Source organism: bacterium (assembly GCA_035559435.1).
In the GTDB taxonomy this organism is placed as follows: domain Bacteria; phylum Zixibacteria; class MSB-5A5; order WJJR01; family WJJR01; genus JACQFV01.
On record DATMBC010000014.1, the window covers coordinates 1 to 40,838 of the forward strand.

Sequence of the window (40,838 nt, forward strand, 5' to 3'; positions counted from 1 at the left end):
TTCGTAAACTGAGGCGACGGTGTGGGAGAGTTCAAACTCGAGTATTTGTGGGCATGCCTCGCCGGCACCTCGCGATCCAGAGAGAGCACTCTCAACTTCCCCTCTCACAGAGTCCTGGGCGAGCCGGACCCACCCCGGCACGACGGGGTCAATTCTCTCTGTGGCAAGAACGGGACCGAAACCTCCCCCGAGAGTTAGCACAAGCGCAAGCAACGCGCCGATGCTCGCGATGCAGATGGCTCTACCAAGGCAGTTCATGGGATGCCCTGAAGGGGCTGCATTTCAATGAGAGCCCAGACAACTCACGGGAAGATGGCACACCTGGGCGCTGCAAGCCGTACCATCAGTTAATTTAACCGAGTCGGTTGAGATGTCAATCGACATTGCCTGTCGCTCTGACGCGCTCCCTGCGTCAGGGTTCACTCCGTCTCGACGGATTTCGCGATCCTGCGCATACGCAGCGCGGACTCCTGGCGGTCATCCCCGCGCTGATCGCTGCGGGCTTGGGCAAGCCCTGATGCAGAAAGCGCATCAGGGCCACCCCTTGGCGTCTGTCGCGCAGAATCAGCGACCAGACGCAGGGCCACCTTGCCACAGACTACCATGTCGCTGGCTGGATCCCCGGTTGCGGAGGGTTAATTTCCACTGGCGCCACCGCCGCCTGAACATTATCCCATCCGGGGCCACCAGTGGCGCTGATCTGCACAATCCAACCCGTTTCGCGGGTCCGGGGTGTACATCCCGGAGCACCAATCCCAGCCATTGGTGGCCGGCGACCGGTCGCCGGGAAAGAAGCATATGCCAGCCGGTCCAAACATGAGAGGGATATATGCGAACCGCCCATGTGATGTTTCCGGCGATCGTCCTGCTTGCGGGCCTGATTGTCCCCACGTCAGTGCAGGCGGCAGTAATCTCGGGACGGATCACCGACGCCTCAAACGGCAACCCGGTGGTCTTTGCAGCCATCAAGATCGTCGAACTCGACAGGCAGTCGCATACCGACGCCGATGGTCGGTATGTCTTTAACGATCTGCCCGCCGGTCGTTACACCGTCGCCGTCTCGTTCGCCGGATACAGCGATTACGCCATCGGCGTGCTCGACCTCACGCAGGATGCGATCAAGACGCTCGACGCCGCCCTGCAACCCGACATGGCGCCGCTGTACGGCGGAAACCCAGCGGTTGCACCGTCGCTTTCACCTCGTGAAATGGACTCGCAATTCAGATTCTCGCTGCGTGAATTCCCGGTGCGTTTGAGCGATTTGCCGTTGCGGGGCTATGAGGACTTCGTGGCGATCCTGCCCGGAACAGTGCGTCGGCACTATTCCGCGCCCCTGCACGTCCGCGGCGGGCGCATCGAGGAGTTCGATTACAGGGTGGACGGTTTCCCGCAACAAGACCCGCTGACCGGCGAATCCTTCACCGCGATCAACGCCAATGCGATCGATGGGATCCGATTCCGCCCGGGATACCGTGATCCGTCGAACGGCTGGGCCATCTCGGGGCAGGCCGATGTCGCCAGCCGCGAGAGCTGGTCAACCGGCGGGGCCATCGAAGTCAGCACCGACAACTTCCACGGCGAGAAATCGGACTACGCCCTCTACGCCCTCGATCTCACCGGGCCGCTTGTTGCGTCCAGGCCCGAACGTCTGATATACACCGTCGCCGGCGAATACCGCACACGCGGCAATCGCGCCCCCGGCGAACCGGGGGATTGGAACTATCTGGGCGCCTGGCACACCAACCTGCGCTGGCGCCCGAACGGGCAGACAAGCGCCTTCCTCGGAACTGGTGGCTCCTACCGCGACTGGAAGTACACCCCGGGCGCCTGGACCTTCAATGCCGCGCATGCCCCGCGCGGAGTCGACGAGCACTACGCGGTCATGGGACGAGTCGAACATGCCTTCACATTTCGCACCCGTCTCTCGGCACAGGCCCAGTGGTTTTCCGCGCGCCACCGTCAGGGCGATGGTGTCTACTTCGACGATCTCTGGGCCTACGGACGGCCCGGACTGGGACCTTACTCCGACGCCACCAATCTTTACTACGCTTGGGACGACATGCTCCTTGATCCCGACAGTCTGGAAGCTGGCCGCCAGGTTCCCTGGCGCACGCCGGCCGTGGAGTCGACCATCACCGTGCCGCTCCCGAACGGTGGGTCACGGCAGCAGTCATTTGTCGTGCGCGGCGACGAGAGTTACCTCTGGGATGACTATCTGGAGCAGAAGGATTCCTACGTCGGCGGACGTATCGCGCTGGTGCACTCCCATGGACGCGATGCGCGCACGCAAGCCGGGTTGGAATTCCAGCGGCACACCGTGCGCTCCTACCAGAACATCTTCCCCAGCCGCATCTACCTGGGCGACGAGGGCGGGTTGGACGATATCAGCCGCTACGGGTTCGATGTCCTCGGCGAAGAGGACGGCAACGGTGCTCTCCATGTTGCGCCCCAGCCGCTGTTTCTGGCGGGCTTTGCTTCGCAGCACTGGGAATTCGGCGATCTGACCGTCGACGGCGGGTTGCGCTGGGATCATTTCGACTATGACACCCAAACGCTGCTTGATCCACACAGTCCGCTCGACCCCCACGATCTGCGAACTTATGCCGACACCGCCACCGGACTCAGCAACGAAGAACGCAATCGACTGCTCCAGGCATCCCAGGAACTGAACCCCGACGATCTTGCCGAAGCCGAGACGATCGGCCGCCTCTCGCCGCGTCTGTCGGCCAGTCTGCGCATCACCGACGAGGCCGCGCTGCACTTTCACGGCGGACGTTATATCCAAAGGCCGCCGCTGGAAGACATCTACCCCGACTATGGTTTCCTCGAGTACAAAGTGCGCACCGGCGGCTACGCGTTTGTCTTCCCGAATCCCTCGCTATCGCCGACCGAAGTGGTCACTGTCGATGCCGGCTGGCAACAGCGGCTGCATGATCGCATCGATTTCGGACTGACACTCTTCCACAAGGACTACGATCACATCGCCGGCGCGGAGACTATTGCCGCCACCCCCAACGGCTTTAGCATGATGCAGGATCAGGGCAGCGCGACCGCGCGCGGGATCGAGGCGGAAATCGGCGTCCGAAGCCAACGCGGCATGACGGCGCAACTCCACTACACCTACACCGACATCAGCGACGACGAATCCTACGCCAACACCCAATCGAACATTGCCTGGACGAGCGCGCCGGTCCGTCTGGCCGGGCCGTTCACCTTCGAACAGGAACACCGGCTGGTCGGCATCCTCGATCTGCGCACCGGACCCAATGCCGGGCCGCGGCTCGGCGATTGGCATCTCTTCGAGAACGCCGGCGTCACGTTTCTCGGCGACTTCGGTTCCGGATTCCCGTATTCGCCGACGCGGGTCCACTCGGAACTGTTTCTGGGCTTCCCTTCCATGTCGGTTCCCACCGGTCCGATTGGCTCGGAACGGACCCCATCGACCGCCCGTGTCGATCTGCGCGCCAACAAGACCTTCGCGCTGCGCGGCGCCGCGGTCGAGATCTACCTGTGGGTCATCAACCTCTTCGATCGCGAGAATGCCGTCGATGTGTACTCCGGCACCGGCGAGCCTGATAACACCGGCTGGCTGGGAACACCCGATGGCCGGCAATTCGCCGACAACTTCGCCGAGATTCACGATGCCTCATTTTTGAGCGGCGAGCAGAAGTACCGCCTGCGCCAGAACGACCCGGCAAATCTCGACATCCCGCGGCAGATCCGCGTCGGCATGCGCCTGGGGTTTTGAACGCCACATCGCACAGATCGGTCGTTCGCCGGGGGCCGCCCTCGCGATTCCGGATGTAATGCGCCGTCTTTGTGCTTGCTGAATTCGGGGAAGGTCGTTACTTCCGGGCAATTGCACACATCCGGAGGTCCCATGGCCGAACATGATGACCGTTTGCGACGGATCGAAGAGCGCTTAAGCGCGATCGAGGCGCGTCTGGGTATTTCCCCCTCCGCACCACCAACGGCCCCGCCGACACCCACCCCCCTGCCGGTCGCGCCACGGCCGCAGCCATCTTCTCTCCCCCGGCCCGCCCCCTCCGGAGTCGGCATCTCGGCCACCACGGTGCTGGGTTGGGGCGGGGTGGCAGCTCTGGTGCTGGCCGCCGCCTATTTGATTCGGCTGGCCATCGATTCCGGCTGGCTCACACCGGAACGCCAAGTCGGGATGGCCGGAGTCTTCGGGATGGCGCTGATCGTCGCAGGGTTGTTGATGCGGGAAGGATATCGCCGCTACGGCAGTCTCTTGCCCGCTGGCGGAATTGCGGTGCTCTTTCTCACTGTCTATGGCGCCCATCTCTACCACAAACTGATCGGGCCGATGCCGGCCGCGGTCGGAGTGGTGGTCATCTGCCTCGGAGCGCTGGCGCTGCGCGAGCATTACAAGAACGAACTCTACACCTTCTTCGCGGTCGTTGGCTCCTACACCGGGCCGTACTTCCTCCATGCGCTGGCGGCGCGTCCCCTGGACCTGGTGATCTATTTCGCCGCGTGGGATCTGCTCTTTTGCGGCTATGCGCTGCGCGCCGGATGGCGCTCGGTCTACCTGCTTTCCGCCTACCTCGCCTTTGTCGTCTTCGACGCATCGTGGCGCATGGCCGAGCATGCCGATTGGGTCTGGGCCGCCGGTTTTCAGGCGGCGCAGTTCGTCATCTTCCTGGCCGCGACCATCCTCTATTCGGTGCGGCATCGCGCGCCGCTCAAAGAGCACGAAGCGACCCTGCATTTGCCGCCGCTGCTGTTCTTCTATGCGATGGAATACGCCATCCTCGGGCGCTACATCCCTGATGCCGCTCCCTGGCTGGCGCTGGCCAGCGTGGCCGCCCTCTGGATCGGTTACCTGATTGCGCGGCAGCGCCTGGACGATGACGCCAAAGCCGGCGAGCAGGTGGTGGCGACCTATGCCGCCATCGCGCTCTTCCACGCCGGGTATATCGAATTGGTCCCCGATGGCTGGGGCGCGTTCACCGGCCTGATCGCGGCGGCGGTCTTTGCTGTGGTGGCGTCGCGCGCATCCAATTGGATCCGTCGCCTCTGGCCGCTGGCCGTCGCTTTCGCAATCGTCGCCTTCCTCGGCTATGCCCGTCTGGCCATCGGCGGACAACTGCATGAAGTGGTCGCCTGGCGCGTGCTGATCCCGCTATATGCCGCCGTGCTCTATGCCGCGTACTGGATCCTGCGCGGACGCGACACACAGCGCCTGCCCGCGCTCGCCAGTCTCTATTTCGCCCACCTGATCGTCATGGCCGGCGCGGTGCACTTCACCGACAGCCGCTTTGTCGTGTCGATTGTCTGGGGACTGCTCGCGGTCGCGGCGCTGGTGATCTCGATGACCACCGGCGACCGACGCCTGGGGCGGTCATCGCTTCTGGTCTTCGCCGCCTTTGCCGCCAAGGTCCTGCTCTTCGATTTGTCGGGAACGGCGCCGTTGGTGCGGATCGGATGCCTGGTGGTGTTGGGGGTGACACTATATGTCGGCGGCCTGCTATATCAACGGATCGATACAAAACCCAGTTGATATGGTCAGGGAAGGCAGACAACAATGGCCACGGCGCCGCTCATGGTCCAAAGAATCGCGCGCGGCCAGTTGCCGCGCACCAGTGGCGCGGTCGATCCCGGATTCCATCCCTGACTGAATCGGCGGTGCGCGGCACTCGAACGAAACCGGGGGTCATCCGCATGAACACCGGTGGCAACGCGCCCGCCAGAGTGAGAGCTCCGGGCCGAAGCGCGACCGTCGGGCCCCTGCCATCATCGCAAAGACTCCGACGGACATCACCAGGGACCCGATGCGTCGCGCCAGACGCCGGCGCAGGGCCCTGCCCTGACGGTCGGCCGCATGCGACTACAGAGGATAGTGGACCACCTGGATGACCCGGATGAGCCCGACCATGAACCAAGTTGCCGCCGGATGCGCCATGGACGGCGTTTTCGTCATCGTCCCAGTTGGTGGCGCAACGACTCTTCGAGGTCGGTGTGGCGGAAGTGGTAGGAGCTGGCCTGCAGTTTTTCCGGCCGGACACGCGCCGAGTACAACAGCAGTTCATCGGCCATCTCGCCCAGCGCCAGACGCGCCACCGGCGCCGGCAACGGGAAGACCGCCGGACGCGACAACACGCGGGCCAATGTCCGCGTGAACTCGCGGTTGGTCACCGGATTCGGCGACACCACATTGACCGGGCCGCCCAAACTCTGGTTCAGCAGCGCATGGCGGATGGCGCCGATCACATCATCGATGTCGACCCAGCACCAGTACTGCCGTCCCGATCCGATCACCCCACCCAGGCCGAGCTTGAACGGCAGGAGCATCCGCTGCAACGCGCCGCCGCGCGGCGTCAGGATGATGCCGAAGCGGAGGTTGACCACCCGGATCCCCTTCGCCGCCGCGGGGGCGGTCGCCGCTTCCCACTCACGGACCACATCGGCAAGGAACCCTTTACCGGGGGCGGACGATTCGGTCAACCACTCTTCGCCGCGGTCGCCATAGAACCCAACCGCCGAGGCCACCGCCAACGTGGGCGGCGGATTCGGCATCTTGGCCAATTGCTCGCAGAGCGCATGGGTCGGCCCCACGCGGCTGTCGCGGATCAACCGCTTGCGTGCGGCCGTCCAACGCCCCGCGCCAATGTTCTCCCCCGCGAGGTGAACGATCGCGTCCGCGCCGGCCAGCGCCGATTCGTCGATCGCGCCGGTCTGCGGATCCCACGTGGGCCCTCTGACATCCCGGCCCGCGCGTCGCAACCCCACAACTCCGTGCCCGTCAGCCGTCAAGGTGGGCGACAGAATCGACCCAATCATCCCGGAGGCCCCGGTCAACAGCACTTTCATCGCTCCAACCCCTTTCTGCCGCCGGTATACGGCCAGACTATCGCCGGTGATTCGGTGCCGATGACGAAAGAGTCGCTTAATTGCCGGCGCGCCGTTCGTCAGACAAAAAAGTCCCCAAGCGTTCCCAACGGAAGAACATATTCGATCCAATCCTCCCGCATTGGACCATCCCTGCCCGGCGCCGGCTCGCAATGCCGCCCGGACGGCCGGCATGGAAACAGCCCGTGCCGCACGATATCGACAACTGCCGCCCGGTTCGATGTCGCTGTGCCGCAACAACCAGCGCGACCGCAGCAGATCGCGCCGGGTTGCGCATGGAGCACTTCAATAACTAACGGTAACCGAAGACCTCGGCCCAGATGATCAGCATGATCAGACTCAATCCCAGCGACAGGGCGATCCAGCCGAACACCTTCATCCCCTTGACCACCACCGGCGGCAGGGGCTCGGCCAGATGCTTTTTCAACTGGCGGGTGCGCACCAGTTCGGCGAACTCGCGCGGACGGTCCATGCGGAATTCCTGGATCGAAACCCGTCCGGTGAAGATCACCGTGTCCATCGGGAACTTGTCGGGACGGAAGTGCGTGTTGAAGAAGTGCACGGTGAAGATAAAGCCCACCGCCAGCAGCGCCTCGTCCGAGTGGATGATGGTCGCCACGTTGATGAACCACCCTGGCAAGAAGCGGGTGAAGAACTCGGGGAACCAGAGCATGAGGCCGGTGGAACCGATCACCACCACGCCCCAGAAGACCGCGAAGTAATCGAACTTTTCCCAATAGGTCCAACGGCCATACTGCGGACGCGGCCCGCGTCCGATGAACCATTTCAGCGTCGCCTTCAAATCGACCCAGTCGTTCTTGTTCGGCAGCATGGAATCCTTGTCAAGCAAGAATGCCTTCCAGGACTTGCGACTCTCCTTGCGACGTTGCCAGAGATCGTGCAAATGCATGCCAAAGTAGCTGAACGTGATCACGGCGCAGACGCGGTGGATAAACGACGCCGACTCAAATCCCCCCAGCACGCTGGAGAGAAACCGCGCCCATCCGAGGTACGAGAACTTCAGCGTCATGCCCGTCAGCGCCAGACCGAGGAAGCTGATCACGACCAGGATGTGCAACTGCCGCTGGCGGCGGGTGAAGCGCTTGAACTCGAGACGGTACGGTTTGGCCTGGTGTTTCTTGTGCTGCTTCATCGCCTGGAACGAGCGCGGCAGCCACATCAGAGTGTGGGTCCCCGCCAGGGTCAGAGTGCCGATCAGCAGCGAACTCATAAACCAGAAGGTGTAATACAGGATCGGGTACTTGTCCTTGTCGTGGTGGGTCGCGTGGGTCAGGTACCCGGCGAAGCGGCGGTTCGATCCGGGGTGGCACTGGGCGCAGGTCCGCACAATGTTGGCCCGCGACAGATGCGATTTCGGGTCGCTGGGCGGAAGAATGTCATGTGAGCCGTGGCAGTCGTAGCACTTGGCCGCCACCGTCGATCCCAGCTTCGACACCTTGCCATGCATCGTCTCGAAGTAGCTCTCGGTGACATCCTTGTGGCACTCGCCGCACTGATCGGTGATGGCCAGCTTGAATCCTTCTTCGCCGGTCCGTGTGATCGTGTGCGAGGAGTGGCAATCGATGCAGGAGGGGAGCTTCTTGTCGCTCTCGGAGACGGTGGCCGAATGGATGCTGCGCGCGAACTTCTCGAAGATGCCGTTGTGGCAGCGCGCGCAGGTCTTCGGGACATTTTCGTGATTGACGCTGGACTGCGGATCGTCCCGGGGCAGGACATGGTGCGCCGTGTGGCAATCGGTGCACATCGCGGTGACCACCAACCCGCTCTGCAAAAGCCCCTTGCCGTGAATGCTCTCGGTATAGTGTTCGATGATGTCGTGCTGGGTGCCGGTGTAGCGGACCGCCGCCTTTTGCCCTTCGCGATGGCAGTCGGCGCAAAGCGCCGGCACGTTGATCGGGAAGGTTCTTGACTTCGGGTCGCGCCGATCGCGCACGCCGTGCGTGCCGTGGCAATCGGTGCAGGTGGGCGCGTTGGGGTCGCCCCGGTCAATCAACTGGCCATGGGTGCTGGTGGCATAGATCGAGTCCACCTGCGCATGACAGATCCCGCAATCGACCCGCGCCGCGACCGTGGCGCACGGCCGCTCGGTTGCCGAGCGCGTCGCCCCGGTGTGGCACTGCGCGCAGGCCACCTTCGAGCGATGGTGAATCGACGCGCTGAATTCGGTGGAGTCGACAAACAGCGACACCGTGTCGCCATCCCGCTGCATCACCAGTTCCGGGCGTCGATGGCAGGACATGCACTCGGCGTCGGAAATGCTCTCCTCATAGACCAGCCGCCGCGTCCGGTGCGGCTCGTGGCAATCGATGCAGACCGGGATCTTGTGCGGTTCCTTCTCCCACAATTCCCCGCGGATGACCTTGGCATGCACATCCTCGATGCGACCATGGCACTTCTGGCAGGTGCCTGGGATCTTGCTGGCGTGGATGCTGGAAGCCGGATCGGTGTGCGGGAGCACATTGTGCGCCGTGTGACAGTCGGTGCACACCGCCGAGACCGTCAACCCCTTCTGGTAGAGCCCTTCGCCGTGCACGCCGAACGAGTAGTGGGTCTGGATTGAATCCAGCGGGATGTCGTAGGTCTGGCTGACCGGGGTGCCTTCCTTATGGCACCGTCCGCACATAAAGGGTATCTGGAATTTGGTGACACGCGAGTTCGGCTGGGTGTGCGCCACGATGTCATGGGAGCCGTGGCAATCCCAGCAACGCGGCGCCAGCGGCGCACCCGAGGCCGCCAAACGGCCGTGTATGCTCCTGCCATAAACCGCGGCGACATCCTCATGGCAGAGCCCGCAATCGACCGGCGCCAGCTTGGGCTTGTGCGGGAATTCGGCACCGGACAGATCGGCATGGCAATCCACGCATTCCAGCGCCCCATGCACCGATGCCTCAAAACTCGCCAGGATGACGGTGACCCGACGGCCCGTCCGCTCAGAGACCAGCGTCGGGTCCTCATGGCACATCATACAGTCGTCGGTCGTCTGTGCCGACAGCCGCGCCGGCGCCGCCAACAGCAGCGCCAGAATCAACTGCGCGATGGTCGGCCAACGGCGCACTATCTGGCCTCGCTGTCCCGGGCGGCCGGCAGATCGCTCGACAAGTGTTGGTGCTCGTCGCCGGATGCCTTGGGCAGCGACGGGTCCCGCGGATGCTCATGCCGGTAAACATCCTCCGGCATCTTGCCGGTGTACCACGCCGGGTTCATCGGGTACACCGCCGGATTGAACACCGTGGAGTACATGTGCCAGATCAGAATGGCCAGCGTGGCCAGCCATGCCTCGTAATAGTGAATGACCAGCATGACATCGAGGAAGCCCTTCGGGAAGAGATTCACAGCGATCGACTCCTCCCACATGAAGAATCCCGTGATCGCCATGATGATCGTGCCCCAGACCAGCGCCCAATACTCGACCTTCTCGACGTAGCTGAAGCGTCCAAATTGCGGGCGCTGTGCGCTACGGCCGAGGTTGTAGGCCAGCATCTGCTTGAATTCGGTGAAGTCGGACTTGCGCGGCATGATGTCAACGAGGAAGGCCCGCCCGCGGCGACCGAGCAGATAACCCACATGCCACAACGCGGTCAGGATGAACAGAACCGCCGCCACGCGGTGGATCGTGCCTCGCAGCGGAAATCCGCCTTCGCGGCCAAACAGCAATTGCGCCCACCAGGATTCGGAAAATCGCAACGCGAATCCGGTGATGACCAGCACGATGAAGGTGATCATCAGAAAGGTGTGCTGCCAGACTTCGTTGTAGTTCATCCGCACAATCTGCTTTTTCAGGTTGACCAGGTGAATCTGCTTGCGCAGATCGATCAGCCAATGCAGCGCCATGCCGCCGATCACCACGGCGATGATGACGATGTAGATGTTCTTGATGAGGCCGGCCAGCGGAGTGCTGCTCACCCCCGGCGCGCCGTGAATCGGCACCGCGGCGGCCGCCGCCGAGATCCCCGGATGGCAGAGCCCGCACGTCTTCTGCAGGTTGCTGGGATGGATCGAGGAGGTCGTGTCACTCGATGGCAGGATGCGATGGCCGCCGTGACACGAGGCGCAGTTGGCCACCGTGACGTCGCCCGTCTTGCTCTTGAGACCATGGTAACTATCGACAAACGATTTCAACCGTCCGGTCGGGACACCATACTTCTCGTTCAGTCGCGCCGACTCATGGCAAGGCGAACAAGTGGCCTCGGCCACGCGGTTGGGACTGACCGGCGAACGCGGGTCGCGCAGCGGCAGAATGCCATGCTCACCGTGGCAATCGGTGCAGACCGGCGAATCGGTCTCGCCCCGCAGTGTCAGTTCGCCGTGAATCCCTTCCCAGTAATCCTGCTCGACGTTGCGGTGACACTTGCCGCAGGTCTTGGGAATATTGAAGTGATTGATGGACGATTCGACGTTGCCGGGCGGCAGGATGCGGTGGGCGGTGCCGCCGGTGGAGTGGCAGTCGTTGCAGGTCGCCGCCAGGTGCACTCCCGCGGTCGAAGCGCGACCATGAACGCTGCTTTTGAACAGCTCCACCGGCCGTTCCAGCGGGATGGCATGCTTCTTGACCAGATCGAGATTTTCATGGCAGCGGCCGCAGGTCTTCGGAAGGTTGATTGGATTGACGTGCGAGTTTCGATCCGAGGATGCGAGGATGTCGTGGGTGCCGTGGCAGTCGACGCAGGCCGGGATGTCCTCGCCCACGCCGACCTTCAGCCGGCCATGCCACTGGTAGATCGATGCCTCTTCCTCGTGGCAGGAGCCGCAGTGAACGGTGGCCAACGACTCAGCGTGCGGGAACTCGGCAACCCCGGCCAAATCGGCGTGGCAGTTGACGCATTCCAGGCCCGCGTGCGCCGAGGCGCCCAGATGGGCGTCGGTCACCACCATCGAGTCGGCGCGCGCCCCGTAGTCCTCAAACAGATCGCGCGTGCCATGGCACTCGCGGCACGCGGCGTCGTCCGCCCGCGACGGCACAAAACTCAACAGGATCAGAACGGCGCTCAACCAGAGAATGCGGAGCGCCCGCGCGCTTGTGTCTGTGCGTTTCATGGCATCGGACATGGCTTGCCTCGTCTGCGGAACGCGTTGGGGTTCCACTCACAAATCGTACGCGGCCGTGTCCGGATTGTCAACGTTCGGACACGACTCTCTGACAGCCCGACTGTGAAGCGGACTGTATTTTGTCAGGAATGAGATGTCAAAACCCTAGCGACGCGGTAGGGTTTCAATCGTCGGCGTCGGGTTTTCCTCTTCCATGGCCAGGAGTTCGTGGCAGGTTCCGCAATCCTGCGAGATGGTGGCGCCGTCTTTCGACGTGTGCGCCTCATCATGGCAGCGGAAGCAGCCGTTGGCCTGGGTGTGGCCGATCTGGGTGCGGTAGGTGCCCCAGGTGATGTTCATGCTTGGGAAGATGTTGCGCAGATAGATATCGGCAAGCGTGGCGGCGGCGCGTTCGATGTCGGCGGAGCGTCCCGCTGCCACATCGGGGCAGTTTTGTGTGTAGAAATCCTTCAGCCCCGCCTTGATGCGCGTTTCCGCCTCGTCGCGAGACGGATACGGCTCGGTGAGCAGACGCACGCTCTCGCGTTTGACATACGGAAGATCGGCGGCGATCTCGCCGGAGGACATCGACTGGTCGACCGCCACCTCCGGCACTTCGAAGACGTGCGACGGCCGGTTGTGGCAATCCATGCAGTCCATGGTCCGCCGCGGCATGGCGCGCAGTTCTTCGAGAGAGTACGGACTGTCGTCGGCGACATACTCGACTTCGCTGCTGTCGGAGCGCACCAACCGCACATAGGGGATCGTGTCGCGCTGATGGTCGATGGCCACATACTCCACCCGGTGCGAGAAACTGGTGTGCCAGTGGATGCCTTCGGCCGCGCCCCCCGGCAAACCGCCGCCCGTTTTCATGAGGAGGACATTCTTCAACGGCGTATTCGACTCGTCGGGCGAATAGTGGGTGTTGACCAGCAGTTTGGAGCCATGGAACTTCTCCGGCCAGTGGCAATGCTCGCAGGTCTCGCGCGCCGGACGCAGGTTCTCCACCGGCGTCGGAATTGGGCGGTCGTAGGTCTTCAGCATCACCGCGAACACCTGACGTGTGCCCGACAACTTGGAGCGGACAAACCAGTCGGCGCCCTCGCCGATATGGCAATCAACGCACCGCACCCGCGCATGCGGCGAACGGCGATAGGAGGTCAATTCCGGCATCATCACCGAATGGCAGACTTCGCCGCAGAAGGTGGTGGTGTCCATAAACATCAGACTCTCGTAGGCCGCCGCCGCCATAAACGAGAGCACCAGCGCCGCGGTCATACTCAACATCAGGATCCGCCGGCGCGTCGAGGCCTTGTCGAGATCGATCTCGACTTTGATCAACCCGGCCGCGGTCCCGCGCGCCGCCGCGCGCTTGCGCTCCCAGGCCTTGCCGACCGGTATCAGGATGATGCCGAAGGTGGCGACCATCGGCAGAATCAGGAAGGCCACCACGCCGATGTACGGATTGAACTCGAAGCCGATCCAGTCGGCCACCAGTACGAAGGCCACCAGGACGAGGCAGACCGCAAAGATCACAAGCCCCGCGAAACTGATAAAGTTGCTGGTCAACGAACTGAGCTTCATTCCCCTACTCCCCGTTTCCATCGCCCTGTGGTCCGGCCCGCGTCGCAGACCCATGCCCAAACGTAGCGGCCCGGACGCGCCCAGTCAATGCGCGCCGGTGGATTGCTGACAAATGTTGAGGGGATTTGACGCGGCCCGTTGACCCACACAGAGATTAATCGCCTCTACTTGAGGAGCGACATCTTCCCGGCTGTGGTGTTTTCGCCAGCCTGGATCCTGTACAAGTAGGTTCCGCTCGGGACTGGATGCCCTGAGTCGTCTCGACCCTCCCACACTATCTCATGCATGCCAGATTCCTGCAGACCCTCGCGAAGCACACTTACCCGCTGTCCGAGAACATTATAGACCTCTATCGTGACTAACATACTGTGGTACAGGCGGTATGCGATCGTGGTGCTCGCGTTGAAAGGATTTGGATAGTTTCCGAGTAGCTGGCACCCCGTCTCGGCGGGAGGACTTGCAAGAACCGGCTCATAGCGGCCCTCCGCCTTTACTATGAGGCTTCGCCTGGATGACGGAGTGATGACTTCGGGCAGTTTAAAGGAAAACGTCGCAACATCTCCGTTTCGAAGCAGAGTCACCCCCTGGCCAAGTGATTGGTCGGTCATCCCTGAGCTGACCTGCCCGCGAGTAATTCGGACCGATGTCGGTTCCAGCCTGTCTATCGTAGGTTGGATTGGCAATATTGCATACAAGGGGAGATAGTCCACTTCGTACGCCCCGACCCACGCCACACGTACACGTGTAAGCCCTTCCGCGCCTACCGGCTGATCCAGCACGAAATACTGCACACTTGCATTCACTCTGGAAGGAGGCAATGGCAACTGAGTCCATGATCCCTCCGATGTCAACTGCTCCACGCGCAACTCTGCGGATGGACTCAGTGGCGATCCTGGCTTCGTGACCGGGCATCCCCCTTTCTGGGCTGATTGGGCAGCAATGACCCCTCCAAGTGCACGAAAACACAGTACAAGCGAACCCGAGGAGTGTGCTTGGAAATAACGGCCGTCCTCTGCTATCACATCAGGCAGTCGATCTGCGCCAGTTTCATCGACCGCCGATGTGGGCGACAAAGCTCCCGCTGCGCAGATCACGATCTTCCCCGTCGCATCGGATGCCAGCTTTGTCTGAGCTGGGTGCTCGACGGCCAACAATTCAATTGAGTTCAGATACGTAACTTCATCCTCAAGCTCGCGAAGCTGGAGAACCAGTTCTCGTTGGGTGACAGGGACCGGAGTCGCGATTTGGTAGTGATCGGTTACAGTTGCCTGGTAGCCAAACAACTCGCAGCCTGTAAGCAACGGATTCTCCTGAATGTAATCCCCTCCGACTTCTACGAACAGCACCGGGCACGACGGGTTTCCTCCGCCACTGGTGAACTTCTGGAAGGAACGCGCCTCCGACCACCGACTCCAAATGCCTAACTCTGGGTCACCGACAGCATTGAACTTCTGCCGCGCACGCCAGTACCACACGCCATCCGCCAGGCCCGGTGACACATTCCAGTGGGACGATTCCAAGTCCGTGGACGTCATGGTCGGGAGCGAGAACGCCACGTCATCGTCAACCTGCACGCCGTAGGTGAAGTACTGCTGTGGGCTACTAGTCTCGCCGTCAGTCCAATCCAGCAGAGGGGTCGCCGAACTTGTTCTGCTGCCATCTGGTGGGGTGAGCAGAATCGGAGCAGGCCCGCAGCCCACCCCCTTCGCCCCCTTCCCGACGCATGGTGATTCCCACGACAGCGAGTAATCGCTGCCCTCGAAGTCGCAATAGATAGGATCCAGTGCGGTGAGAGTTCCTCCCGGAACTTGTTGCACGACGCCTGCCGGGTTGAAATCTCCAAGTGCATTCTGCCAGAAATTGCAGTCAACGGCACCCCAAGTCGGGTAGCCAGTCTTACACATTGCATATGTTAGATTGTTCGTGAGAATCTCATTCTCAACGGTAATCCACGCGCCGGGCTCGGAATAGTCTTCCTCGCTCCCCATTACGCAGGGGAATCGCGCTGTCGTAGAGCAGTCATTCATCACATAAGTGTTGTTGTGCACATGCGTCGTCCCGCTGGTTTGAATTAGCCAGACAGCGCCGCCGGAATTACTCGAAGAGTTCCCTACAAACGTGTTGAATGCCAATTCTACCTCTATAGTCGAGGTTTCGAGGCCATTGACAACGCAGACAGCTCCACCCTTCCCATAGCAATAGTTGTTGAGGAAAAGATTGCCCCTCACTTCCCCTCCCGATTGCAGGAAGAGAATGGCGCCGCCCCACAAACTGCCGCTGCACTCCTGGAAGCGGCTGTCGTATATCTTGGGGTATGAAAGCTCGCCCGTCACATGAATCGGAGCGCAATCAATGAAGTAACAGCTGTCAACCAAGGGTGAGGAATTCTTGATTCTCATTCCCCCGCTGCCTTGAACGGTAAAGCCCCGGATAACGGAGCCGTCGGGTTCGTGGTTTTCAAGAACGAACGCAGTCTCGTTCGAGACCGTAATAATAGTTGAAGAAGCACCGGCTGACGACATCACAACCAGCCGTTTGCCTCCAAAGTCGATGTTGTTGCCCGTGGTCACTGAATAAGCGCCGGGCGCGACCAGCACTGTATCGCAGACCTTGGCTGCGTCTACCGCCTCTTGAATCGATGCGTAGTCCTGAGGTACGAGAATCGTGCGTGATCCTGTAAGACCGCACGCGTATCTGTGTTGCAAAACGTACCACATCTTTGCGATCTGCATTGGAGAGAACTCATCCATGCACGTCCAGACGGAGTACGACATGATGTTTCGGACAGGAGGCGCATATGGTGTTGGGCCGCATGCCGCCGGAGCCGCGTCCGAGCCGTCATACTCACAATTGGGTGGCTGAGAGACTTTACCTAGCAGCATTGGGTCCGCAGGCGTGTCGCAGAGGAAATCGCCTGCGGTCGCGCAATTGCTCCCATCCGGGCACTCTTTGACACCTCCGCAAAGCGTGTTGCAAGGGCCATGCGTATGAGAGAGCCCAAAGAAATGCCCCATCTCATGCGCAAAAACACTAGGATACCTCGGTGACGCTGCGAGTCTGCTCTCATGAAAAATGTACTCGCGGTACGGATACGCGTCACCCTCTCTGAGCGTTGGCGTCCACAAGACGTTGATTACATCCTGCACAATTGTGCCTGCCGCTCGGTCATAGATAAGTGCAGGGTCGTCGCTATGGTAAGCAAGGTCGTCATCAATGTAATTGACATCGCCATACTGATAAAACTGGAAACCAACTTGTACGAAGGCAGTATTCAGGTAATTCAATGCGACCGACAAATCTACTTCTTCCAGCCCCCCGGACCCGTCCGAGCGCCGAATCACATGGAATGTGACAGGCAGAGTGACCGCACCTGCGGTTTGTGGCGCCCAAGGGTAGTCCCATCCCTTCGCGACGCGCTCTTGTTCAAACTCTATGTCCGATTGCGGCGTTATAGCCCCGCACTGGAACTCCTGCGCGCCAGCGGATTGGCCGCTGCCGAGCATGAGACAGATCGTGATGGCACTCAGCATGAATAAACGCCGCATAACAGCCTCCACTTTTGGATTCTCCTGACATCACACGAAGGCCCTTTGATCGGACAATACCGCGTTACTGACAACGCTGAACTCGCTATTCCCCTGCGCCTCACATCACTCCGTGCCACAATCACGAATGATTGCGATTCCATTGACCTGTTCCTCACTTCGACCGCAACCAACAAGTGCTCGCGGGCAAGCAAAGCGTTCGTCAGCCGCCGTCGTATCCACGTAAGCCATCATGCGGGTGTCCCTCCACACAGCTAGCGGCGACTTGGCTATCTGCTCGTAGCATGAACTGCAAGTGTGGAATCCTTTTGTGCTGCGTGGCACACCCGCGCCCCAATGTCCGACGCGAGCGCTCAGTGTCTGTACTGGTGACAGAATCAAGTCTTATAGCGAGGATGTCAAGCGCTTTTTGCAACCACTCAATCCGGGATACATGCGAATTGCAAAACGGGCTGTCCGCGAGGACAGCCCGTCCGAACCAGTGCGTCCAGTTCAATTCGTTGCTAAGTCAATGAGACATTACCCAAGCTTTCGTCGCTGCCAGCACGGATTCAGCATACTTCTTGTTATGAACTCCCCTGCTCTTATCGTGCCGAAGCAAGAGGTAGTTCAAGACCGCACCCCTTGGCTCGCCGGGCGGTGGCGCCCCCGCTCCGCGCGAGGCATACTCCCTATCCGCTGAAAGCCACCCTCGATCCGCCAGCAAGTCACCCAACTCGCTCAACTCCTGTTCAAACGAGTCTTGATATTCTCTCGTTAGTCGCGTCGCAGTCGTGTCGCTGGCCCATCCATGACATGAGCAGCCCTTGGAGTTTATGATCACCTTGCCACCTGATTCATAGTTGATTGCGAAGCTATGTCCGCCGGCGATCACGTTATCGGGTAGTTCTGCCATGTGGCATTCGACGCACCCGTCGGCAATCGCGCGGTGGGCCGCATCGGCCTCGTAGATGATGTCCGGGAACTCATACGCACCCTGGCCGGACAGTACGTTGGCTTGTGGAGCGTAATGAGGGCCCCAGCGGGTGACAGTAATTGGATTTGGCGAGTCTACCGACGGGTCGGTTGGGCGCGCCTGATGGCAAACGGCGCATGTATTGCTCAAGCCTCGGTCATACTTACCGCCATAATTCAAGTCAATGGCAGCCGTAACGCGCAGGCTGAAGTCCGCGTAAGTGTGCGGGGCATGGCAGGCGAAGCAACTGATGTGCGATGATTCCTCCAGCGGCAGCTCCTCGCCGGTGGCGACATAGTGCTGGAACCCCTCGGTGGTGTGGCATTTCGAGCACGAGGGGCTGGCGTCGGTGCCGCGGCGGACATAAGTGTCGCTCATGTTATGCCCGGAGATCGCGTACTGATCCTGGATCGGCCGCAGGTAGTTGGCCATGGTGAAATCGTCGGTGTGACAGTCCATGCAGAGCGCCGTTCCGGGCGGCCCCGCCGGTCCCTCGTCTCCTTCGCAACTGGCCAGGCCCAGAAGCAGGCCGCATATCGCCAGTGGCGCCAGGGCTTTCAACCAGTTCCTCATGCTGTGCTCCTTTCCCCCGTTAACTGACAACTCACTTCGTGATCGCCATCATCAACAAACAACTCGTTGGTCAATCCGCGTCCCGCCCGTGGCACTTGCCGCAGAATCCCACACCCGGTGTCCGGCTGCCGTTCTCATGGCAGACAAAGCAGACGGCGTCGCGGTCATCGTGCCAGGATCCCTTGACATCCTGCAGGAATCCATCGGGATGCGGCGACACGATCGTGCGGTGGCACTGCAGGCACGACGGGTCGGCGCCGCTGGGCTCATGGCATCCGGCGCACACCTCGATGTCGCGCCGGGCAAAGTCGGCGTGGGTGTAGAACTTGAAGTCGGCCAGATCGTGCCAGACCGGACGATGACGGCTTGCATCGTTCTCCGGGTTGTGGCAGGCATTGCAGAACGACTCGGTTTCATGGCAGACGGCGCAATCCATCGTCTTGGCGCGCACATCGCTGCCGTGCGTCCAGCGGTAGTTGAGCGTGTGGGCGCGCTGCAAAAGCAGGATGTCGTTGCCTTCATGCGCCGGCGCCAGCGGCCCGAGGCGGTCAACCGGCGCGCCCTCCTTGTTGCGCACCGCCAGCCCGAGCGCCGCTCCCTCATGGCATTCGGAGCAGTAGCTCTCGCGGTGGCAGCTCTCGCAGGAACGGGCGTCGCCACGCGCCGCGATGGAGTGATCGAGCGTCCAATCGGCCACGTGGTCCTTCGGACGCAGCAACTGCACCTGCGAATGGCAGACGCCGCAATCGTCCTTCATCTCGCGCTCGTTGTGGCAATCGGTGCAGAGTTCCATCGGCGGCAGGGCCTCGGAGGGGGCCTTGGTGGCCGTCTCGACACCGGCATGGCAGGTGGCGCATTCCAACCCCTGCGCCATGTGCCTGGCATGGTCGAAAGTCAGTTCGCGCGGCGCGGTCGGCCACGGCGAGGAACCATCGGCCGGCACCGTCCAGTTGACCTCCGATGGCTCATGACAACCGTAGCAGTCCTCGACCTTCGGCAACAGCATGGTGACCGCCGTGGTGGCCGAGCCGGCCTCCTTGTGGCAATCCAGGCAGGCCGCTCCGACCTCCTCGATGTGCTTTTTATGATCGAAGGGGATGGTCGGCGTCTTGGAGCCGGTCGCAAGCGACGCGAAGATCATGCCTCCCGCCGCCATCACCATCATCGCTGTGAGTATCTGCCGTTTCATCGTCGCCCACCCTTCCGTGACGGGTCCGCCCGCAACCGCCGGCTCAACTTTGGCCGCCGAGACGGTTGAAGAACCACCAGGAGAATCGCGCGATCAGACGAAAATCCGATTCGTCCCCGGCAAACGTGGACATCGTCTTGATGTCCTGCGTAAGAAACTGCGCCTCCACGTCGAGGGTCGATTGCGGCATCCACTGCCAGCGCACCCCGCCCCAGATCGACGCTTCGATGTTCGCTTCGTCCTGTTCCTCGATCAGCTCATAGGAGGAGTAGTGCGATCCGCCGCGGACCGTCCAGCGGTCATTGAGCGGATACATGGCGTCGCCGGAAATTCCGATGGTCGATCCGGCGGCCCCGCCTTTGCCATGCAGCATCAGCGCGAAGTACCGGTGCGAGACACCCAGATCGAGGCGTTGCGAGTTATCCTCACCCAGTTCGACCAGCGCGCCGCCCACGGTCACCGTCCAGTCCCGATGGACGCGATAGAGAATGCGCAGACGCCCCTCGGTGAAGTCCGATTCGCCGAAGACCCAGAAGATCGAGTTGTAGGCGATGCTCGGACGGCGGAAGCGGAACTGTCCCTGCAGACTGACCTGCCGGGAAGCATCCCAACGCGCCGACAGATGCGCGCGCTGCAGACGCATGCGCGGCTCGTCGTAGATCAGATTGACGTAGAGCGAACCGAAGCGCGGGATCGAGCGGCGCCAGTCCAGCCCGAACTCGCGCGCCGCCAGATTGTCAACTTCGGTATCGCCGTAGTGCCGGATGCGGCGAATTTCATGGAAACTGAGGAACATCGTGCCGAGCGTCTGGCAACGCCGTCCCAGACGCGCCCCGACCGCGTGGCCCTCATCGAAATCGGCCGGCTTGAACCGCCCGTCCTCGGGCGCCAGCGAACCGACATAGCCGCCGACCTCCCAGCCCTTCCACACCCGGGCATCCGCCGAGGCGCCGTCGATGGCCAGCGACCGGGCGGGCCAGCTGATCCGGTGACGCCCCAGCGTGGCGTCGGCGGCCCCGGCGATCTTCCGCCAACGGGCGTACAGATCATAGACGCGGTAGTCGTCGACGTTGTCGCCCTGTCCGCGCGAATCGAAGCGCCCGCGCATGGTCGTTGCGATCTCGAGGTCCTGCTGCGCAATTCGTCCCAAACGCAGTCCGAGCGTGCCGCTGTTCTGCCAATGGCGCGTGTCGCTGGAATCCAGCTCACTGCGCTCCCAGAGATAACTGGACACACCAACCCGTCCGGAGAGAACGGCGGCTTCGGATAAACCGACGAAACCCAGAAATAGAACGAGGGCAACGGCGCAGAGCATGCGGTTCATCGGATTCCCCCTCGATTGAGTGACCCTGCCATCCACCGTCTTTTATCGGCGGCCCAAATCGGTCCGAGAACCAAGACCGGGCCAACAGTACACTTGTTGACAGAATCCGGCAACGATGAAAGCCGGCTTTTGTCAGACTGGCGCCGCGAATTGTGACAATCCGGCTTGAAGTTGTTCGGTTTGGACGGCGGCCGGATGCATGCGCAAGTGGCGCGCCGGCGTGGAAATGTATGACCGGCGCGGTCGTATTGCCATGCTGAATCGACAACACCCCGCCGCCCGGGGAGGCGCCGGCCCTTAGCAATTGCCGTTCAACAGTATCGCGGCGGTGCCGATACTACAAGAAGTGAGTTACCGCGCGGCGTCGCGCGACGAAACGGGGCAAACATGGGGCTGCAGGACACCGGACACATCGCCCTCCAGTCGGTCGATATCTTCGAAGGACTGCCGGACAACATGCTCGGCGCGATCCGTGGTTTCATGGACCGTCGCGATTGCCCGGCGGGAACGGTGCTGTTCTCCGAGGGCGAGCGCGCCGATGCGATCTACTTCGTGCGCAAAGGCACGGTGCAGATTCTTAAAACCAGCGGCGGCAAGTCGGAGGTACTGGCCACACGCGGACGCGGCGAAGTTATCGGCGAGATGGCCCTGTTCGACTCCACCCCGCGCTTTGCCACCGCCATCTGCGAAACGGATTGCCAGGTGTTTGTGCTCTCCCGCGCCCGATTCTTCGAGTTGTTGCCGCAGCACCCCAGCATCGCCGAACGCATCATGCGCATCATGAGCCAGCGCGTTCGCGAGGCCGACGTGCGGCGGCTGGAAACCCTGGAAGCCAAGACACGGGAGTTGGAGAACGCCCGCCTGCGCCTGGAAGCGTCGCTGCGCTACCGGGAGCGGGTGCTGGCCTGCGCGCCTTACCCGATCATCGTGACCGATCCGCAGAACCGGATCCAACTGGCCAATCATGCGGCCCAGCGCCTGTTCGGGCACCCAAGCCAGCGATCGTTCTGGGAGTGGCTGCAGCCGGCCGATCCCGGCGTGGTCGCCGAGGCGCGTGCGCGGCTGGAGGCCGGCGCGACGTGGAAATCGGAGCTCGAGCTGGAAGGCGTCGACGGCGATCAGATATTCTGCGTGGTGACGGCGGTGCCGATCGCCGACACGGGCGACGGACGCCCGGCGCGACTGTGGATTCTCGAGGATCAGACCGAGATGCGCGCGCTGCAATCGCGCGCTCTGGACCGCGAACGCCTCGCGCTCAAAGGCGAGATGGCCGGCGAAATTGCCCATGAGTTGAACAACTACCTGGCAGTCCTAATGGGCAATGTCGAGCTCCTGCCGATGTTTTTGGGCGGCGCGGTGCCGCCGCCGGCCGAACGCGCGCTCGCCAGCATCCAGCAGGCGCTTGCGCAGGTCGCGCTGTTCACCGACAATCTCCTGCGCTCGCGCCATCCGGCCGGCCAGAAGACCGAGATCCAACTCAATGAGTTCCTCGAAAATCAGATCGCCTTCCTCCGCCCGCAGAAACGGATGAAGAAGGCGGTCATTCAGACGCAGTGGGCCGAGGGCATCCCGCCGCTGGAGTGCGATGCGTCGGGGCTGCAACAGGTCTTCTACAACCTGATGCTTAACGCGGCCGATGCGCTGGCCGAGGGCGATCACAATCATCACACCATTTTTGTGTCGACCCACTACGACGCCGAGCGCGAATGCGCGATGCTGGTGGTGGAGGACGACGGCCCGGGGATTCCGCGAGACGTTCTGCCGCGCATGTTCAAGGAGCGCGTCTCCTCCAAGCCGACCGGCCACGGATTCGGTCTCCTGACAATCGCACGTATTATTCAGGAACACGGAGGCACGATCACCCCCGGCACCCGCGCCGGCGGCGGGGCCCGCTTTGTCATCACCTTGCCGCTCGGCCGGGGCGTTGAACCCTTGAGGTGACCGCATGGACCTGCTGTGGTACCTCCTCCTGGCGCACCTGACCGGCGATTTTGCCCTGCAGTCCGACCGGATGGCGGCGGACAAGGCGCAATCACCGCGCGTACTGTCTGCCCACGTCATCGTGTACGTGACCTGTGTGGCACTGGCGATCTGGCAGTACACTCTCTGGACCGGCGCGCTGCGCGCCTCGGTGACCACCGTCGCCGCGGGACTCTCCGTCATCTTCACGCTCCATTGGATACAGGACTACATCAAGGGCCGTCGGTTTCCCGAAAGTAAGCAGGCCTTTTACGCCGATCAGGTGCTCCATCTCCTCCAACTGTACGCCCTGAGGATCATCCTCGCATGAGCCCCACGCCGCCCACTCCGGGCGTGGCGGCGCTGGTCGCCCGGCGATTGTGGGACTGGGACAATGCCGCCGATGTGCGCGGCGTACGCGGCGCCGTTCTGTTTGTCGACATTGCCGGCTTCACCCGTCTGACGGAGTCGGCGCAAGCCCGCGCCGGCACCCGCGGTATCGAAGAACTGACGATACGACTCAACGCGCTTTTCAGCGACCTCGTCGATGCCGCGCACCAGACAGGCGGCGACATCCTCAAGTTTGGCGGCGATGCCCTGCTGGCGGCCTTCGACGACACCCCATCGGCGCCGGACGGACTGGCGCGGGCGTTGCGGAGCGCTCACGCCATGCGGCTTCTCGCCATCCGGCATCGCCGTCACTTGCGCACACTGAAACTGCGCCTGGGACTGGCCCATGGACCGTGGCGCGAAGGCGTGGCCGGCGGCGCCGACGGCCGACGCGAGCATTTCGTCTGGGGTAAGACCGTCACCCGCGCGATGGCGGCCGCCGATGCCAGCGCCGGACAGATCTGCTATTGGGGCAGAGCTCGTGATCTGGAAGGCATCGATCGCGCGGCGGCCCGGCGCATCGGGCCGTCACTCTTCGAGCTCCGCCAGCGTGGCAACGCGGCCATGGATGCACCGCCCCCGCCGCCGCGCCCGCCCCGCGATCCAACCAACTTGCTGCGCTTCGTGGGAGAGCCACTGCACACGCTCGAAACGCTGGCCGAATTCGATCCCACACGCAGCACCGAGCACCGCCGCGTCGTATCCCTGTTCGTCTATTGGCAAAGCCCGGCGTTGCGCGCCGATCCGGCGACGTCCGCACGCCAACTGGAATTCATTCTGTCCTGCGCGCAGGAAACGGTCGTCGCCCATGACGGACTGTGGGCGCGCAGCGATCCTGCCGGCCCCCGGCAGAAGCTGCTGTTCCTCTTCGGCGCAACCGTCAGCCGCGCGGACGACATCGACCGGGCCCTGCATTGCGCCGCCGCGCTACACGCGCGCGTGCGCGAAGCCCGGCCCACCTGGCCGGGTCTGCGCGTGGGCATCGGGATTGCCGCCGGCACCGCGTTGACGGGCTTCGTGGGAAACACTTCCCGTCGTGAATTCACTGCGCTGGGCGAGCGGGTCAATTTGGCCGCCCGCCTGGCGGCCCGCGCCGCATCCGGGACAACGCTCGTCGACGCAATGGTCCGCGACGGCGCCTCCGCGTATTGGTTCCGCCACTCCGGGATTGTCCGTCTCAAGAACGTTCGCCGCCCGACACCGGTTTTCGTTCCCGTCCCTCCGGGGACTGTCCGCAGCGCGTCGGACACCGACAACATCGTGGAGCATCCCGAGGCGATGCGGCGGCTGGTGGACGCATGGATCCGCGATGAGCGCGCCATCCGGCTGGCAGTGGCGCCCGGCGCGGACTGGGGACGATTCCTTCGGCAGTTCACCTCCGGTTCACACACCGATGAACGAGCCGTCACAATACGTATCGACCTGAGCGAGTCCGAGAGCGCGCATCCTCTCGGCGGGTGCCGCCTGCTGCTGCGGCGACTTCTGGGTGCGCAGGCATCGTTGCCCGAGAAGTGGCCTTCCGAGGTCCGCGCGGCGCTGTGGGAATCGGGCGACCCCAACGGACGACAATTGTCCTGGACCGACCCTGAGACCGCCGCCCATGCCATCGGCCGCCATTTGCAGACTCTGCGGTTGCCCGCGGCGCTTGTCATCGTGCAGGGGTACGAAACCGCCGGCGTGCTCGACCGACTCGTGATCAGGCATTTGGCCGCGACCTGTCGGCCGCGGTGGATACTAATCGACTGTGGCGGCGGCCACGCTGACGCTGAAACGGACACCGTCATCCATCTCGGACCGCTGCCCGCTGAAGAGTTCGCTGAATTCATCGGCAATCTCATGTCGCCGGACCGGCCGGCCAGAGAGCTGATGTCATTCCTGCTGTCGCGGTCACAGGGCGTGCCGCGCCTGGCGCGCCAGTTCTTTGTGTCGCTGCAACGGACACAGGCGGTGACACGCTCGCCGGGCCGCGGGGGAGTCTGGCGATTGCGAGATCCGGCCGCCGCACGCATTCCCGATGGCCTGCGCGCCTACTACCTGCAGGGCTTCGACCGATTGCCGTCACCGGCCAAAATGGCGGCGCGCGCGATCGCCCTTTGGGGTCCCGCGGCGCCGGTCGACGGGATCGCAATGCTGTGCGCCGACTTGTCGCCGGCCGAAGTGCGCGATGCGGTCGCGCATCTGCAATCGCAGATGATGATCGAATGCCTCGACGGCGGTGACGGGCAGCGGGTGGCCTTCCTCGACCGCGGATGCCGCGAGGCGGTCTATTCATCCATGTCGCACGAACTGCGCGAGCAGTGGCACCGACGGATTGCGGCGGCGCTCCGCGCCATGTCCAACCCGGATCCGGGGGCCATCGGGGATCACTTGTACGCCGCCCGGCGACCACAATCGGCACAATGGCTGGCGCGCGCGTCCAAACGGGCCGCCCGCCATTGGATGTTGGAGAAGGCCTCCACGTGGACCCGCCGGGCGATCCTGGCCACGCAGGGCCGCTATGACGACGCATCCACCATACGATTGCCGCGCCGCCCGCTGACCGCTCGCGAGGTCGGTCTGTTCGATGACTGGGTGGGACTGCTGGCGTTGCGCGGACAGTACGACGAGGCCCGTAAACTGCATCAGGGCCTGGCATCGCTCGCCGCGCGGGCCGGCGAATATGGGCGCGCGGCGCATCATCGCCTGGAAGCGGCGCGCATGGATTGGTATGCCGGCCACTATGATCGGTCGGGCCGCGAGGCCCGTGCCGTTCTGCACGATGCCCATCGCCCGCCGGATGCTCTGCTGACGGCCCAGGCGGCCTACCTCTACGGCGAAACCTGTCGACGCACCGGACGCTCAACCGCGGCCCTGCGGGCGCTCGAGCAGGCGCGTGATCTGCTCGGCGACGCGCACAATCCCGGCCTGCTTGCGGATGCGCACAACGCGCTCGGCCTGCTCCACTGGAGCTGCGGCCGCCTGTCGGAGGCGCGCCGTTGTTTTGAGCAATCATTGCGCGCACTGGGCCGTCGCGGCGCCCCGGCCCGGCGCGGCCAGGTGGCTAACAATCTGGGTATCCTGCTGGAGGAAATGGGCGCACTGCACAAAGCCCGTCGCCACTATGCGCGGGCCTTCGCGATTTTCGACCGCATCGGCATCCGCCGCCACCGCGCCTACAGTCTGGGCAATCTCGCCAACCTCCATCGGCACAGCGCGTCCTACGAACAGGCGCGCGAGGCGTATGAGGAAGTTGAGACGGAACTGCGCGCCATTGGCGAGGGCCATGCGGCCGCATACACCGCCGGCAACCTGGGTGATCTCGCGCGCGACTTCGGTGACTGGGCCGAGGCGCACCGCCGCTACGAGCAGGCGCTCCAATTTGCGCTGAAGTCGGGCGATCAGGAACTCAAGGCGGAGTGTCAGGTGCGGCGGGCGCATCTCCACTGGCTGGCCGGTGTCACACGGCCGCTGCCACGGCTCCTGCGCAGCGCGACCGCGGCGGCGCGCCGCGCCAATTCTCGCGAGTTTGCGCTCTACGCCGCGCTGCTTGACGCCGAACGCGTCACCATGACCGGCGATGCATCCAGAGCCCAACGAACCTGGGACCGCGTCTTGGACGAGGCCCGCGCAGTCGGCCTGGTCTACTACGTGCTCTGGGCATGGTATGGGCGGCTTCGCTGCCACTTCACTGCCGCTTCCTGCCGCGCGACCGCCTCCGAACTCCGGCAGGCGCTGCGGCTGGCGCGGCAGTCCGGATACCGCTGGTGGGAATTGCGGTTGGCGATTCTTGGCGCGCGCTCCGCCCGCGCCAACCGCCTCCGCGCCGCCTGCCGCGAACGCGCCATCGCGCTGATCGGCAAGATTGCCGCCGGCATCGGCGACCCGCAGGTGCGCGCCCGGTTCGTTCAGTCTCCGCTGGTCGCAGAACTCGCCAGTGACGAGGTCGGCCGGTTCATCGCGCCCGACGCCTTCTCCCGGAATCAGCCGCGGATGTGAGCCGCTCGTCCGCAGAGCCCGGGGCGCTCGCCGCATTGCGAGTTCACCGATCATCGATGGCGGCGCACGACCCGGGCAACGGGACTGTCGGTCTAACTGATCCCGTACTTGGAGAAGTGATGAATCGAGAAGCTGACCTGGCCGCCCGATACGGTGCAGGTCTCCTGCAGTTCCCAACGTTCCGTCGATGGGTTCCACCAGAACAGCCGCAACTGGTCGCCGTCGGGACGACTCGTCTCAAGCGACAAACGCGCCGGCGTGCCGAAGACCAGGCCATCCGGGGCAAAGTCAATAATGGTTGCCTCGCCCCACGGCGTCTGGAGTTGCGCCACATTCATGACGATGAGGGCATCGCCGGTAAGCGCCGCCGCCGGAACATCCAGACTGGCTGTCAGGCCGCCCAGATCGACACTGAGCATTCCTCCCTCCGCGCCGACCAGCAGCATGTCCAGCGCGCGGAACACCCCGTTGAGCAGTTTTGCGGAACCGCCGGCGTCGGAGGCGAAGAAACTGTCGCCGTGCATCTGGTCGACGTACTGCAACGCGTCGGCGCCCGTGCCGGAAACGGGTGAGGTGGGTTGATCACCGCACCCAGACAGCAGAAAGACGCTGGCGACAAACGCGGCGACAAACGTCGCGCCTACAAACCACCGGCCGGCTTTTTGCCATGGGTTGCGATTTCGCTTCAAACGGACCTCCTTGGTTACGGCGACTCGTGTTCTCTGCTGCAATCAGCAGACATCCGGGGCCCATGCAACCGGACTGCCCAATTTGACAAGTTTTTGAGCAACACCGGGAGTCGAACGAAGTCAACCCCTTAGAGTCCGATTTCCCGACCGACTGTGCGCAATCCGCACAGCCCGGGCCGGGCAGGTCGGGATTTCAGAGGGAGACGCCCCATAGTGGTGTGGGCGCCGCCCCACTCGCATGAGGGCGACTGTCAACGCCCAGACGGGGCGCCCTCGGAGTCTGAACGAGGGGTCAGCGAATGCCAGAGGACCGAAATCGACATGAGCAGATAGCCGATCACCATCAGGACGGAACTGGGATACAAAAGCCAGACCATGCCAGACCAACCCAACGCAATCAGCCACAGCGAGCCAAAGGTTGTCAAAAGCGACAACAACGTTTCCGCCGCCCAGAACGTTTTCAGGCGGTCCGAACCATCGGTCGCGGCATAGAGCAGCGCCACGAGAAAGAACAAAAGCCCCATACCCAGAAGATGCGTGTGGACGATGCCCAGCATCTCCGCCGTCGACTTGCCGAACTTGAGCTCTTCCTCGTTGCCGTGGTAATGATCGGAGATGCCGGATGCCGCCATTCCGGTGTTATGATACACGAACGCCAATCCGGCGGCATAACCGACCAGACCGACCAGAATGAAGGCGGCGATGGTTACCCGGTACACCGCCGGCAGCGTCCGCAGTCGCAGCGCAATCATGGCGTAGGGCTCCCTTCCTGCAAGATCGCCGCCACCGCCAGCGCCTTGCGCACACCGACGTTGAGCGCGTTGACCGAAATCGTGGCGCCGGTGATGTTGACGATGTCGCGATTGATGCGCAACGGCGACTCCAGCGACTTTCCGCGGTACTGTTTCAGAAAACGGGTGTGCCGAATCTCACCGCCGCGGCTTTCGCGGTAGATCAGCACACGGACATCGACGATCCGCAGCGTGGTGTCGATCCCGGCCATGTAGGTAATGGGACGGTACTTCCCCTTCTCCTCCCCGACCACCGCCCAACCGACGGATTGACCGGCCTCGAAGACTCGGTAGAAGACAAACGCGGTGTCACGGATCTCCCCGCCGAGGCGGGCGTGCAGATCGGCGGCGACGGCCGGTTCGACACGCAGAAGCCCGGGTTGCGCCGAGTCCGCATCGGGAAAGATCGCCGTCAGCGCCTCCGCCTCCGAGGCCAGTACTTCGACCGCGCCGATCTCCTCCTCGGTGGGCGGCTCCTCCGCCGACGACGCCGTCACGGTCAGCAATACGGCCAGCGTCACAATCCAGGGCCAACGGCGCGTCATACCGGCTCAACCTCCAGCGGGCCAATCACGCGCACCCCTGACAATCCGCCTTTGTGATCGCGATGAATCAGGACCGCCGCCGCATCCTTGCGTCCATTCAACCAGCGCACCGCGTCGGCCATGCCCATGACATAGAGCCCCGACGATGTCGCGTCGGCCATCAGTCCGTCGTTGGCGAACACGGTCACCGACAGGAGGTCGGAGACGGACGGCGCGCCGCGACGCGGGTCCATCAGATGCCCGTGGCGGTGTCCGGTCGCGTCAACGCGGTAAGTCTCATAGACAGCCGATGTCGCGGCGGTACGGAAACGGTGCCGCACGGTCAACACCGGTTCACTGCGCTGGCCGCGCGGGTCGCGGATTGCGCATGTCCAAGGTCCGGCATCGTTCGCGGCGCGAAAAATGTCGCCGCCGCAGTTGGCGCGCGCCTCGACCGCTCCGGCCCGCAATCCCGCATTGGCCGCCTCCTCGGCGGCCAGCCCCTTGGCCCAACCGCCGGAGTCGATGGCGAGGCGGGCCGATTCGCGCCGGATCACGCCACCGCACACATCGCATTCCACGCCCCGGTAATTCCAATCGCGCTGATCCGCCGGCGGGCGAATCACACCGGCGGACTCATCGCGAAATCCCCAACGCTTCATCAGGCGCTCAATGGTGGGATCAAACAGTCCCTCCAGCGCCGCAGACCACCGCAGACTGCGGTCGATTGCATCCAGCACGACAGGGTCATCGATAGCGACCGTCAGCGTGTCGGCGGCATTGAAGCGCGACAGCGGGGTGCGCGCATCGAAGACCGAGAAACTCTGGTCGATCCGACGGATGGCATCGGCCATCGCCGTCAAGGCGGCCTCGCCGGCCTGCGGCGACTCGGCCACCGCCTCCAGGTGACTCCATCCGCCCATCGCCCACAGTGGGCGACGGAAGGTGGCACGGCCCGTCGAACCCGCCCAGGCGGTCAACGCACGCGGACAGGCGAGCGCGCCAGCGGCCAGAAGCCCCATGCTCAGAAGACGGCGGCGGCTGATGTGTGTGGTCATAGTTTCCAGGGTGCGTTGATCATGATCCTAGAAATACGTGGCCAGCGAAAGACTGAACAGCTTCGCCGGCTTCGACCAGGTTTCCAGCCCGACCTTGCGACTCCAGTTCCAGCTATAGTCGACCTTGACCACCGTCATTTCCACCGGGCGGAAATTCAGCCCGAGAGTGGCTGTCTGCTCATCGTCGCCGTCGCGGTCGGAGTCGTAATCGACACGGTCCCAACGAACCACGCCGGTGAACACTGATTCGGGGTACCGGCGAATCGCGCCAAATCCAAAGTGATAGCCGGCCTGCGCATACCAGCCAATCTGTGACTCAGCGGTCGGGCTGCCGTCCGGCACATCGGCCGAGACCAGCGCGCCCTCGCCCAGCAGCTGCAACGGACCCCGTTGCAGATCGACATCGAGCGCCGCGATCGACAGCGACCGCTCTCCGGCGTTGTCGTATTTGCCGAAGTGGCCCGATAGCCCCAGATCGACGCCCAGCGCCGGTGAGACCGAGACACGCCCGGCCAACGACTTGTTCTCGTTGTTGTCGGTCTTGTGCGAGCCGCGCCCGCCGCGCACGCGCAGCTGCTGCTTGCTGTCGATGATCTTCTGATTGAACCCGTTGACCAAGTAAAGTTCATACCCCACAACCCAATCCTGCGGATAGAAGGCGCCGTAAATCCCCATGCCCGCCTCCGAAAGCGTCGTCGGCAACAGTTGGCGCGACACCGTCGGACGGTTGGTCAGATCATTGAGGGGCGAATCGTGATTGAGATTGAAGCGCCCAAGGGGTGTCAGCAGCAGTCCGGCGCGCACGTTCAACGCGTCGGCCAGTGCCCAATCCATAAAGGCGAATTCCAGTTTGATTTCGCCGTCGGTGGTCGAGTTGCTGATCTTGTCGATGTTGCCGTCGCCGTTGCTGTCGCTGCCGCTGGCCGAGCCGGAGCGAACAAAGCCGCCATACTCGAACTCGATTTCCGCGGTCACATGGATGTAGTCGACCGGCTGGGCGTAGATGAACGGGATGAAACGGTGGGTGGTGAAAGTCGAGGTCGAGTCGGTCATGAACAGTTCGTGGTCCATGTAGCCGCCGAGGGCGATGCCGCCGGCAAAGTTCTTCAGGTAGGGTTTGTCCGTCACGCCGCCCGGCACGACCGGACGCGGTGGGCGCGTTTGGCCCGTGGCGGGTGAGGCCAGCACAAGCGGCCACAGTGCGGCCAACAGGATGAAACGATGGATACGGTTCACACAACCTCCAGCAATCGGTGATGGACCCGGCGCATCGGGACGCAAGGGGGCCGCACGCCGGGTCGGCGCGGCCGGCCGCCAGACACAATCGTCACCCTGGGCGGCCGCGCCAGGGATCGATTGTTAGGCATGCCTAACTTATGGGCGAAAAAAGAGAGGAATCTCATCGTTTGACCAATTCGCAGGTCGCTTCCAACTCGCAGTCGCGGCAACGCTCGCCGGCCAGGCGCAGTTCGAGATACTCATGGAAGTGCTCGATCATCCCGGAGATGTCCATCCGGCAGTGCTGCATGTAGTCGAGAAAGGCGGTGAGCCGCTGCAGTGTCTCCGGCCCCATGACATGCTCGATCTCGCAGGCGTCGCGGGCGGCGGTCCGCGGCGCAACCTGCAGCACATCGGTGAAGAAGCGCTGCAGGATCTCAAACCGCAGGTTGATCGCCTCGGCTGTGCGCCGTCCCCGCGCCGACAACTGCACCGCGCCATAGGACGGATGCAGGACCAGCCCCCGCGCCCGCAGCGACCGCAGCGCCTCCGACACCGAGGGCATGGTCACCCCCAGCGCCTCGGCGATCGCCTTGACCCGCACCGGCTGCCCGTCGGCCCCCAGACGCAGAATCGTCTTGAGGTACATCTCCATGTTCGATGACAGCGCCTTGGACATGCGTCGCTCCCGCGGTGATGAGATTATTAGGGCGGCCTAACTTAGTCAAGCGAATTCCCCGACACCGGTCAGGTTTTGACAACCGCGGCGGCCGGGACGGCTAAGGCATTGTCAGGAGGGACGATCCAGCCCCACGATGCGGAAGAGATTCGGCACGGGATCCAGATACAGATAGACGCTGCAGGCCTTGGCCCCGGCGCGGCGCGGGGTAATATCGAGACGGAAGACGCGCTCCCGGCCGGCGCCGGAATTGGACGCGACCGCGACCAGCCGCGAACGAACCGTGTCATCGAGGACGACGATCGGCGCCGAAGCCACGCCCTCCTGCGACCCGAGGCGGCCCGCCACCCGGTCGAGAGACCATCGGTATTCCATCGCGCCGCCCTCTCCCACCCCGTCGGCAATCACCCGATCGACAAACCGGAGCGTGACGGAATCGCCGGTGTCGTCAAGCGTGAACGCGTCCAGCGGAGAGGTCTTGGCGTAATAGTACGCCAGAATCTTGTTCCGCCGCACCCACAGATGCCTGACCAAATACTCGGTCGCGGCCGGATCACTGTACGCGGCGGTCTCGACACAGGCGCGCAGATCATCTTCAGTGAACTGCGACAGGATGCGGCAGGCCCAGAACGCGTCGGCGTGCGTCATGTTGTCGAACGCCGGATTGGCATGCAGCGGCTTCCATCCCGGCGGATCGAACAGGTCGCTTTCGAAATACCCGACCGCCGCGGGGATCCCGCGCGGATCGGCCTCCTCCCATGCCCAGCGCCGCAGCCCCAGCGTCACCAGCGACACCAACGCCTGCTCGAGATCGAGAACGTAGGCATACCCCTTGTAGACCGACTTGGGTTCGTCGCCGTCGGATCCGAGCGTGGAGCCGAAGTCGATCAGGTAGTGACGGACAAACCGGCGCCCGTCCTCCTCAACCACGACGTCCAGCGAGTTGTGGTCCTTGGTGTCGAAATGATTCGTCAGCTGCGCGAAGATTTTCAGCCCGCGCAGTTCACGGCGATGTTCATGCGGTACGCGGTCGTTGGGATCATCGCGACGCACGCCTTTGTAGGAAAACGGTCCGATCGGTGCGCCCGGCAACAGACGGCTGGCCACGGCGCGGATCGTGCCGTCGGGACGACGCGCCACCTTCGCCAGCACCCGCTCTAGTTCCTCGCGCGTGAATGGATACTGCCGCCCCCTTGAGTCCTTGACTTGCAGTCCGTCGCGAATCACCAGCCGCGCCGGATCGAACGTGACCAGGTAGTTCTCCGGCACATGATAGCCGAACGCGTGGAACAGTTTGGTGGAGATCATCTCCGCGCCGGTGGCCAACTCGGGATGCGCCGCCGGATCGAACTTGAGAATGAAGGTCTCGCCCGCCGCGTCCTTAATGAAGAATCCTGGCGTGACGCCCTCGGTTTTGGCGCGGGTGATCGTCCAGACGCCGGCGGTGTCCGGGCCGGCGATCCGATTGGGACCGCGCTGGAGCTCGTCCCGGCTCAGACGCGTCCGGCCATGGCGATGGGTAAACCAACTCGAATTGGGAATCTCGCCGAAGACATCGGCGTTGACCGCCTCGTGCATCCGGCCGGTCAGCTTGCGGAGCTGCCGCGGCAGATCCAGCGACTGCTCCAATAGATAGAAGGAACTCTGATGCACGGCGTCCCAGTAGAGACTGGGGTCGCGCTCGCGCGGATCGACGCTGATGTCCGTCCACTCCGGCGCGACCGTCGGCGGTTCCAGCAGACTCCACTCCGCCCGGGAGGCGCATCCCAGCCCGGCGGCCGCCGCCACGGCGCCGACCAGCCCGATCATCCATCGCCGCAGGCGCCGCATTAGAAGGAGTCCCCGAAGTTGATGTAGAATCCCCATTCGTCGGTGCCCTTGGCCACCAGAAGGGCCAGATGCCCGGCGTTATTCCAGAACCGCAATCCGCCGCCGTACGACGATCGGAAATCGGAGAATTCGAAGTCCCTGAGCAGATCGTGGAAGACGCGGCCATGGTCGGAAAGCAACAGCGCATCGATGCGCCGCCACAGCGGCCAGCGGTACTCCAGCGACAGGGCGGCATACCCCCGATCGCGGAAACGCCCTGTCTTGTAGCCGCGCAGCAACTGCGACCCTCCCAGTTTCGCCAGTTCATAGAAGGGCACACGCGTCCCGGGGTCCGGTTCGATATGCTCGGCGGTCAGGCGGACACCGATCACCCGCTCGTGGAACAACTCGAAGAAGTGCGACACGTCGCCGTGCACGCGCCAGAACCCGACCGCCGTGTCGGCGCGACCTTCCCCCATCGTGTACGTCACCGCCACGGCAGCGGCGCCGCCGCCCAACGGCGAGGGCGGACGCTCGCGCCAATCGCCGGCCACTTGCGCGCCCAAGTCATACAGATCCAGCCGCTCGAAGAGGCCGTAGAGGTCCTGCCCGGCGAACCGCGCCGCGATCGAATCCCGATCATGTGGAATGCGCTGCAGACGGCCGTCCTCCGGATCAATGCGCCGCCATCCGCCCGACAGCGACACTTCGCCGCGCTCGCCCAGCGCGCGGTACAGATGCAGCGCGGCGAACCCGCCGCGGTAACCGTAGTTGGATTGATCTTTCCGCGAGGACCCCGGACCGATGCCATAAAAGCGCTCGCGTGTGTCGGCACGCCAGCCCCCATCGACGGCTGCGCCGTAGGCCGAGCCGTGGAGCCGGCGATCGCCGAGACGCGCCGCCGCGAAGCGATAGGTGTTGGTCGAATACGTGCCCCGGAGCGACAGCGGAATATCGGAGCCAAAGGCGCTCCGCGTGAAATAGGCCGCTCCCAGCGTCAACCCGGTGCGCGCTTTGTAGCCCACCACCGGATAGATGCCCCAGGGATCGTCAAAGGCAAACAGGCGCTCGATGCGGTGCGGGAGTGTCGATTCCTCAACCAGCACGACCGGACCGGAGACCGCGGCGCCGAGAACCCAGAACGGCGCCTTCAGCGCCACCGACGGCACCGCGAGGATATAATCAAGCGCGTCGCGCGGCGGCTTCTGAACGCCGCCGCTGGAGTCGGCGTCGCCGGCGCGCGCAATCCCGCACGTCAGGAGCCAGATGACTCCGACAATCAGTTCCGCGGTTCGCATCAGTGGTATCGGCCCGAGCTACTTGAAGGCGCGCAACAGGTCAGCGTACAGCCCCTTCAAATCCGAGGACGCCTGGTCCAGTTCGGCGACTTTGGCCTCCAGTCGCTTGAGCAGTTGCCGCTTTTCAATGGCGTTGCGGATCACCAACCGCAAGTCCTCATTCTCCCAGGGCTTCTCGATGTACTGGTAGAGCCCGACATCGTTGATCGCCTTGATGGCGTTTTCCTTGTCGGCGTACCCGGTGAGCAGCACCCGGGTTGCCTGCGGCTGGATGTCCTTGGCGCGGAGAAAGAAGTCGATGCCGTTGAGATCCGGCATCAGGTAGTCGGAGATGATGACATCCACCGGCCGCGCCTGCAAGGCCGTGAGCGCTTCCAAAGGCGAGGTGAATGCGAGAACCTCGTAGTCGGTCTCGAGGGTGAGAAAGTTCTTGATGCTCTGGATGACCATCGGCTCATCGTCAATGATCATGACCACTTGACGTTCTGGTTTGTCGTGTGCCGCCGGCATGCGGGTATCCTTCTCCGTTGCAGTTTTGAAAGTCGCGCGAAGATACCCCGATTGCCGGTTGCTGTCAACCCGGCCCCGCGCGGCGATCTTACTCGTAGTCAATCAACAGCAGATTCACGTCATCGGGCAGCGCGCGGCCGCCGACTCCGCGCGCGGCCGCCAGCCGTTCCAACAACTCCTCGCCGTCCAGCTGGCGCAGTGAGTCCACCAATCCGACCAATTCGCGCGGGTCGAATGTCTCGCCCAAATCAATGCGGCTGTCGAGGAGTCCGTCGGTGTAAAGCAGGATACGCTCCCCCGGGCGCAGCCGAATGTCCTCCCGCTCGACGCCGCGGTACAGCGAATCGGGCACCACACCCAATGGCAGCCCGTTGAGCACCCACAGCCGCGTCGGCGCGCCGTTGTCACGCGACATCAGAATCGGGTGCGGCCCGCCCGCGGACGCGCCGGTCACCGCGCCGCTGGTCCCGTCGGCGTTGAGCACGAACGCCGTGACGAATTGGTGCCGCGGCATGAAGGCCGCCAGCCGGCGGTTCATCTCCGCCAGCATCTTGTCGCAGCACTGGCCGCGCTCCGAGGCCTCCCAGAACATCACCTTGACCAGCATCGTGCCCAACGATGCCGGCACACCATGCCCGGCGACATCGGCCACGATCGCGTTGAATTGCCCGTCGCCCCTGACGGCGATGTCGTAATAGTCCCCTCCCAGAAGCCCGGTCGGGTAGTAGCGGTGGTAGAAGCGGAATCGTCCGTGGTCGGTCAAACGGCGCGGCAGGATCGACTGTTGCACCTGTTGCGCCAGCGCCAGTTCCTGCTCCCAGCGCTCGGCCGATTGACGCAGCGACTCACGATCGCGCAGCGCCAGATCGAGCTCCCGCAGTCGCTCGCCGAGATGCTGCCGCATCGTCCGATGCTCGATCGCGTTGCGCAGAACCATCTTCAGGTGATCGTTGTCCCACGGCTTCTCGAGGTACTGGTAGAGGTTCACCTCGTTGATCGCCGCGATCGCGCTCTCCTTGTCGGCGTAACCGGTCAGGAGGATGCGGGGCACGTCGGGGGCGACCTTCGCCAACTCGCGGAAAAACTGCAGCCCGTCCATCTCGGGCATCAGGAAGTCGCTGATGGCGACATCGACCGGCTCGCGCCGCGCCAGCTCCAGCGCCTGCACCGGGTTGTGATGCGAAAGCACCCGGTAATCCGTCTCCAGTTCGAGCAGATTGGCGATCGCGCTGGTGACGATCGCATCGTCGTCCACCAGCAGGATCGTCGGCGGCTTGGCGGCGCTGTTCATATGGTCGTGGCCGGCTCGTCAGTGGTGGTCGGCAGACCCGGGACACGCACCGGGCAGGTGATCGTAAAGACCGTTCCTTCTCCGACACGGCTTTCGACATCGATGCGGCCGCCGTGCGCCTGAATGATCTTGTAGACGATCGACAAACCCAGGCCGGTCCCGACCCCGACGCCCTTGGTCGTGAACCCCGGGTCAAAGATACGGGACAAATTCTCTTCCGCAATCCCCACGCCGGTATCGGCGATGCGCACTTCGAAGTGCTGGTCCAACGCCCGGGTGCGGATGGTGATCGTCCCCTCCTTCGGGATCGCGTGGATGGCGTTGACAATCAGGTTCATGAAGACCTGGTTCATTTGGTTCGGGTAGCAGGTGATCGGCGGCAGTTGCCCGTAGTCGCGCACGATCTTGATGCGATTCTTGTACTCGTGGTAGACCAGTGTCAGGGTCGATTCGAGTCCCTCGTGGAGATCGACCGTCTTGAGTTCGGCCTCGTCGAGGCGGGCGAAATTGCGCAACGAGCGGACGATCCCGACAATCCGGTCGGTGGCGGTGCGGGTAGTGGTGTTGGCCTCCTCGAGGATGTGCAACGCGCGCAGGAAGCGGCCGCTTTTGGACGAGGAAACAAAGACGCTGGTCTCGCCCAGACTGTCCTTGACCACATTGAGGGCGCGCCGCGAGACATCGGCGTTGGCGTGGATGGAGCCCAGCGGTGTGTTAATCTCGTGAGCCACCCCCGCCACCAACGCGCCCAGCGCCGCCATCTTCTCCGACTGCACCAGTTGCGCCTGGGCATCGCGCAATTCGTGATTGGCCTGCTCCAGTTCCGCCGCGTAGGCGTGGATCCGTTCCTCGGCGCGGATGCGCTCGGTCACATCGACCAGCCAGACATAGATCTGCCGGCTTTCAGTCAGCGGTCGGTAGGTCACCGAGAACACATGCTGCCGCAGCTCCAGACGCCCGTCGACCACGGTGGTGTTGGTGTCGATCAACCGACGCACCATTTCGCGGAAATCGGACGGCAGGAAATCGGTGATGTGCAGCTCCGGGTGTCCCATCTCCCCCGGGTAACGGCGCGCCGCCGGATTCATGTAGAGGAGGTTGCCGTCCCGGTCAAAGCGCAGCACCGGGAAGGGGTTGGTCTCCGGCAGCTGCGCCAGCCGACGGATTTCCTCCTCCATGCGCACCTTTTCGGTGATGTCGCGCACCGCGCCCATGGTGTAGATGACATTCTCGTTGCGGTGGATGGTCATGTCGCAGATGCGCGGTTCGCTGCGGCGCGCGTCGATGATCTTCAGCGTGTAGTGGTTCGGCGCCGGCTCGCCGCGCAGACGCGCCATATGGATATCGACAATCCGCTGGCGGTCGTCGGGATGAATCACGGCGGTGAAGTGCGTGTGCCGCAGCTGCTCGGCACTCAGACCCACCATCTCCTGCAGCACGCTGTTGGTCATGATGAACCCGCCCTCGATATCGGAGTACAGAAAGATGCCGTCGGCGGAGTTCTCAAACAGCGCGCGGTATTTCTGCTCCGATTCGGTGATCTGGGCGCGCAGATCCTGTTCCTGCTTGCGGCCGCGGAAGAGCTCGTAGCGGCTGCGGTAGATGAGCGCGCTCACCCCGCAGCAGGCCAGCGTCACGATCAACATGAACACCGGGAAATCCGGAAAAATCGCGGCGGGATTGTTGCCGTGCGCCTGCGGCGCGAGCAGCACGACCAGCATGTACCCCAGCGTCATGGCCGTGCCCAGAAGCGCGGTGTGCCAGGCCCGGTAGGGCAGCGTGCCGACGCAGATCAGCATCGCCACCGCCTGGATGCCGAAACCCGACGGGTGGTGCTCGCCCAGGACCAGCCAGTCCAGCCCGAAAACGCTGGAGACCGCCACCACAATGGCGGCCATGAGCAGGCGGCCGTAGCGGGCGCCGAACGGCCTGAACGACGCCGCCAGCATGATGCACGACCCAAGGACCGCCACAAGTGGTATCCAGAGCGCGAACGTATCGGGCAGGCTGTCCAGACCCCACTGGAATCTCAGCGATGGCCGCACCAGCATCTGCGCGCCGACGGCCAGCACCGGGGCAACCCCGGTGAGCGCGAACGCGGCCCGCAGCCCACGGCGGGTGGTGCGTTCGATCTCGGCGCGAAACTCCGGATCACGCTCCGCCACCGACGGCGTGATCAACCCCAGCGATGAGATGAATCGGCGAAACATGGACATCATCACCACGGCTCGTCAGGCCACCCGTTCGGCGAGCACGCCGCGGATCCGGCGCACCAACGTGCGGAACAGTGTCTGGATGATCTCGGTGTGATCGGCCAGCAAGTCGTAGAAGTCATCCTGCGCGATCCGCAGCGCGTGGGTGTTGTCCAGCGCGCGCGCGGCATAGACATGGGGTTCGCCGTCGAGAAGCGCCCAAATGCCCAGGTCTTCGCCGACACCGACGGTCAACGCCGCGGCGCCGCCGCGCCGCAGCTCCACCGACCCCGCCAGGATTAAGTAGCAGGCCTCCGGCACGCCCCCCTCCTCGAAGAGAATGTCACCCGGGCGGAATTCCGCCTCCTCGGCGATCGCGGCCAGATGCGCCAGGCCGTCGGTGGGAATCTCGGCGAAGATCGGACTTTTCTGCAGGGCCAGCACTCGTTCGATGGTGGTCAGCATGTCGTCATCCGGGTCAGACGCGGACGTTGAGACGCGTGCGCAGGGCATCGACGGTTTCGCGCGCGATTGGTTTACGGTCGCCGTCGGCGACCTCGGGATCATTCATAATGTTGTAGAGTGTCGACTGCTTGGCCGACCAGACGGTGAACACCGCCACCGCCGCCAGCCAATCGTCGCGGTAACGCGCCTGATGACGCAGCAACTCGGGCCAGGCGTGCGCGGTCTGTCCCTGCTCGCGCAGGCGACGCCGGACCTGATCAAGCGCCGGCCTCTCCTCGACCAGTCCGAGCACCCATTTCTTCGTCCGGCCCTCCAGCAGATTGTCGAGGTATTCGATGGCGTTGGCGCGCACCCGCGCATTCGGCGACTGCAACGCGCGTGAGGCCGCATACAGTTCCGCCGGCGGGTGCTGCATGGCCAAGAGCCGGAAGATGCGATCCACTGTCTTGGCCGACTTTTCCCGCAGAGCGTTGCAGAGAAGCCGTGTCTCCTCCGACGGTCGCACCACCATGAGCCATTCCTGATAACGATAGGCCCGGCCCAGTTCCTCCTCCAAACGGCGCACGATCGCCGGTGTGGAGGGCACGACGTGGGGATGGCGCGCCCGCAGACGCCCCAGCGAGCGCAGACAGATGAATCGGAACCCGTCATCGGGATGATCCAGACGGTCCAGCAAGGCCTCGGCGGCGCGGGACGAGGGAATCTGCGCCAGCACCCGGGGCAACTGATCGCGCAACCGGCGCTCGGTGGACGGCGACGCCATGGCGGCAACCAGCGCGTCGACCGCCGTCTCGCCGTAGGCGGCGATCGCCTCGCGCGCCGCCGCGCGCGTCGCACGATCCGACAAAAGCGGAATCAACATGTCCAGCAGGCTCGGCGACGCCAGCCGTCCCGCCGCCTG

Annotated in this window: 26 protein-coding genes; 5 read left to right on the forward strand and 21 right to left on the reverse strand. The window is 63.5% G+C overall.

All coding sequences use genetic code 11. The features are described from left to right. Positions 1-829: 829 nt before the first annotated feature. Entirely contained in the window at positions 830-3,748 is a 2,919-nt protein-coding gene (locus VNN55_00900; GenBank protein ID HWO56103.1) for a TonB-dependent receptor, read from the forward strand. A gap of 132 nt (positions 3,749-3,880) precedes the next feature. Next, a complete protein-coding gene (locus VNN55_00905; protein HWO56104.1) occupies positions 3,881-5,524 on the forward strand; it encodes a DUF2339 domain-containing protein in 1,644 nt (547 codons plus the stop codon). Positions 5,525-5,940: 416 nt separating this feature from the next. Here the strand turns inward: VNN55_00905 and VNN55_00910 are convergent, their stop codons facing one another. The 8 genes from VNN55_00910 to VNN55_00945 all read right to left on the reverse strand — a co-directional run bounded on the left by VNN55_00910 (position 5,941) and on the right by VNN55_00945 (position 21,089). Further along, positions 5,941-6,834, reverse strand: coding sequence for a TIGR01777 family oxidoreductase (locus VNN55_00910; protein HWO56105.1), 894 nt, complete (start codon positions 6,832-6,834; stop codon positions 5,941-5,943). A gap of 331 nt (positions 6,835-7,165) precedes the next feature. After that, positions 7,166-9,949, reverse strand: a complete 2,784-nt coding sequence (locus VNN55_00915) for a cytochrome c3 family protein (GenBank protein ID HWO56106.1) — start codon at positions 9,947-9,949, stop codon at positions 7,166-7,168. Further along, entirely contained in the window at positions 9,949-11,940 is a 1,992-nt protein-coding gene (locus VNN55_00920) for a cytochrome b/b6 domain-containing protein (GenBank protein HWO56107.1), read from the reverse strand. Before VNN55_00920 ends, VNN55_00915 begins: the two co-directional genes overlap by 1 nt. Positions 11,941-12,084: 144 nt before the next feature. Continuing rightward, positions 12,085-13,503, reverse strand: coding sequence for a NapC/NirT family cytochrome c (locus VNN55_00925; GenBank protein ID HWO56108.1), 1,419 nt, complete (start codon positions 13,501-13,503; stop codon positions 12,085-12,087). Positions 13,504-13,667: 164 nt separating this feature from the next. Continuing rightward, on the reverse strand, positions 13,668-16,235 hold the full coding sequence (locus VNN55_00930) for a FlgD immunoglobulin-like domain containing protein (GenBank protein ID HWO56109.1): 2,568 nt from the start codon (positions 16,233-16,235) through the stop codon (positions 13,668-13,670). A gap of 1,321 nt (positions 16,236-17,556) precedes the next feature. After that, a complete protein-coding gene (locus VNN55_00935) occupies positions 17,557-18,576 on the reverse strand; it encodes a hypothetical protein (GenBank protein ID HWO56110.1) in 1,020 nt (339 codons plus the stop codon). A 70-nt stretch (positions 18,577-18,646) separates the two neighbouring features. After that, positions 18,647-19,765, reverse strand: coding sequence for a cytochrome c3 family protein (locus VNN55_00940; protein ID HWO56111.1), 1,119 nt, complete (start codon positions 19,763-19,765; stop codon positions 18,647-18,649). A 43-nt stretch (positions 19,766-19,808) separates the two neighbouring features. After that, positions 19,809-21,089 carry a hypothetical protein gene (locus tag VNN55_00945; GenBank protein HWO56112.1) on the reverse strand — a complete coding sequence of 427 codons (1,281 nt, stop codon included), beginning with the start codon at positions 21,087-21,089 and terminating at the stop codon, positions 19,809-19,811. 387 nt (positions 21,090-21,476) lie between these two features. On the opposite strand from VNN55_00945, the gene VNN55_00950 reads away from it, so the two are divergent. The 3 genes from VNN55_00950 to VNN55_00960 are packed head-to-tail and all read left to right on the forward strand — an operon-like array spanning position 21,477 to position 27,413. Next, complete coding sequence (locus VNN55_00950) at positions 21,477-23,030, forward strand: cyclic nucleotide-binding domain-containing protein (GenBank protein HWO56113.1); 1,554 nt, start codon at positions 21,477-21,479, stop codon at positions 23,028-23,030. A 4-nt stretch (positions 23,031-23,034) separates the two neighbouring features. Further along, complete coding sequence (locus VNN55_00955) at positions 23,035-23,379, forward strand: DUF3307 domain-containing protein (GenBank protein HWO56114.1); 345 nt, start codon at positions 23,035-23,037, stop codon at positions 23,377-23,379. Beyond that, positions 23,376-27,413 carry a tetratricopeptide repeat protein gene (locus VNN55_00960; protein HWO56115.1) on the forward strand — a complete coding sequence of 1,346 codons (4,038 nt, stop codon included), beginning with the start codon at positions 23,376-23,378 and terminating at the stop codon, positions 27,411-27,413. The genes VNN55_00955 and VNN55_00960 overlap by 4 nt, the downstream gene beginning before the upstream one ends. A 92-nt stretch (positions 27,414-27,505) precedes the next feature. Here VNN55_00960 and VNN55_00965 read toward each other — a convergent pair whose 3' ends face one another. From VNN55_00965 to VNN55_01025, 13 genes are all read right to left on the reverse strand, one after another. Continuing rightward, entirely contained in the window at positions 27,506-28,102 is a 597-nt protein-coding gene (locus VNN55_00965) for a hypothetical protein (protein ID HWO56116.1), read from the reverse strand. Positions 28,103-28,353: 251 nt separating this feature from the next. Further along, positions 28,354-28,854: a hypothetical protein gene (locus VNN55_00970; protein ID HWO56117.1), complete on the reverse strand. Its 501-nt coding sequence runs from the start codon at positions 28,852-28,854 to the stop codon at positions 28,354-28,356. Continuing rightward, complete coding sequence (locus VNN55_00975; GenBank protein ID HWO56118.1) at positions 28,851-29,438, reverse strand: FMN-binding protein; 588 nt, start codon at positions 29,436-29,438, stop codon at positions 28,851-28,853. The genes VNN55_00970 and VNN55_00975 overlap by 4 nt, the downstream gene beginning before the upstream one ends. Then, a complete protein-coding gene (locus VNN55_00980; GenBank protein ID HWO56119.1) occupies positions 29,435-30,475 on the reverse strand; it encodes an FAD:protein FMN transferase in 1,041 nt (346 codons plus the stop codon). Before VNN55_00980 ends, VNN55_00975 begins: the two co-directional genes overlap by 4 nt. Positions 30,476-30,502: 27 nt before the next feature. Continuing rightward, positions 30,503-31,711 carry a hypothetical protein gene (locus VNN55_00985; GenBank protein ID HWO56120.1) on the reverse strand — a complete coding sequence of 403 codons (1,209 nt, stop codon included), beginning with the start codon at positions 31,709-31,711 and terminating at the stop codon, positions 30,503-30,505. A 163-nt stretch (positions 31,712-31,874) separates the two neighbouring features. Continuing rightward, a complete protein-coding gene (locus VNN55_00990) occupies positions 31,875-32,372 on the reverse strand; it encodes a metal-dependent transcriptional regulator (GenBank protein ID HWO56121.1) in 498 nt (165 codons plus the stop codon). A gap of 111 nt (positions 32,373-32,483) precedes the next feature. After that, entirely contained in the window at positions 32,484-34,202 is a 1,719-nt protein-coding gene (locus VNN55_00995; GenBank protein ID HWO56122.1) for a hypothetical protein, read from the reverse strand. Further along, the gene (locus tag VNN55_01000) at positions 34,202-35,479 is read right to left on the reverse strand and encodes a BamA/TamA family outer membrane protein (protein HWO56123.1); all 1,278 of its coding nucleotides are present in this window, start codon (positions 35,477-35,479) and stop codon (positions 34,202-34,204) included. Before VNN55_01000 ends, VNN55_00995 begins: the two co-directional genes overlap by 1 nt. Positions 35,480-35,497: 18 nt before the next feature. Beyond that, on the reverse strand, positions 35,498-35,989 hold the full coding sequence (locus VNN55_01005; GenBank protein ID HWO56124.1) for a response regulator: 492 nt from the start codon (positions 35,987-35,989) through the stop codon (positions 35,498-35,500). A gap of 88 nt (positions 35,990-36,077) precedes the next feature. Continuing rightward, complete coding sequence (locus VNN55_01010; GenBank protein HWO56125.1) at positions 36,078-37,280, reverse strand: SpoIIE family protein phosphatase; 1,203 nt, start codon at positions 37,278-37,280, stop codon at positions 36,078-36,080. After that, the gene (locus tag VNN55_01015) at positions 37,277-39,499 is read right to left on the reverse strand and encodes an ATP-binding protein (protein ID HWO56126.1); all 2,223 of its coding nucleotides are present in this window, start codon (positions 39,497-39,499) and stop codon (positions 37,277-37,279) included. Before VNN55_01015 ends, VNN55_01010 begins: the two co-directional genes overlap by 4 nt. Before the next feature lie 12 nt (positions 39,500-39,511). Then, entirely contained in the window at positions 39,512-39,937 is a 426-nt protein-coding gene (locus VNN55_01020) for a cyclic nucleotide-binding domain-containing protein (protein HWO56127.1), read from the reverse strand. Positions 39,938-39,950: 13 nt separating this feature from the next. After that, positions 39,951-40,838, reverse strand: an 888-nt coding sequence (locus VNN55_01025; protein ID HWO56128.1) for a hypothetical protein, incomplete at its 5' end; no start/stop codon positions are given.

Excerpts from the sequence above, each read along its gene's own strand:
- VNN55_00900 (HWO56103.1), top strand. The coding sequence starts at position 830 with ATGCGAACCGCCCATGTGATGTTTCCGGCGATCGTCCTGCTTGCGGGC.
- VNN55_00905 (HWO56104.1), top strand. The coding sequence starts at position 3,881 with ATGGCCGAACATGATGACCGTTTGCGACGGATCGAAGAGCGCTTAAGC.
- VNN55_00910 (HWO56105.1), bottom strand. The coding sequence starts at position 6,834 with ATGAAAGTGCTGTTGACCGGGGCCTCCGGGATGATTGGGTCGATTCTG.
- VNN55_00920 (HWO56107.1), bottom strand. The coding sequence starts at position 11,940 with ATGTCCGATGCCATGAAACGCACAGACACAAGCGCGCGGGCGCTCCGC.
- VNN55_00925 (HWO56108.1), bottom strand. The coding sequence starts at position 13,503 with ATGAAGCTCAGTTCGTTGACCAGCAACTTTATCAGTTTCGCGGGGCTT.
- VNN55_00930 (HWO56109.1), bottom strand. The coding sequence starts at position 16,235 with ATGCAGATCGCAAAGATGTGGTACGTTTTGCAACACAGATACGCGTGC.
- VNN55_00935 (HWO56110.1), bottom strand. The coding sequence starts at position 18,576 with ATGAGGAACTGGTTGAAAGCCCTGGCGCCACTGGCGATATGCGGCCTG.
- VNN55_00940 (HWO56111.1), bottom strand. The coding sequence starts at position 19,765 with ATGAAACGGCAGATACTCACAGCGATGATGGTGATGGCGGCGGGAGGC.
- VNN55_00945 (HWO56112.1), bottom strand. The coding sequence starts at position 21,089 with ATGAACCGCATGCTCTGCGCCGTTGCCCTCGTTCTATTTCTGGGTTTC.
- VNN55_00950 (HWO56113.1), top strand. The coding sequence starts at position 21,477 with ATGGGGCTGCAGGACACCGGACACATCGCCCTCCAGTCGGTCGATATC.
- VNN55_00955 (HWO56114.1), top strand. The coding sequence starts at position 23,035 with ATGGACCTGCTGTGGTACCTCCTCCTGGCGCACCTGACCGGCGATTTT.
- VNN55_00960 (HWO56115.1), top strand. The coding sequence starts at position 23,376 with ATGAGCCCCACGCCGCCCACTCCGGGCGTGGCGGCGCTGGTCGCCCGG.
- VNN55_00970 (HWO56117.1), bottom strand. The coding sequence starts at position 28,854 with ATGATTGCGCTGCGACTGCGGACGCTGCCGGCGGTGTACCGGGTAACC.
- VNN55_00975 (HWO56118.1), bottom strand. The coding sequence starts at position 29,438 with ATGACGCGCCGTTGGCCCTGGATTGTGACGCTGGCCGTATTGCTGACC.
- VNN55_00980 (HWO56119.1), bottom strand. The coding sequence starts at position 30,475 with ATGACCACACACATCAGCCGCCGCCGTCTTCTGAGCATGGGGCTTCTG.
- VNN55_00990 (HWO56121.1), bottom strand. The coding sequence starts at position 32,372 with ATGTCCAAGGCGCTGTCATCGAACATGGAGATGTACCTCAAGACGATT.
- VNN55_00995 (HWO56122.1), bottom strand. The coding sequence starts at position 34,202 with ATGCGGCGCCTGCGGCGATGGATGATCGGGCTGGTCGGCGCCGTGGCG.
- VNN55_01000 (HWO56123.1), bottom strand. The coding sequence starts at position 35,479 with ATGCGAACCGCGGAACTGATTGTCGGAGTCATCTGGCTCCTGACGTGC.
- VNN55_01005 (HWO56124.1), bottom strand. The coding sequence starts at position 35,989 with ATGCCGGCGGCACACGACAAACCAGAACGTCAAGTGGTCATGATCATT.
- VNN55_01010 (HWO56125.1), bottom strand. The coding sequence starts at position 37,280 with ATGAACAGCGCCGCCAAGCCGCCGACGATCCTGCTGGTGGACGACGAT.
- VNN55_01015 (HWO56126.1), bottom strand. The coding sequence starts at position 39,499 with ATGATGTCCATGTTTCGCCGATTCATCTCATCGCTGGGGTTGATCACG.
- VNN55_01020 (HWO56127.1), bottom strand. The coding sequence starts at position 39,937 with ATGCTGACCACCATCGAACGAGTGCTGGCCCTGCAGAAAAGTCCGATC.